The sequence below is a fragment of the Halorussus amylolyticus genome (assembly GCF_004143485.2).
GTDB lineage: Archaea > Halobacteriota > Halobacteria > Halobacteriales > Haladaptataceae > Halorussus > Halorussus amylolyticus.
The window spans coordinates 175,538-231,620 of record NZ_ML974131.1 but is presented as its reverse complement, the minus strand read 5'-3'; the positions used below and the strand labels follow the sequence as shown (position 1 = coordinate 231,620).

58 protein-coding genes and 2 tRNA genes (1 of these 60 only partly in view) are annotated in these 56,083 nt (G+C 63.3%); 36 read left to right on the top strand and 24 right to left on the bottom strand.

Annotation, left to right across the window (positions count from 1 at the left end):
* Together EKH81_RS05040 and EKH81_RS05035 are read right to left on the bottom strand one after the other, a co-directional pair.
* Positions 1–281, bottom strand: the 5' portion of a protein-coding gene (locus EKH81_RS05040) for a radical SAM protein (protein WP_132056820.1). Its footprint begins 862 nt before the window's first position; only the first 281 of its 1,143 coding nucleotides appear in the window; it begins with the start codon at positions 279–281; its stop codon lies off the left edge, out of view.
* A gap of 7 nt (positions 282–288) precedes the next feature.
* Positions 289–801: a halocyanin domain-containing protein gene (locus EKH81_RS05035; protein ID WP_132056818.1), complete on the bottom strand. Its 513-nt coding sequence runs from the start codon at positions 799–801 to the stop codon at positions 289–291.
* A gap of 118 nt (positions 802–919) precedes the next feature.
* Here EKH81_RS05035 and EKH81_RS05030 point away from each other — a divergent pair, with 118 nt between their 5' ends.
* The 8 genes from EKH81_RS05030 to EKH81_RS04995 all read left to right on the top strand — a co-directional run bounded on the left by EKH81_RS05030 (position 920) and on the right by EKH81_RS04995 (position 9,483).
* A complete protein-coding gene (locus EKH81_RS05030) occupies positions 920–1,474 on the top strand; it encodes a DUF7998 family protein (protein WP_132056816.1) in 555 nt (184 codons plus the stop codon).
* Positions 1,475–1,773: 299 nt separating this feature from the next.
* On the top strand, positions 1,774–1,986 hold the full coding sequence (locus tag EKH81_RS05025; protein WP_132056814.1) for a DUF2249 domain-containing protein: 213 nt from the start codon (positions 1,774–1,776) through the stop codon (positions 1,984–1,986).
* Complete coding sequence (locus EKH81_RS05020) at positions 1,983–3,335, top strand: hypothetical protein (protein WP_132056812.1); 1,353 nt, start codon at positions 1,983–1,985, stop codon at positions 3,333–3,335. The genes EKH81_RS05025 and EKH81_RS05020 overlap by 4 nt, the downstream gene beginning before the upstream one ends.
* 365 nt (positions 3,336–3,700) lie before the next feature.
* Positions 3,701–3,928, top strand: coding sequence for a DUF2249 domain-containing protein (locus tag EKH81_RS05015; RefSeq protein WP_132056810.1), 228 nt, complete (start codon positions 3,701–3,703; stop codon positions 3,926–3,928).
* Positions 3,928–4,233, top strand: a complete 306-nt coding sequence (locus EKH81_RS05010) for a cupin domain-containing protein (RefSeq protein WP_132056808.1) — start codon at positions 3,928–3,930, stop codon at positions 4,231–4,233. Before EKH81_RS05015 ends, EKH81_RS05010 begins: the two co-directional genes overlap by 1 nt.
* A gap of 224 nt (positions 4,234–4,457) precedes the next feature.
* Positions 4,458–6,749 (top strand): nitric-oxide reductase large subunit, encoded by a 2,292-nt coding sequence (locus tag EKH81_RS05005; protein WP_132056806.1) that lies wholly within the window; start codon positions 4,458–4,460, stop codon positions 6,747–6,749.
* A gap of 264 nt (positions 6,750–7,013) precedes the next feature.
* Positions 7,014–8,078, top strand: coding sequence for a copper-containing nitrite reductase (nirK, locus tag EKH81_RS05000; RefSeq protein ID WP_132056804.1), 1,065 nt, complete (start codon positions 7,014–7,016; stop codon positions 8,076–8,078).
* Positions 8,079–8,235: 157 nt separating this feature from the next.
* A complete protein-coding gene (locus tag EKH81_RS04995; protein ID WP_132056802.1) occupies positions 8,236–9,483 on the top strand; it encodes a tyrosine-type recombinase/integrase in 1,248 nt (415 codons plus the stop codon).
* Positions 9,484–9,494: 11 nt separating this feature from the next.
* Here the strand turns inward: EKH81_RS04995 and EKH81_RS04990 are convergent, their stop codons facing one another.
* Positions 9,495–9,689 (bottom strand): hypothetical protein, encoded by a 195-nt coding sequence (locus tag EKH81_RS04990; RefSeq protein ID WP_132056800.1) that lies wholly within the window; start codon positions 9,687–9,689, stop codon positions 9,495–9,497.
* A 1,294-nt stretch (positions 9,690–10,983) separates the two neighbouring features.
* Here EKH81_RS04990 and EKH81_RS04985 point away from each other — a divergent pair.
* Positions 10,984–11,211, top strand: coding sequence for a hypothetical protein (locus tag EKH81_RS04985; RefSeq protein WP_132056798.1), 228 nt, complete (start codon positions 10,984–10,986; stop codon positions 11,209–11,211).
* Positions 11,212–11,457: 246 nt separating this feature from the next.
* Here EKH81_RS04985 and EKH81_RS04980 read toward each other — a convergent pair whose 3' ends face one another.
* Positions 11,458–12,051, bottom strand: coding sequence for a hypothetical protein (locus EKH81_RS04980; protein ID WP_132056796.1), 594 nt, complete (start codon positions 12,049–12,051; stop codon positions 11,458–11,460).
* Positions 12,052–12,256: 205 nt separating this feature from the next.
* Here EKH81_RS04980 and EKH81_RS04975 point away from each other — a divergent pair, with 205 nt between their 5' ends.
* From EKH81_RS04975 to EKH81_RS04950, 6 genes are all read left to right on the top strand, one after another.
* Positions 12,257–12,706, top strand: a complete 450-nt coding sequence (locus tag EKH81_RS04975) for a hypothetical protein (RefSeq protein ID WP_132056794.1) — start codon at positions 12,257–12,259, stop codon at positions 12,704–12,706.
* A gap of 251 nt (positions 12,707–12,957) precedes the next feature.
* On the top strand, positions 12,958–13,467 hold the full coding sequence (locus EKH81_RS04970) for a hypothetical protein (protein ID WP_132056792.1): 510 nt from the start codon (positions 12,958–12,960) through the stop codon (positions 13,465–13,467).
* A 401-nt stretch (positions 13,468–13,868) separates the two neighbouring features.
* Entirely contained in the window at positions 13,869–15,440 is a 1,572-nt protein-coding gene (locus tag EKH81_RS04965) for a type I restriction-modification system subunit M (protein ID WP_132056790.1), read from the top strand.
* On the top strand, positions 15,437–16,786 hold the full coding sequence (locus EKH81_RS04960; protein ID WP_132056788.1) for a restriction endonuclease subunit S: 1,350 nt from the start codon (positions 15,437–15,439) through the stop codon (positions 16,784–16,786). Before EKH81_RS04965 ends, EKH81_RS04960 begins: the two co-directional genes overlap by 4 nt.
* 10 nt (positions 16,787–16,796) lie before the next feature.
* Positions 16,797–19,793, top strand: a complete 2,997-nt coding sequence (locus EKH81_RS04955; RefSeq protein ID WP_132056786.1) for a type I restriction endonuclease subunit R — start codon at positions 16,797–16,799, stop codon at positions 19,791–19,793.
* A gap of 15 nt (positions 19,794–19,808) precedes the next feature.
* Positions 19,809–20,543, top strand: a complete 735-nt coding sequence (locus tag EKH81_RS04950) for a M48 family metallopeptidase (RefSeq protein WP_202935064.1) — start codon at positions 19,809–19,811, stop codon at positions 20,541–20,543.
* Between the two features lie 29 nt (positions 20,544–20,572).
* Here the strand turns inward: EKH81_RS04950 and EKH81_RS04945 are convergent, their stop codons facing one another.
* The 4 genes from EKH81_RS04945 to EKH81_RS04930 form a co-directional block, all read right to left on the bottom strand.
* The gene (locus EKH81_RS04945) at positions 20,573–21,115 is read right to left on the bottom strand and encodes a hypothetical protein (protein WP_132056784.1); all 543 of its coding nucleotides are present in this window, start codon (positions 21,113–21,115) and stop codon (positions 20,573–20,575) included.
* A 98-nt stretch (positions 21,116–21,213) separates the two neighbouring features.
* The gene (locus EKH81_RS04940) at positions 21,214–22,713 is read right to left on the bottom strand and encodes a DUF8148 domain-containing protein (RefSeq protein ID WP_132056782.1); all 1,500 of its coding nucleotides are present in this window, start codon (positions 22,711–22,713) and stop codon (positions 21,214–21,216) included.
* Between the two features lie 102 nt (positions 22,714–22,815).
* Positions 22,816–22,887: transfer RNA gene (locus tag EKH81_RS04935), tRNA-Thr, on the bottom strand.
* 62 nt (positions 22,888–22,949) lie between these two features.
* A complete protein-coding gene (locus EKH81_RS04930) occupies positions 22,950–23,621 on the bottom strand; it encodes a DUF7114 family protein (protein WP_132056780.1) in 672 nt (223 codons plus the stop codon).
* Positions 23,622–23,705: 84 nt separating this feature from the next.
* Here EKH81_RS04930 and EKH81_RS04925 point away from each other — a divergent pair, with 84 nt between their 5' ends.
* The 5 genes from EKH81_RS04925 (at position 23,706) to EKH81_RS04905 (ending at position 30,500) form a co-directional block, all read left to right on the top strand.
* Positions 23,706–24,443, top strand: a complete 738-nt coding sequence (locus EKH81_RS04925) for an enoyl-CoA hydratase/isomerase family protein (RefSeq protein WP_132056778.1) — start codon at positions 23,706–23,708, stop codon at positions 24,441–24,443.
* A gap of 83 nt (positions 24,444–24,526) precedes the next feature.
* Positions 24,527–25,444, top strand: a complete 918-nt coding sequence (locus EKH81_RS04920) for an MBL fold metallo-hydrolase (protein WP_132056776.1) — start codon at positions 24,527–24,529, stop codon at positions 25,442–25,444.
* Positions 25,445–26,264: 820 nt separating this feature from the next.
* Positions 26,265–27,479, top strand: coding sequence for a Gfo/Idh/MocA family protein (locus EKH81_RS04915; protein ID WP_132056774.1), 1,215 nt, complete (start codon positions 26,265–26,267; stop codon positions 27,477–27,479).
* Positions 27,480–27,542: 63 nt separating this feature from the next.
* Entirely contained in the window at positions 27,543–29,510 is a 1,968-nt protein-coding gene (locus tag EKH81_RS04910; RefSeq protein WP_132056772.1) for an AMP-dependent synthetase/ligase, read from the top strand.
* 120 nt (positions 29,511–29,630) lie between these two features.
* On the top strand, positions 29,631–30,500 hold the full coding sequence (locus tag EKH81_RS04905; protein WP_202935063.1) for a halocin C8-like domain-containing protein: 870 nt from the start codon (positions 29,631–29,633) through the stop codon (positions 30,498–30,500).
* A 65-nt stretch (positions 30,501–30,565) separates the two neighbouring features.
* Here the strand turns inward: EKH81_RS04905 and EKH81_RS04900 are convergent, their stop codons facing one another.
* The gene (locus EKH81_RS04900; RefSeq protein WP_132056769.1) at positions 30,566–31,297 is read right to left on the bottom strand and encodes a hypothetical protein; all 732 of its coding nucleotides are present in this window, start codon (positions 31,295–31,297) and stop codon (positions 30,566–30,568) included.
* A 132-nt stretch (positions 31,298–31,429) separates the two neighbouring features.
* Between EKH81_RS04900 and EKH81_RS04895 the strand changes: the two genes are divergently transcribed.
* The gene (locus EKH81_RS04895) at positions 31,430–33,118 is read left to right on the top strand and encodes an aldehyde ferredoxin oxidoreductase family protein (RefSeq protein WP_132056767.1); all 1,689 of its coding nucleotides are present in this window, start codon (positions 31,430–31,432) and stop codon (positions 33,116–33,118) included.
* Between the two features lie 303 nt (positions 33,119–33,421).
* Here the strand turns inward: EKH81_RS04895 and EKH81_RS04890 are convergent, their stop codons facing one another.
* Positions 33,422–34,564 carry a thiolase family protein gene (locus EKH81_RS04890; RefSeq protein ID WP_132056765.1) on the bottom strand — a complete coding sequence of 381 codons (1,143 nt, stop codon included), beginning with the start codon at positions 34,562–34,564 and terminating at the stop codon, positions 33,422–33,424.
* A gap of 204 nt (positions 34,565–34,768) precedes the next feature.
* Here EKH81_RS04890 and EKH81_RS04885 point away from each other — a divergent pair, with 204 nt between their 5' ends.
* Positions 34,769–36,541 carry a flippase activity-associated protein Agl23 gene (locus EKH81_RS04885; RefSeq protein ID WP_132056763.1) on the top strand — a complete coding sequence of 591 codons (1,773 nt, stop codon included), beginning with the start codon at positions 34,769–34,771 and terminating at the stop codon, positions 36,539–36,541.
* Between the two features lie 75 nt (positions 36,542–36,616).
* Complete coding sequence (locus tag EKH81_RS04880; protein ID WP_132056761.1) at positions 36,617–37,999, top strand: ATP-binding protein; 1,383 nt, start codon at positions 36,617–36,619, stop codon at positions 37,997–37,999.
* Positions 38,000–38,226: 227 nt separating this feature from the next.
* On the opposite strand, the gene EKH81_RS04875 is transcribed toward EKH81_RS04880, so the two are convergent.
* The gene (locus EKH81_RS04875; protein ID WP_132056759.1) at positions 38,227–38,457 is read right to left on the bottom strand and encodes a hypothetical protein; all 231 of its coding nucleotides are present in this window, start codon (positions 38,455–38,457) and stop codon (positions 38,227–38,229) included.
* Between the two features lie 59 nt (positions 38,458–38,516).
* On the bottom strand, positions 38,517–38,666 hold the full coding sequence (locus EKH81_RS04870) for a hypothetical protein (RefSeq protein WP_162224497.1): 150 nt from the start codon (positions 38,664–38,666) through the stop codon (positions 38,517–38,519).
* Positions 38,667–39,205: 539 nt separating this feature from the next.
* Here EKH81_RS04870 and EKH81_RS04865 point away from each other — a divergent pair.
* Positions 39,206–40,030: an MBL fold metallo-hydrolase gene (locus EKH81_RS04865; RefSeq protein ID WP_132056757.1), complete on the top strand. Its 825-nt coding sequence runs from the start codon at positions 39,206–39,208 to the stop codon at positions 40,028–40,030.
* Here EKH81_RS04865 and EKH81_RS04860 read toward each other — a convergent pair.
* Both EKH81_RS04860 and EKH81_RS04855 read right to left on the bottom strand, forming a co-directional pair.
* Positions 40,018–40,359, bottom strand: coding sequence for a hypothetical protein (locus tag EKH81_RS04860; RefSeq protein ID WP_132056755.1), 342 nt, complete (start codon positions 40,357–40,359; stop codon positions 40,018–40,020). The genes EKH81_RS04865 and EKH81_RS04860 overlap by 13 nt on opposite strands.
* The gene (locus tag EKH81_RS04855; protein WP_162224496.1) at positions 40,356–41,804 is read right to left on the bottom strand and encodes an aryl-sulfate sulfotransferase; all 1,449 of its coding nucleotides are present in this window, start codon (positions 41,802–41,804) and stop codon (positions 40,356–40,358) included. The genes EKH81_RS04860 and EKH81_RS04855 overlap by 4 nt, the downstream gene beginning before the upstream one ends.
* Before the next feature lie 151 nt (positions 41,805–41,955).
* On the opposite strand from EKH81_RS04855, the gene EKH81_RS04850 reads away from it, so the two are divergent.
* Together EKH81_RS04850 and yqeC are read left to right on the top strand one after the other, a co-directional pair.
* Complete coding sequence (locus EKH81_RS04850; protein WP_132056751.1) at positions 41,956–42,423, top strand: DUF6653 family protein; 468 nt, start codon at positions 41,956–41,958, stop codon at positions 42,421–42,423.
* On the top strand, positions 42,420–43,145 hold the full coding sequence (gene yqeC, locus EKH81_RS04845; protein ID WP_132056749.1) for a selenium cofactor biosynthesis protein YqeC: 726 nt from the start codon (positions 42,420–42,422) through the stop codon (positions 43,143–43,145). The genes EKH81_RS04850 and yqeC overlap by 4 nt, the downstream gene beginning before the upstream one ends.
* Positions 43,146–43,164: 19 nt before the next feature.
* Here yqeC and EKH81_RS04840 read toward each other — a convergent pair whose 3' ends face one another.
* The 7 genes from EKH81_RS04840 to EKH81_RS04810 all read right to left on the bottom strand — a co-directional run bounded on the left by EKH81_RS04840 (position 43,165) and on the right by EKH81_RS04810 (position 47,968).
* Positions 43,165–43,776: a molybdenum cofactor guanylyltransferase gene (locus EKH81_RS04840; RefSeq protein ID WP_132056748.1), complete on the bottom strand. Its 612-nt coding sequence runs from the start codon at positions 43,774–43,776 to the stop codon at positions 43,165–43,167.
* The gene (locus EKH81_RS04835; RefSeq protein WP_132056747.1) at positions 43,773–44,414 is read right to left on the bottom strand and encodes a universal stress protein; all 642 of its coding nucleotides are present in this window, start codon (positions 44,412–44,414) and stop codon (positions 43,773–43,775) included. Before EKH81_RS04835 ends, EKH81_RS04840 begins: the two co-directional genes overlap by 4 nt.
* A 77-nt stretch (positions 44,415–44,491) precedes the next feature.
* Positions 44,492–44,932, bottom strand: coding sequence for a hypothetical protein (locus tag EKH81_RS04830; protein WP_132056746.1), 441 nt, complete (start codon positions 44,930–44,932; stop codon positions 44,492–44,494).
* 93 nt (positions 44,933–45,025) lie between these two features.
* The gene (locus EKH81_RS04825; protein ID WP_132056745.1) at positions 45,026–45,988 is read right to left on the bottom strand and encodes a DUF5787 family protein; all 963 of its coding nucleotides are present in this window, start codon (positions 45,986–45,988) and stop codon (positions 45,026–45,028) included.
* Positions 45,989–46,038: 50 nt separating this feature from the next.
* Complete coding sequence (locus EKH81_RS04820) at positions 46,039–46,275, bottom strand: hypothetical protein (RefSeq protein ID WP_132056744.1); 237 nt, start codon at positions 46,273–46,275, stop codon at positions 46,039–46,041.
* A gap of 77 nt (positions 46,276–46,352) precedes the next feature.
* The gene (locus EKH81_RS04815; RefSeq protein WP_132056743.1) at positions 46,353–46,637 is read right to left on the bottom strand and encodes a hypothetical protein; all 285 of its coding nucleotides are present in this window, start codon (positions 46,635–46,637) and stop codon (positions 46,353–46,355) included.
* A 404-nt stretch (positions 46,638–47,041) separates the two neighbouring features.
* Complete coding sequence (locus EKH81_RS04810; protein WP_132056742.1) at positions 47,042–47,968, bottom strand: winged helix-turn-helix domain-containing protein; 927 nt, start codon at positions 47,966–47,968, stop codon at positions 47,042–47,044.
* Positions 47,969–48,173: 205 nt separating this feature from the next.
* Here EKH81_RS04810 and EKH81_RS04805 point away from each other — a divergent pair, with 205 nt between their 5' ends.
* Genes EKH81_RS04805 through EKH81_RS04785 form a run of 5 tightly spaced genes read left to right on the top strand, consistent with a single transcriptional unit; the run spans position 48,174 to position 51,170 of the window.
* Entirely contained in the window at positions 48,174–49,406 is a 1,233-nt protein-coding gene (locus EKH81_RS04805; RefSeq protein WP_132056740.1) for a translation initiation factor IF-2 subunit gamma, read from the top strand.
* Between the two features lie 4 nt (positions 49,407–49,410).
* On the top strand, positions 49,411–49,830 hold the full coding sequence (locus EKH81_RS04800; RefSeq protein WP_132056738.1) for a PIN domain-containing protein: 420 nt from the start codon (positions 49,411–49,413) through the stop codon (positions 49,828–49,830).
* A 1-nt stretch (position 49,831) separates the two neighbouring features.
* Complete coding sequence (locus EKH81_RS04795; protein ID WP_132056736.1) at positions 49,832–50,404, top strand: DNA-directed RNA polymerase; 573 nt, start codon at positions 49,832–49,834, stop codon at positions 50,402–50,404.
* Between the two features lie 2 nt (positions 50,405–50,406).
* Positions 50,407–50,604 carry a transcription elongation factor subunit Spt4 gene (gene spt4 / locus EKH81_RS04790; RefSeq protein WP_132056734.1) on the top strand — a complete coding sequence of 66 codons (198 nt, stop codon included), beginning with the start codon at positions 50,407–50,409 and terminating at the stop codon, positions 50,602–50,604.
* A 14-nt stretch (positions 50,605–50,618) separates the two neighbouring features.
* Complete coding sequence (locus EKH81_RS04785) at positions 50,619–51,170, top strand: GTP-dependent dephospho-CoA kinase family protein (protein ID WP_132056732.1); 552 nt, start codon at positions 50,619–50,621, stop codon at positions 51,168–51,170.
* Between the two features lie 29 nt (positions 51,171–51,199).
* Here the strand turns inward: EKH81_RS04785 and EKH81_RS04780 are convergent, their stop codons facing one another.
* Positions 51,200–51,649: a hypothetical protein gene (locus tag EKH81_RS04780; RefSeq protein ID WP_132056730.1), complete on the bottom strand. Its 450-nt coding sequence runs from the start codon at positions 51,647–51,649 to the stop codon at positions 51,200–51,202.
* A 56-nt stretch (positions 51,650–51,705) separates the two neighbouring features.
* On the bottom strand, positions 51,706–51,843 hold the full coding sequence (locus EKH81_RS04775; protein ID WP_162224495.1) for a hypothetical protein: 138 nt from the start codon (positions 51,841–51,843) through the stop codon (positions 51,706–51,708).
* 236 nt (positions 51,844–52,079) lie between these two features.
* Here EKH81_RS04775 and EKH81_RS04770 point away from each other — a divergent pair, with 236 nt between their 5' ends.
* The 4 genes from EKH81_RS04770 to EKH81_RS04755 all read left to right on the top strand — a co-directional run bounded on the left by EKH81_RS04770 (position 52,080) and on the right by EKH81_RS04755 (position 54,953).
* A complete protein-coding gene (locus EKH81_RS04770; RefSeq protein WP_132056728.1) occupies positions 52,080–52,391 on the top strand; it encodes a 30S ribosomal protein S24e in 312 nt (103 codons plus the stop codon).
* Positions 52,391–52,525, top strand: coding sequence for a 30S ribosomal protein S27ae (locus EKH81_RS04765; protein WP_132056726.1), 135 nt, complete (start codon positions 52,391–52,393; stop codon positions 52,523–52,525). The genes EKH81_RS04770 and EKH81_RS04765 overlap by 1 nt, the downstream gene beginning before the upstream one ends.
* Positions 52,526–52,654: 129 nt before the next feature.
* On the top strand, positions 52,655–54,253 hold the full coding sequence (locus EKH81_RS04760) for a bifunctional N(6)-L-threonylcarbamoyladenine synthase/serine/threonine protein kinase (protein WP_132056724.1): 1,599 nt from the start codon (positions 52,655–52,657) through the stop codon (positions 54,251–54,253).
* Between the two features lie 97 nt (positions 54,254–54,350).
* Positions 54,351–54,953 carry a MoaD/ThiS family protein gene (locus EKH81_RS04755; protein ID WP_132056722.1) on the top strand — a complete coding sequence of 201 codons (603 nt, stop codon included), beginning with the start codon at positions 54,351–54,353 and terminating at the stop codon, positions 54,951–54,953.
* A gap of 13 nt (positions 54,954–54,966) precedes the next feature.
* On the opposite strand, the gene EKH81_RS04750 is transcribed toward EKH81_RS04755, so the two are convergent.
* Positions 54,967–55,764: an NAD+ synthase gene (locus EKH81_RS04750; protein ID WP_132056720.1), complete on the bottom strand. Its 798-nt coding sequence runs from the start codon at positions 55,762–55,764 to the stop codon at positions 54,967–54,969.
* 247 nt (positions 55,765–56,011) lie between these two features.
* Between EKH81_RS04750 and EKH81_RS04745 the strand changes: the two genes are divergently transcribed.
* Positions 56,012–56,082 (top strand) — tRNA-Gly (locus EKH81_RS04745).
* Position 56,083 lies beyond the last annotated feature (1 nt).

Sequence of the window (56,083 nt, the reverse complement as noted above, 5' to 3'; positions counted from 1 at the left end):
GAGAACACGACCAGTTGGTTCTCGCCGAACTCGCGGGTCTCGTCGAGGAGCGCCTTCGCCTCCGCGGTCGTGAGTTCGTCGGGGTGGCGATTCACCTCGGCGTCGGCCCGGCAGTGTTCGCACGCGAGGTCACAGGCCTGAGTCAGTTCCCAGATGAGGACGAACGGGCGCTCGTCCGTCTCGACTCGCGCGGGCGGGCCGCCCGCGCGAGCCGATTGGCTGGACCGAGTCGATTGGCCTGCACGAGCCGATTTCCCCGACCGACCGGCTGGCTCGGACATGGGCGGATTACTCCACGACGATTGCGCCTTTCATCCCCATCGCTTCGTGGGGGACACAGACGTACTCGTACGTTCCCGTCTCCTCGAAAGTGTGTTCGAACGTGTGTCCCGCTTCGGTGACCTGCTCGCTCTCGAACGAGCCGTCCTCGGCGACGACGTTGTGCGCGTCGCCGTCGCCGGTCCATTCCCAGACGACCGTGGTTCCGGTCGAGACGGCGACCGCGGCCGGGCCGAACGCGAAGCCGCCGCCGTTGCCCTCCGCGCCGACCATGACCGTCACTTCGTCGGCACCGGTCTCGTCGGCCACGCCGTCGTAGTTCTCCACGTCGTCGAACCACCCGCCAAAGTCGTAGTCGCCGCTCGACCCACTGGAGTCGTCGCCGCCGCTCCCGTCGCCCCCCGAATCGTCGCCCGACCCGCCCGCGTCGCCGGAACAGCCAGCGAGCGCAGTCGAAGCGACGCCGACAGCCGCCATCTTCAGCACCGTCCGCCGGTCGAATGTGTCGCGTTGGGTCGTCATGCTGTGTTCGGCAGTTGCAACCCCGCGTAAATACCCGTATCTTCGATTCTCGCCCGGTGAAAATCGTCCGAACACGTTCGGGGCCACGGCTACCCGCGCCGCGACGGAACGTTCGCACATGCCAATCCCGCGCCCCTTCGCGACCGCCGACGCCGACGACGAGACGTTCGACGGGTACGACGAGTTCGTCCTGGCCCACCTACCGGACCCCGGCCCGTTCCTCGACGGTGCCGACGTGCTGACCGGCGACGACCACGTCGCGTTCCACCGACTCACGCGCGACATCTTCGAGGAGCGGGGCGTGTACGACGCGACGTTCGGCTACAACCTCGCGCGTCTCAATCTCGACTCGCGCCACCCGAACGCGGGCTTTCGCTACGCGGTCGCGCCCGACGACGCGAGGGTCCTGCTCGCGGAGTTCACCCCGACCACCGAGTTCTGTCCGCAGAGCGACAGCCTCACCAAGGGGTCGTTTCGCGCGTGGAACGGACTGGCCGACCGCCACGAGTACGACCGCGTCTCGGTCGCGGTCGCGCCGCTCCACCACGACAGCACCCGGATAAACGAGACGCTCGGCGATTTCGAACGCCAGTATCGCGGCGAGGGGACCCCCGAAAACGAGTCACGGAGAGCGAACAACGAACCGGACGACGGCCCGGCGACCCCGTTCTGAGGTTTCGGAAGGTCGAACAGTCCACCGAGGGTGGGAATTCCGAAAGACCCGTCTTTCGGCTTCCCGTTCGTTCCTCACGGGAATGAAAGGGGCCGCCCGCTGGCGGGCCGCAGGCCCGTGATCGTCTCTGCAGGCCACTATTCGGCGAGCGTTAGCGAGCCGAATATCCTGCAGAGCGACCGCCAGCGGGCGGGGGCTTTCGTAGCAGTCTCCGAATCCGCGACTCTCGAAAATCAGCGTGCTCTCGGCCGAACACCTTCGGCGCAATCGCTACCGAAGTCGGCCGACCATCTTCGAGCATGACCAGAACCCTCGACACCCGCGACATCGACAGCGAACCGTTCGGCGCGATTACGGCGGCGCTCGGCGACCTCGGAGACGACGAGGCGCTCGTCCTCGTCAACAGCTTCGAACCCGAACCCCTGTACGCCGTCCTCGACGCGAGGGGGTTCGACCACGAGACCGAACGGGTCGCGCGCGACGAGTGGCGGGTCGAAATACGGCGACGATGACCGCGATTCCGGGCGGCATCGACGCCGAGCGCGGACCGCCGATGGTCGTCCCGCTCGGCCACTTCGTGGTGGGGTTCGTGTTTCTGGTCGCTGGGAGCGCGCTCGGAGTCGCCGGAGTCGCGGGAGTCGGTCCGGGATTCGCCGAACTGGCCCACGTCCACCTCCTGCTCGTCGGGTGGGTGTGTGTCACCATCATGGGCGCGATGACCCAGTTCGTCCCGGTCTGGTCGGGCGTCGAACTCCACTCCCGGCGACTCGCGGCGGCCGCGCTTGGTCTCGTTTCGGTCGGGGTCTCGGGGTTCGCGGGTCTGCTGGTGGCGGGCGAACTCGGGTGGCTCCCGGTCGCGGGCGTGGCGATGCTCGCGGGGTTCTGGACGTTCGTCTACAACGTCGGCCGGACCCTCCGGAGAGTCGAGGACCTCGACGCGACCGAGCGCCACTTCGCGCTCGCACTCGGGTACGTCCTCGTCGTGACCGCGCTCGGACTCGTCCTCGCGCTCGATTTCGCCCGGCCGACGCTCGCATCCGCGGGACTGGCTCGCCCCCGAATCGTTGCGGCTCACGCCACGTTCGCGGTGTTCGGCGTGGTTCTGACGACGGTGATGGGCGCGCTCTCCCAACTCGGGACGATGTTCACTCAGACCGAGTTCGACCGAGCGGACGACGCGCTCAGGCGAGTCGAGGAGTGGACCTACCCGGTCGGAGTCATCGCGCTCGCGCTTGGACGCGGGGCCGGCGTCGAGCGGGTCGCGCTCGTTGGCGGCGCGCTCGTCCTCGTCGGTCTCTCGGCGTTCGCCGCGGTCCTCTGCCGGAAACTGGCCGAGAGTCGCGTCGAGCGCACGCCGATGCTGTCGCGGTACGCGGTGGTCGCGCTCGCGCTCCCCGCGTGGGCGCTCGCGACGATTCCGGCGTGGCTCGCCGACCCCCTCGACCCGGCCGCGACGTTCGGCTACCCGGTCGCGGGGCACTTCCTGCTCGCCGGAGTCGTCGGGTTCGTCCTGCTCGGGACGCTCTACCACGTCGTGCCGTTCATCGTCTGGATTCGCCGGTACAGCGACCGCGTGGGACTGGAGCGAGTGCCGATGATAGACGACCTCTACGACGACCGCCTCGCTGGACTCGACTTCTGGCTGACGCTCGGCGGGCTTTCGCTCGTGGTCGGCAGCGAAGTCGCACGAATCGAAGGGGCGGTTCTGGTGGGCGGCATCGCGACGACAATCGGGTTCGGGGTGTTCGCCGCGAATCTGGTCGGCGTCGTGGTCAGGCACGGCCCGGAGTCGCTTCGGGTCGGGTTTCTCGGCGGGCGTGAGTCGGCGTCGGACTCCGACGCCGACGGGCCGTTTTCGTGAGGACGTTTCGAATCCACTCGCTTGCTCGGCGCGCGCGAGGTCTTCGGGAGCGACGACGGAGCGACCGAATGCTCGGCGGACGCGATTTGTCCGCCGGTGGACGAGCATCGGAGGCCGAAGCGAAGCGGAGGCCGAGAAGCGCAGGAGGCTGGGGAGGTTCGAGGCCGGTGCGGTGGCGGTGCGGTTTCTCATAGGCTCAAGTGTTAGCTAGCTCCTCCGGTTCCCGCGTGCTTTCTGACACCTTCTCCGGCCCGACCACCGTCTCCGACGACTCTTCGGAACCAAACCACTACACCCGCCGTCGACCGACGCCGAACACGTTCGGGACAACCCCGAATAGCCGGCCGCGACTACCTTCACCCGTCATGCCGACCTTAGACGTACGCGAGATGCCGCCGCCGAAACGACACCCCAAGATACACGAGACGTTCGCGGCGATGGACACCGGAGAGACCCTCGAAATCGTCAACGACCACGACCCGAAGCCGCTGTTCTACGAGATGCAGGCCGAGGTCGAAGCCTTCGACGCCGACGGCTACGAGGTTGAGCGCGAAGGGACGGAGAAGTTCGTCGCGAAGTTCCCCAAGAAGTGATGGTCGAGACAGTCAGTTTAGACGACCTCGAAGTCGCGCCGCGAGAAGTCGCGTTCCCCGGTTCGGAGCCGAAAACGGTGCGCCTCTCGCTCGACGCTGGCGAGGAGGTGCCCGCCCACCGCCACCCCGAGCGCGAAATCGTGGTTCACCTCGTGTCGGGCCGACTCGACGTGCGTGTGGACGGCGAGGGCCACGTCCTCGAACCCGGCGACCTCCTTCGATTCGACGGCCGCGAGGAGGTGTCGCCCAAGGCTGAAGTGGACAGCGTGGCGGTACTGGTGTTGGCTCCGCGTTCGGACGAGTGAGTCGAGCAGGCGTCGATTCTGTTTTTTCGGACGCGTCGGTTCTCGGCTGTTTGTGTCACCGGCCGTTTCTCGGCTGTTTGTGTCACCGGGCGCGCCCTCCCCCGCCCGCCAGTTCGGGCGTCCGATATCGGTGTCGTGCATCGTCCGAACACGTTCGCCTGCGTTTCCAAATTTCTGGAACTGCGGCCCGATTAAAAGCCCCTCGACGGGGAACGCCGAACTGTATGAGAGTACGACGAGAGACACTTGCGAAGATAATCGCGGGCGTGTTCGTCCTGAATCTGGCGGTGATGGGCGTCGGCGCGTGGTACTCCTACGAGGAGTCGCCGCCGATTCCGAAAGAGGTCGTCAGTCCCGACGACGAGACGCTCGTGACCGCCGAGCAGGTCCGGGACGGCAAGGTGGCGTTCCAGTCGAACGGACTGATGAACCACGGGTCGATTCTCGGGAACGGCGCGTACTACGGCGAGGACTTCACCGCCGATGCGCTCGACCTGAAGGTCGAGTACATGCGCGAGTACTACGCCGACGAGGAGTACGGCGCGTCCTACGCCGACCTCGACGAGAGCCAGCAGGCGACGGTGGACGTGTCGGTCGAGAGCGACCTCGGCGACGGCGCGCCCGGCGACACCATCGAGTACTCCGCCGCGGAGGCGCACGCCCACGAGCAGGTGCGCGAGGTGTACGTCGAGCGCTACCACGAGGGAAGTCCCGAGCGCGGTGTTCCGGGAGGGATGATTTCCAGCGAGGAGGACGCTCGCCAGTTCGCCGACTTCGCGCTCTGGACCGCGTGGTTCTCCCACACTGAGCGACCCGGTGCCGAACACACCTACACCAACGACTGGCCGTACAACCCCGCCGCCGGAAACGAGGCCACCGGTGCGGCGATGACGTGGAGCGTCATCGCCATGGTGCTGCTCGTCGCGGGGGCCGGATTCGGGGTGTGGCTGTACAAGTCCATCGAACTCCCCGAACCCGATACCGAGGGCGTCTCGGTCCCCCGACCGAGCGAGGTGAGCCTGTTCCCCGGGCAGGCCGCCGCGCTCCGGTTCGCCGTGGTCGGTGCGGGCCTGTTCGTCGGGCAGGTCCTGCTCGGCGGCCTGCTCGCGCACTACTACGTCGAGCGCGACGCCTTCTTCGGCATCGGCGAGGCGCTCGGCATCGACTTCCTCTCGCTGATTCCGTTCGCCATCGCCAAGACGTGGCACATCGACCTCGGCATCCTCTGGATTGCGACGCTGTGGCTCGGTGCGGGGCTGTTCCTCCCGCCCCTGCTGACCGGCCGCGAACCGAAGAATCAGGGCCGGTACGTCAACGGACTGCTGGCCGCGCTCGTGGTCGTGGTCGTGGGCGGGCTCGCGGGCATCTGGTTCGGCGCGAACGGCTACTTCGACGGCGCGCTCTGGTGGATTCTCGGCAACGAGGGGCTGGAGTACCTCGAAATTGGCCGTCTCTGGCAGGTCGGCATCCTCGTCGGCTTCCTCGCGTGGGCGGTGCTGACCGCGCGCGGTCTCAAGCCCCTGCTCGACCGCGAGCCGCGCTACGGACTCGCGCACATGATTCTGTACGCTGGTGGCTCCATCGCCCTGCTGTTCTGCGCGGGCTTCCTCTACACGCCACAGACCAACATCGTCGTCACGGAGTTCTGGCGGTGGTGGGTCGTCCACATGTGGGTCGAGGGGGCCTTCGAGTTCTTCATCGTCGCGCTGGTCGGCGTCACGCTGGTCAGCATGAACCTCCTGAGCAAGCGGTCGGCCGAGAAAGCGGTGATGGTCCAGGCCCTGCTCGTGATGGGCACGGGCGTCATCGGCGTCTCGCACCACTACTGGTGGGTCGGCCAGCCCGACATGTGGGTGCCCATCGGGAGCGCGTTCTCGACGCTCGAACTGATTCCGCTCGTGTTCATCCTCTACGAGGCCATCGGCCAGTACCGCGCGATGGCGACGAGCGGCGAGTCGTTCCCCTACACGCTCCCGTTCATGTTCATCGTCGCGAGCGGCGTGTGGAACTTCGTCGGGGCGGGCGTGCTCGGGTTCTTCATCAATCTCCCCATCATCAACTACTTCGAACACGGCACCTACCTCACGGTGGCTCACGCCCACGCCGCGATGTTCGGCGCGTTCGGCTTCCTCGCGCTCGGGATGGTGACGTACATGCTCCGCATCGCGGTGCCCGAATCGAAGTGGCGCGAGACCAACCTCCGGCGGGCGTTCTGGCTCTGGAACGTCGGGCTGGCGCTGATGGTCGGCCTCTCGCTCCTCCCGGTCGGCTTCCTCCAGTTGGAGGTGGCGTTCACCCAGAGCTACGACGCCGCCCGGAGCCTCGCGTTCTACGAGGGCGAACTGGTCCAGCTCCTGTTCTGGGCGCGGATGCCGGGCGACACGCTCCTCATCCTCGGGACGCTGGTGTTCGGCTACGACGTGGTCCAGAAGGTGCGCGTCCGGCGCGACTCCACCCCGAGCGACGCGCCGGGTGACGCCCCGGTGGTGGCCGAGTCGGCGCTGGACGACGACTGACGCTCCGGTTTCGAGATTCGTTTTCGCTCCGAATCGCAGTGTCACCCTTTTCTCGCTCGTCGCAATTTCGCCCCTCTCCTCGTCGCAGTTCCAGCCCCTTTTTCCGCTCGCGGGCGGCGTCGAGTCCCTCGACGCCGCCCGCTGTCAGATTTCGAGGTGTATAAACCGCCAGCCGAACCGATTCGTCGGCGTTCAGAACGCTGAGAATCACGACCTCGCTTGAAGGTGGTACAGCCACCAGTACCACACGTGAGGTGACTCCCAATGCCAGCGACTTCCCGGCGAACCGTCTTGCAGGGCATCGGCCTCGGTGGTGCGGCATCCCTCGCGGGATGTTCGAGCGACGCGACACCGCAAGCGACCGAGACGACCACGAACCAACAGACGACGGCCGAAACCACGTCCCAGCGGGTCGCGGCCGACCCGACTGACATCCCGGACCCGATAGACCGGAGCGAACCCGAGACCGTCTCGGTGACGCTTCGCTCGGAGGAGGTGACGGCCGAAATCGAGGACGGCGTCACGTTCGACTACATGACGTTCGACGGTCGAGTCCCCGGACCGATGGTCCGAGTCCGGCGGGGCGACACCGTGGACCTGACCTTCGAGAACGGCGAGGAGAACGAACTGCCCCACAACGTGGACTTCCACGCGTGCTACGGACCGGGCGGCGGCGCGGACGCCACCACGATTGCGCCGGGCGAGAGCGCCCGCCTGCGGTTCAAGGCGACCTACCCCGGCGCGTTCATCTACCACTGCGCGGTCCCGAACATGGACACCCACATCTCGGCGGGCATGTTCGGCATCATCCTCGTCGAACCCGAGGAGGGGTTGCCCGAGGTGGACCACGAATTCTACCTCGGCCAGCACGAACTCTACACCGACAAGCGCGCGGGCGAGGAGGGCCACCACGCCTTCGACGTTGCGGCAATGGCCCGCGAGGAACCGTCCTACGTCGTGATGAACGGCGAGCAGTACGCCATCACGCCCGACGGCCACGGCGCGATGAGCGTCGAGACGGGCGACACCGCGCGGGTGTACTTCGTCACGGGCGGCCCGAACCTCACCAGCAGTTTCCACCCCATCGGGAACGTCTGGAAAGAGCTGTATCCGAGAGGTTCGTTCGAATCCCCGACGCAGAAGCACGTCGAGACGACGCCCGTTCCGCCGGGCACCGCGACCGTCGCGACGATGGAGTTCCCGGTTCCCGGCCCGGTTAAACTGGTGGACCACTCACTGACGAGAGTGGCTCGAAAGGGGTGCATGGCGGTCGTGGCGGCCGAAGGCGAGGAACGACCCGAGATATTCGACCCCGAGCCTGATGGGTGAGGTGGAGCGTGTGGCGAGTCTCTTTTTTATGGTTGTCGTTGCGTGGTGGCTGTGAAGATGGGGCTCAAGGCGTGAGAACGATGTAAAATACGGAAAGCCTAGGCCGGGATTTGAACCCTAGGTTCAATATCCTCGAAGTAATTGATATAGTCGAGAGATGAGCGACCCACAGGCCAGAATCGAGACCCTTGTCGACCGCATCGAGACTTCGGAAATCATCACCGATGCCGACCGCGAGAAACTCTTGCTGTTCAACCGGCGGATGAAGCTCCTCGACTCCGAATACAGCGACCACCGCCGCGAGAAGCTCCTGCGCCACTGCACGCGGATGGCCGAAGAAGTCGGTGGACTCGCCGCGGCCCTCAACGACCGTGAGACTGCCGAAGACCTCGTCGTGTGGATAAACGAGACCTACGACAACGAGAACACGAAGCACGACTACCGTACCGCGCTCCGCGTGTTCGGAGGTCGTGTGACTGAAGGCGATATCGAAGAGAAACCCGACAGCATCGCGTGGATACCGTCGGGCACGAGCAACAGCTACGACCCGGTCCCGGACCCCGCAGACATGCTGGAGTGGGAAACCGACGTACTGTCGATGTTGGACGAAACGCGGAACGCTCGTGACGCGGCGCTCATCGCCGTTGCGTTCGACTCCGGTGCACGAAGCGGCGAACTTCAGAACCTCACGGTCAGTGACGTAAACGACCATCGTCACGGGTTTCAGCTTCTGGCCGATGGAAAGCAGGGACAACGAACTGTTACGCTCATCCCGAGCGTGCCGTATCTCCGTCGCTGGTTGCGAGACCATCCCACAGACGACCCTGACGCACCGTTGTGGTCGAAGTTGCATGAGCCAGAGGACATCAGCTATCGGCAGTTTCGGAACATCTTCCAGGACGCCGCCGACCGTGCTGGCGTCACCAAGCCCGTCACGCCCACAAATTTCCGAAAGTCGAACGCGACGTTTCTCGCCAAGCGAGACAAAACCGAGGCGTTCATCAACGACCGCCAGGGCCGCAAACGTGGAAGCCCCAAGACGGCCCACTACGTCGCTCGTTTCGGCGGTGAAGCGGACGATGAGTACGCGCGCTTGCACGGCATGGAGGTTGCGAGCGATGAGCCTGAGCCGATTGGTCCCGTCGAGTGTCCCCGGTGCGAGAAAGAGACGCCGCGGCACGAGGAAGAATGCGTCTGGTGTCACCAAGCGCTGGAGTACAGCGCCCCCGAGACGAGACGGGAAGAGCAACAGAAAGTCCGTCGGGCCGTTTTCCGACTCGCACATGAGAACCCAGACCTGCTCGACGATTTCGAGCGTACCCGAGACCTCATGACGCTGTTCGAGGAACAACCTGAACTCTACGAAGACGCCGGGGAGTTCGTGGAAGCGCTCTCGAACGACTGACTGCACGTTCATCATGGCTTTTTCTCGCGTTTCAGTTCGTTGAGCAAGCGCTCGATTTCCTCAATGTCGCGTGACTCACCGCCATTTGCGAGAAGCGCAAGAGCGTAGCTCCGGCCTTCTGCATCCCCGTAGGCGAGAACCCGCACGAGCAAGGCCCTGTTCTCACGGACGAACTCGCCGACATCAGATTGCTCTGCTTCACTCATTAGGTCTCACCCCCCTCGGTCTGGGTCGCCGTCTGGTGTAGGGAATCGTTGGCGAAGATGAGACAGCTTATCGAGCAGTAGAGATTCTGCTCTCCGACGAGAGCAAGAATCCCGACGGCATTGTCGCAGTGCCCACAGGACGGCGCAACGAGTTGGTTTGAAGTCGAGTCGGATGCTGCGTTTGTGTTCGACATTTCTCGGTGTGGTTGAAGCCTGAGCGCAATTCACCGCCATCCCAATACGCACGTGAGCGACAGGCTCGGACCGCCCTGCACGTAGACCATACTCTTAATGCCGTTCAAAGACGTAGGAGAAGACGGCCGACTCACATCACTGGGTCGTGTCCCTCGGTGTCTCGTGAACGACATATGGGATAGCGAGGTTCAAGCGATTGCATGACGGCGACTGTCACGCCCTCACATGACCAGTCGCCGTTTTTGTGAATTCAGGTACCGATGAGCGGTTGCGAGGTTCACCTCCGTCTGTGTGAGTGAGTCATATCGCAGCGACCATAAACCCTGCGAGTGGCCTTCTCAGACGCTATACCCCGCATATTGCACCAGGTACTCTATACGGGGTATGTTATAAGATGGCGAGAGGCTGTCAATGGCGCAAAGATGAAAAACCATACCTTCGACCACTCTATCACAGTATCTCAATACCTCTTCCACTTCTTAGACAGCATTATTATCGTGACCAATCTATAACAGTTGTTAGAACTGTATTCTTATCGGAGAACAGAATCCGGTACTCAAGCGGTTGTGTATGAGTATCGTGTTTTATCTGGAATCTTACTGATTCCCTTTCGAATATACCCCTTCGATTCAGGTGTTCCCGCATGTACGAGGATAATTTCCCCATCTATTTGTGGACGATAGTTTCTTCCATATCACTCACAGCTCGACTCCTGTGTTACCCGCACACTCGCATGGTTGCTCACGGAGAGCTGCACGAGTTCACCTGAGTACACAAACTCACGTTTTTCCGTCCCACCAGAAAAGCGAATAGTACCCTCGGTCTGACGAACTCGCCGTCCGGATGGGAGTTCCAGTTCACCAGAGACCCCAATCGTATACTGAACAGGACCTACACTTTGAGGTCCGTTTCGAATAATCGCGACACGATTATCGAGAGGACAGAAGTCCTCGTTTCTGCTTTCACCCCCATCTTGGTCTCCACCGGTTGTCGTATTCATATCCGTGGGACCGCACGCCACGTCGCTCGGATGTCTTTCGGTCAAGAGGTCACGCGCGTGAGTTTCCGCTCCGTTGTGATAGATGGTGTACTTCGAGATGTGACGCTCGGGGACGACGAACGCCACGAGATCTCCGGTATACTGATAACAGTCGTATCCCCCACGGGTTACGCCGTGAACACGGCATTGGTCAATGTCGTCTTCGGCGTCGGCAGTGACGTGAGCGTTATTGATGGGTGCCTGTGTGGCATGGTCAGTCTGTTCAAGCTGGCCTGTAACTGCGAACTGGTATTGATATTGCTGGTCAGACGGCGCGTTGATAGCTAGCTCTTGCGTTGCTTGGTCGGTACTTGCAAGTCCTGTACTGCCGAGCGCGGCAATGCCCCCGGCCAATTTGAGTAGCGTTCGTCGTGCTGTGTGTGTCATTGGTCTTCTCAGCGTAGCGTTCCTTCCACCGATGCTCTCGCGGGAGCACAATTTCGCCCTACACCCGCCCACCTGTCCCAGTACCCCCGAACGAATCGAATACAACCTACTGGTTAATAAAATGCCAATTTTGTTGTCTTGATTCCGTTAGATTCTCTCCTCATCAATGCTGCGAATGTAGTAACACCGCCAGCACGCAATCCCCGAATCATCGGCATCACACCCATCAGCGTGCGTGAAGCCATGCGCATCCGCACGCTCCCGTGGCGTCATGCGGATGCTTGCTGGGTAGCCCTTCGATTCGGGTTCACGGGCACGCTCCGGTTCGATATCACGGTCTCCGTGTCGGACACAGGGACGGCCACCATCAGTTAGAGCAATACGCTCGTCAATCTGTTCGGTTCCAGTATAGGCCATCGCCGCGCCGAGCAGGACGGGACCACCGCAGACCGCCACCGCGACCATGTGCTTACACGCGGCGTCGTCATCCCCGAAATGGAACGCCGGGCAGTCACACGCGAGTGGGATGTAGAGTCCGTCGTAGTCCTCGTGGTTCGCGACCGTCACACGATACTCATGGTTGAATTTCTCTACGCCATAGCTCGCGTTCGTCACGCGAATTTTGTGCGGTGCGTCGATGGTGAACTCCCATTCAGTCCACCGGACGCGTTTGGCCGTGCGACCGTCGAAGGTTAGTTCCTGAACGATGCGCTTTTGCCGGTCGGTTGTGTTTTTCCTCATGGCTTCTCCTACCTGAGAAGCCACAGTCCGCGTGCCTCACCACGCGGGCGTTCTTCCGAGCAGAGCGCCCCGAGGGACTGGTACTTCTCATCTATGCCTACAACGGCATAGGCCAAAAAGGTGCGCTTGGCGTTCAGAGCGGGTAGTTAGAAATTTATGCCTTCGTGGGCAAAGGTTATGAGAGAGACACTCGAACCCACACGTAATGAACAATGATCGCGAACGAGACGACCACGGCCAATATGCAGATCGCAAAGACCCCTTCACTATCATCGAAATCATTGCTGGCCGTTCCGACCCCTACGCGCCGCTGACTGCTACGGAAGTTGCGGAGTCGCTTGGGTGGGCACGGCGCACAGCGCTCAATAAACTCACCGAACTACACGACCGTCACATTCTCTCTACGAAGAAAGTTGGCGGACGCGCTCGCGTCTGGTGGCTCCATCCGGGGGTTCGAGTACCGTATACGCAACTCCAGTATTCAGATGCCGTCACACAACAGGACCTCCTCGATGGAGCGTGGGCTATCACAGATATTAGCGAAGGATACGACACGAAGCGGTCGTTTTGGCAGACGGCGCTTGAACCTACAGTAACTAGACTCGGTGCATTTTCCGTTGATGGCGGTCGACGCTGGACGCTCACTAGAGAATGAACTATAGGAACGCTGGCAACCCTCTCGCTATAGAATGATGTCCATCGGAGGCGCGGTTGGCCATTTAGCGTTAAGTGAGCGTGTGAACTTGCGTAAAATCGGTTCTAATCAACAGCAAAAGCAAGGGTGCTTCAGCAGGTATTAACATCTCGCTTTGAGGAGGCAGAACCGTAACTCAGCGAATGTAGTCGGTTCTAGGTAGTCACGCAAACGGCGGTACTCCTATTTATTGTCCAGCGAAAGTCAAACTCATGTCCACACACATATGTTCCAGTAATTCATGGTCATTCAATAATGGTAAGAAAATCATCGAAGAGAAGCAACTTCTGACAGATTTGGTTGAAATCGCTACTGCGTATCAGAAACACGGTGGTGGAAATCAGTATATGTCGGAGCGAGCAAAGCGGTTAGACCCACTTGGCTGGCAACAGGAAGTTTCGACAAAGTTTGAGGCCAAGACTGTAGATGGTACGTTTTCTCGTCGGGGGAGTTTTGATGCATACAAAGACGGAGTTCTGGTCGAACACGAGAAGGGTGAACAGATGCGAGCAAACTGGCATCTGATGAAGATGGAAGCCGCTTATCGTGAATCAAATGGTCTCGACGATAGCCTAAACGTCGAAGTAGGAGTTCTGCTAATTCCAGACTACGTGAACTTCCCGACATTGGGTCGCACGCAGAACGACGTTCACGCGGTTTTAGCGAATTATTTCGATTTCTCGATTCCTCTTTTTGTTTGGGAGTACCCTACTGTGGAATAACATCCAAGAGCAGGTAGCTAATGCTATCATAGGCTCACTTACAAGGAGATGATTTTGTGAATATAGGTTCCTACAAATTTACATTCGAGACTGAGCAATGAGCAGTATTGAACAGAATAGTAATAAATAATTTATATATTTTATGATACTGGTTTTGCGGTCTCTCTGATTGATGAGCTTACCCCCCGCATTAAATGAAGTGAGCACATCGCTCAAAACACCCCTGCCCCATTCTGAATTTGCGAGAACCATTAAACACAGTCGAAGTACTACCCCCACCGTGTTTCTCAATGCTTCGAAGCCCCGTGTGTATCGAAGATCCCCACTCGTAGATGACGCCCAAATCAACCTAACATCTGATACAGAAACTCATAAGCCACGGCGTTGTGTTGCTTTCGTACATGGATTCTGAGCAGGATACGCTGCCGGGTGCCGACGGCGCAGGGGACGCCACCGACACCCTCAACCTCGATACGCTTCGGAGCCACCTTTGGGAAGCGGCCGACATCATGCGCGGCAGTATCGACTCGGCAGACTACAAAAACTATATTTTCGGGCTGATGTTCCTCAAGCGCCTCAGCGACCGCTTCGAAGAGGAAGCCGAGGAGTACATCGACCAAGGCATCGACGAGGACATCGCGTACACCGACGAGGACCTCCACGAGTTCTACATCCCCGACCGCGCTCGGTGGGACCACATCCGCGAGCAGAGCACCGACATCGGCGCGACCATCCAGAAAGCGTTGGAGGCCGTCGAGAACGAGAACGACACCATCGAAGAGCGTGTGCTCACGTCGGTCGACTTCAACGACAAAGAGCGCTTGCCCGACGACATGCTCGACGAGCTGGTCACGCACTTCGACAAGCTCAACCTCCGCAACGAGAACCTCGACGACCCCGACATCTTCGGCCGCGCCTACGAGTACCTCATCCGGCAGTTCGCCGACGACGCCGGAAAGAAGGGTGGCGAATTCTACACGCCCCGTGAAGTCGTTCAACTTATCGTCGAGTGTGTGGATCCCCAACCCGGCCACCGCGTGTATGACCCGTGCTGTGGCTCTGGTGGGATGCTCATCTACTCGGCGTACCACATCCGCGAACACGGCGGACGAATGGACCAAATCTCGCTTTACGGCCAAGAGCGCAACCTCAACACGTGGGCCATCGGCGAGATGAATATGCTCCTCCACGGCCTGCCGGGCGAGGAAATTGCGAAGGGTAACACGATGACCGAACCGAAGTTCAAGGACCCCGCTTCGGGCGGCCTAATGCAGTTCGACCGCGTCATCGCGAATCCGATGTGGAACCAGAAGAAATGGGACAAGGAATGGATTGAGGACAACGAACCGTACAATCGCTTTCCCCACGGGCTTCCGCCGAAGAATCGCGGCGACTGGGCGTGGGTCCAACACATGCTCGCCAGCCTGAACAAGACGGGAAAGGCGGGCGTCGTGATGGACAACGGCGTCCTGTTCCGCAGTCGCTCGGAGGGTTCGATTCGCCAGAGTGTGCTGGAGGACGACCTTGTGGAGACCGTCATAGCACTTCCCGAAAATCTGTTTTATAACACCTCGTCGCCAGGTTGTATACTGATTCTGAACAAAGACAAGTCCGAAGACCGCAAGGAGAAGGTCCAGTTCATCTACGCAGAGGACCAAGAGCTTCGAGAATCCGGCGTGCGGGTGTTCGAAGAGCTTTCGAACCAAAACGAACTCACCGACGAAGGTGTAGCCTACATCGCCGAGACGTACCAGCAGGGCCGTGAGGAGAACCATCACAGCCGACTTGTCGACCTCGATGAAATTGAGGAGAACGATTGGAACCTGAACGTCCCGCGCTACGTGGATACGACCGAACCGGAGGAACCCATCGACGTATCCGAGAAGCTGCGTGAACTGGACGAATTGGAACAAGAGCGGCGTGAGACGGACGAGAAGCTTCAGCAGTACATGGAGGAATTGGCGTACCGATGAACGAGGAAGCCATCACTGAGAGGTCGAACGAGAAGTCTTGTGAAGGCTACAAGGAGGTTCAGCTGGGTCCGAAGACGCTCACGATTCCAGAGGAGTGGGATTTCCTTTACTTCAACGAAGCCATCGAGCGCAACCCTCGCTATGATAAACCAAACCGCGAGACATTCGACTTCGTACCGATGGACGCCGTGAACGAGGAACAGCGTGCCATCGAATACTGGACGGAGCGTGAGAAAGATGATTGCACGACAACGTGGTTCAAGAACGGCGATACCATATACGGGAAAATCACACCGTGCGCCGAGAATGGCAAAATCGCGTTCGTCAAGGATGTAGATACTGAGGTCGCTTCCGGCTCGACCGAGTTCTTAGTGTTCCACCCGAAGGAGGATGTTACGGACCCGATGTTTGCGTTCTATCTCACCAATATGCCTCAGTTCCGAAGTGTCACGATTTCACTCATGGAAGGTTCGACGGGTCGTCAGCGGATTCCCAACGATATTTTCGAGAATAATATTCGAGTTCCGATTCCGTCAATTTCGGAGCAGTATCGTATCGCCGACCTTCTCTCGACTGTTGATGAGGAAATCAAGCAAACAGACGACATCATCAATAAGGTTAAAGAACTGAAACAAGGCCTAATGCAGGATGTCCTGATTCACGGAATCAGTCACGACGAATATCAAGCGCGATTCTTAGGTCCCCGGAAGTTAGACATCCCTGCCTCATGGAAAAAAGCACGACTGGAAGATGTCACCGAAATCATAACACGCGGAAAGCAGCCAACCTACGTCGAAGAAGGTGGTGTCCCTGTTCTTAACCAGTCTTGCATCTACTGGGACGGGTTCCATCCCGAGGAACTGAAACGTCTTGATGCGGAAGTCGCCGGAAATTGGAAGGATAAGTATTTCGTGAAAGAGGGCGACGTACTTGTCAATTCTACTGGAAAAGGAACGCTTGGCCGTGCTCTCGAATGGTCACGGGAGTCTGGCAACTACGCACTTGACTCCCACATCACTCGTGTCCACCCAGACGAATCCGTCTTAGACCCGACGTACTTCCGATTCTACCTCGAATCGAACCACGGCCAGAAGATGCTGTACGCCTTCTGCGTTGCCGGTTCGACTGGACAAATCGAACTTTCGAAGACTGACCTTCAGACAATGCCCATTTTGGTTCCCCCAATTGAGGAACAGCGAGAGATATCTGAAGCATTCCACCGAACGAATAGAAAGCTTCAACGTGAACAGGACAAAAAGGAGATACTGAAAGAACTCAAACAGGGTCTAATGCAAGACCTCCTCACCGGAAAGGTCCGCGTTGACCCCGAGAAAGCCAACACCTAACCAAAGTCCTATGGCCGACTACGAATACGACGAAGTCGAACGCCCCGCGCTGGACGCCTTCAAGCGCCTCGGCTGGGACACCATCGACCAAACACGCGAAGAGTGGGCTGACCCCCGTGACTCGCTCACGAACGTCATCCTCGAAGACCGTCTTCAGTCGGCCATCGAACGTCTGAATCCGTGGATAAACGAGAACAACCTCCACAAGGCCGTCCGCGAACTCCGAACCCTCGACGCGGTGGACGCGATGGACGCAAACGAGCAGATTCACGAAAAGCTCGTGCGGTACATCTCGCTTGAGCAGGACCTCGGCCACGGCAAGAAACATCAGACGGTCAAATTCATCGACTTCGAGAATCCCGCAAACAACGACTTTCTGGTCGTGAACCAGTTCCGCGTCGAAGGCCCGACCGAGACCATCGTGCCGGACCTCGTGGCGTTCGTGAACGGGATTCCGCTCGGCGTCATCGAATGCAAGCAGTCCGGCCCAGAGTCCCGTGAGAAGGCGGTCACGCAGCTCCTACGCTATCAGAACCAGCGAAGCGACATCCCCACCGCACGCGAAGGGGCCGAACGGCTGTTTTGGTACAATCAGTTCAGTATCGCCACCGCGTACGAGGAGGCGGTTGCGGGCACGTACGGCACGCCACGCGAGGAGTACAAAGCGTGGAAGGACCCGTACCCCGCCGACGAGGCCGACCTCCGCGAGCTATTCGACACCGAGTACGTCTCACCACAGCACACCCTGCTGTACTCGTTGTTCAAGCCCGACCGCTTGCTCGACATCCTCCGGCACTTCACGGTGTTCGAGGAGAAGACCGGCGGCCAGAGCATCAAGATGGTCGCGCGCTACCAACAGTACCGCGCCGTCGAGAAGGCGCTCGACCGCATTGAGAAGCGCGAGGCCGACGAGGCTAACGGCGGGGTCGTCTGGCACACTCAAGGGTCGGGCAAGTCGCTCTCGATGCTGTTCTTGGGCCTGAAGCTCCGGCGATTGAAGCCGAATCCGACGCTCGTGTTAGTCACGGACCGGAAGGCGCTCGACCGCCAAATCAAAGGCACGTTCGAGAGCTGTGGGTTCCCGAATCCGAAGCGGGCCGAGGGGATTGCTGACCTCCGCGAGAAGCTGAGCCACGACGCGGGCGAGACCATCACCACGCTCATCCAAAAATTCCAAGAGCACGGCGAGGAGGAACTGGACGAATTCCCCACGCTCTCGGAGTCCGAGGATATCTACGTGATGGTCGACGAAGCTCACCGCACTCAATACAAGTACCTCGCCAACAATATGCGGTCGGCGCTGCCGAACGCCTTCTATGTCGGCTTCACGGGCACGCCCATCGAGAAGGACAAACGCGACACCCGCCAGACGTTCGGTAACTACATCGACACGTACACCATCGACCAATCCATCGAGGACGGGACGACCGAGCGCATCCTCTACCAAGGGCGTCTCGCCGACATCCACCTCGACGGCACGGATTTGGATGCGGTGTTCGACCGCGTGTTTTCGGACCGCTCCGAGGAAGAGAAGGCCGAAATCAAGCAGCGGTATGCCCAAGAGCAGGACCTCGCCGAAGCGCCGAGGCGCATCAAGACGATTTGTCTCGACCTCCTCGACCACTTCGAGGAGAAAATCGCCGACCCGTTCACGGGAATGATAGTCACGACGAGCCGCCGCGCCGCCATCACGTACAAAGAGACGTTGGACGACCTACACGGCCCTGGGTCGGCGGTCGTTATCTCCGGCGACCACAACGACCCTCCGGAGCTGAAACGCCACACGCCCTCCGACGAGGACCTGCGCGACATCAAAGAGCGCTTCGAGGACCCCGACGACGACCTCCGGTTCCTCATCGTTTGCGACATGCTGCTCACGGGCTATGACGCGCCCATCGCACAGGTGATGTACCTCGACAAGCCGCTCAAAGAACACTCACTCCTCCAAGCTATCGCCCGCGTGAACCGCCCGTACGAGGACAAGAACTACGGGCTGATTGTGGACTACTACGGCGTCTCGGACAACCTCCAAGAGGCGCTCCATCAGTTCAGCCAGAAGGACGTGGAGAAGGCGCTCACGCCGCTCGAAGACCAGCGGCCGAAGTTAGAGGCGGCCCATCAGCATGCCGTCTCGTTCTTCGGGCACTGTGACCTCGATGACCGTGAAGAGTGCGTCCAAGCCCTCGAAAACGAGGACACGCGCATCGAGTTCAACCGGGCGTTCAAGCAGTTCTCGAAGATGATGGACATCGTCCTTCCGGACCCGATAGCCAACCCGTACAAAGAGGACCACAAGCGCCTCGCGAAGATTCACGCGAAGGCGAAAGAGCGCTACCGCGACGAGGAGATGAACCTCGACGGGTGTGGCGAGAAGGTTCGTGAAATCATCCACGACCACATCACGGCGTCCGACATCGAACCGCTCAACGAGGAACCCGTCTCTATCCTCGACGAAGAGGAGTTCGCGGCGAAGCTCACCGACTTCGACACTGAGGAAGCCAAAGCCAGCGAGATGGAGAACGCGCTCAAACACGAGATTCGCGTGCGGTTCGACGAGGACCCCGTCTTTTACGAGTCGCTGAAAGAGAGGGTCGAGAAGCTCATCGAGCAGTACCGTGACAAACGACTGAGCGAGTACGAGCGCGTCGAAGAGTACCGACGGCTCATCGACGAGATGCGGTCACGCCACGAGTTAGCTCGCGAGAAGGGACTGAACGACGCGACGGAACTGTCATTCTATCACGCGTTAGAGACAGTCCTGACGACGGAAAAAGACGATCAACAGTGGATAACGACATCAGAAGCGGAGTTAGTCGAACTCACCGAGGAGATCGTCAGCATTCTCCAAACACGCCGTGTGGTCGATTGGAAGCGCAAACCGAATGTCCAAAAGGAGATGCGACGGGAAGTGAAGCTCTATCTGTTGAAGAATCACGAAGTGAGCGCCGACGAGATTGAAGCGATTACCACGAGAGTTATCGAACTTGCGCGTTACCACTTCGAGTAAGACCTCGCCTGTTCCATGTCCACGACGATGCACGAACTCCACATTGGGCAAGTCACGGTCCCCTATGAAGTTACATGGAGTGCGGACCGCTCGACCATCGGGATTGCACTCGACCAATCGATGGAGTTGACTGTGACCGCCCCGCCCGCAGCCTCACACGAAGACATCAAGGACGCCCTTGACGACCGGAAGGAATGGATTCTCCGCACGCTTGCGGGACTGTCTGAGCAAGCGCATCCACCCACACAGAAAGAGTTTCTGAGCGGTGAGAAACTTCGATACAACGGACGGCGCTATCGGCTGTGTGTTACGCATGAAGAGCGTAGCGACCCGTCTCTATCGTTTGATGGGAGTACCTTCGACCTCCGAGTGCCAACACGCCTCGACGGGCAAACACGATACAATCGGATTCACAGCGAGGTCGTAGACTGGTACGTGACCACGGCGCGTGAGCAGTTTCCGTCGCGGGTTGAAAAATACCGGACGAAGCTCGCGGTCACACCAGACGAGGTTTCCGTCGCGGACCTTCACGCGAAATGGGGTGAATTTCAGGAGGGCGTGGTACGGCTCAACTGGCGACTGTTGCTCGCACCCACCGATATTCAGGATTACGTGGTCGTTCACGAACTCGTCCACACCGACCACGACACACACTCCGAGCAGTTCTGGAACGCGGTCGGCACACTCATCCCGGATTACGAGCGCCGCCGAGAGTGGTTGCGCTTACATGGGAATACACTCCAAATTTGATTCTGTCGTCACAGCCAACGCGGAAGACGCTACTCGGTCGGGGCGAAATCCGCTACTGTCGTCTGCTCCTCAAATGCCTGAAGTCGGGCGTAGTCCTCGTTTCTCACGATACTCGTCGTATCGACCGAGTCTGCGCCCACGGCGTCGGCAAACGTCAAATCCATCGGTCGACCAATATGTGCGTGAAGGCCAGCTGCGTGAGCGGCTCGAACCAGTGCGGCGGAATTTGATACTTTCCATGGGTCAGACCCACCGACGAACAGCACGTCGGCGTCCACATCTACCGCCAATTCACACGCTTGGTCGGGTGTCATCCCATCTTGCACAGCCACCGCCCAAGGATAATCGAACCCTCGTGCAGCAAGGCGGTTCGCCCACATTCGCGTCTGGCGTTCGCTTGCTGCCGCATCGCCCCGCACGTCGGGGAGTACGACGAACTCCGGGTCGCGATGCATACGGTCATTAAGTTCGTTGAGTCGCCGGAGAAACGGGTCGGGGTCCCATTCCTCGTCGTTCACGTCGGCAGCGTACGCCCCATTGTCGAGGATGTACGGCCAGTCGTGTGCTGTCATTCGGTCGGGATTCCACGCTGCTCCGTGGTCACACGACGGTGCGACCTCACGGATGCGTCTCATCTTTCGCGGTGATGGCACCCCGTGATAGATGCATCTCACGCCTGCCCATCACCTCCGGAATCAGCACTCTGCTGTCCCGCGTTTGGTGGTCCCTTGTCACGCTGCCCGCCGCCAGAACGATTTAGCCGGTCGTCCGGCGGTGTTCCGGTCAGAAGGCGACCAGCCATCCGGACGTGTGCTGGGAGATTGCCGTACTTGGCTACCCCCAAAAATCGATAGCATGTGACGTGCGGAAGCTTCGGCTCTGCGTCGTCTGAGTCGTCTGTGGTGAGATTCTGCGACCCGCTCCAAAATTGTTTGCCCAACGCCCAGTAGAGCGCGAGTTTCCAGTAGTCACGCGACTCACGGCGGCCCGCAGGAACCTGCTTGGCACAATCGTCTGCATCAGTGAGTCCGTTTGAGGTGTCTGTCTCAGCTACCTCGACGAGCGTTGTGATTTGCTTCCCGAAGTACGTACGTGTGTCCCTCCCCGCTGCCGGGTCGTAGTCCGCCGTTTTGGTCCCGGAGGCCGTCTTTCCGCCATCGGCAATTCTCCGTCTTTCAGGAACCCACCGACCGTTACGCTGATGGAGGCGTTGGAGATAAACGATGTTGCCCTGCTCGCAGTCCACGCTCCAGTACTGCTTGAGCGTCGCATGCGGGCAGAGCCACGGCACGCCAAAGAACACGACATGGAGATGGGGAAGTCCACTGTCGGTAAATTCCAGCGTCGAGATGTAGTCGAGTCGTCGTCCCGGCCGTGACGGTCCTCCCTCTGGGTCGTACGTCAGGAAGTCGCCGTGCAGTCGCCGGAAATTCTCCAGCAGAGCGTCCGTCGCACCCGCAATCGAATCGTGTCTGGCTGGGTCCGTCGTAAGCGTCACTGCCACGGCTGTCTCGTACCTGGCTGTTGCCCGGTCCCATGCCATGTCGTACTTTCGTTTCAGGGCACGGGCACGGTCCGCCGCATTGAACCGTGTCTTGTACGGCAGAAAGAGATACTCCGGGCCGGACCCCCGAACCCGCTCCAGCACTTTCACGACATCGCTGATAGACTCCAATTCAGTCCACAGCTCGCGGTGGAGGTCTCTCTGAAGCGACTCCGCGTTGATTTTCGTCACCTTCGACAGGAGCGTTTGAGCACGTTCTTTCGCATACCGGTCGTGGGACCGGTTTTCGACTGTGTTACCGTCCTCCCCGTCGCTGTCTTGCGTTCCTCTCTTTTGCTTACTAACGGTACAAGTGAAGTGTTCGAGGGTCGGCTCCACCCAGAGATTCGCCCCACGTCGGTCGATTTTGAACCAGTTGTGGCGCTTGAAGAATCGACGCGCGAGCTGGTAGTCCGCCGAGCTGTACTCGCCGGGTGCGTAGTCGAATACGTCGCAGACGATTTTCGAGAGTGGCGTGCCTTCGGGCGTACGACGCACGTAGCGCGCCAATTTCGTTTTCGCGTGTTCCCGTGAAGTTCCGCGCCAGGGAATGTTCTCCGTGGTGTCACGACCCCCGGTTGTTTGACACCCAGTCGGCATCTCGGGTGAGGGGCGATGGTCGGTCACGCATCCCCCCTCCGATGCGGCGGTCTCGATTGACGCGGCCAAGACGGGGAGAAGGCTGTTGCTGTGGGGGTAGTGTACGTGAGATATGAAGAATTTCTTACAAGCCTAGGCCGGGATTTGAACCCGGGCTCTCGTCCTTACCAAGGACGCGCTTTACCGCTAAGCTACCCAGGCGCACTGCGTCGCCTCGCATTCAACGATAGGCCCGGAATCCACTTTAGGCGTTTCGATTCGCATTAGGGGTCGGTCGCCGACGTCCGGGGTTCGTCGGCGGGACCGAGTCGGCGCGGCGAGGGCACGTCGGCCATCGCCTGTGCGACCTCCTCGGGGAGCGAATCGGGCGGTTCCGGGCAATCGTCGCCGAGCGAGTCCGCGAGGTCGGCGGCGTACGCGACCAGCGAGTCGGAGGGTTCGACGCCGAACGCGGTCGTGCCCGCGAGGACCGCGAGTTCGAACACGTCGGCCTCCAGCGCGTGCGGCGACGTCGTCCGGCCCTGCTGGCCGTCGGTCTGGTCGCGGCCGAAGGATTTGACGGTCTCGACCGCCTTGTCGGCGGCCTCGGTGCTCGCCAGGAGCGAGAAACCGCGGGCGACCATTACGTCGGCCGCGAGGATGCCGATGTTGCTGTCGGTGTGCGGGAGGTCGCGCTCCCACGGCCGGTCGTGGGCGAGCGCGCGGGTGAGGCGAAGCCCTTCGTAGATGAGTTGGACACCAGCCGCGCGGTCGTCGATGCTCCCGCCGTCGGTCCCATGCGGACCCCCGACCGCGCGTGCGGACGAGAGCGCGAGCACGCCCGGCACCATCGCCGAGTCGTCCAGCAGTGCGTGAATGCGCTCACGGAGAGGGTCCGGCGCGACATCTCGCACCGCTCGTCGCCCCGCGTTTCGTGCCCGGACAGCCGCTTCCATTGACCGAGGGTAACGACGGCACCGGCAAAGACCTTTGGAAACCGACTCCGGGAGAGCTTTGAAAACCGGCTCCGAGGTGCGAACGTGATTCGAACCGACGACGCCGACGGCGTCCGGGTCGTGTCGCTCGCGCGACCCGACCGCCGGAACGCGCTGACCCCCGAGGGACTCGACGCGCTCGAAGACGCAATCGCGGCGGCCGACGCAGATGCGACTGCCGACGGCAGTGCTGATGCCGACACCGCCCCGTCGGTCCTCTACATCCGGGGCGACGGTCCGGCGTTCTGCGCGGGCGCGGACCTCGACGTGGTGGCTAATTTGAGCCGCGAGGAAGCCGAGACGTTCGCCGAGCAGGGCCAGCGAGTCGCCAACGCCATCGAGTCGGCCGAGTGCGTGGTCGTTGCCGGAATCGACGGCCCGGCCCGCGGCGGCGGCGTGGAGTTGGCGCTGGCGTGCGACCTCCGAGTCGCCACACCCGGCGCGACATTCGCCGAACCGGGTGTCGAACTCGGACTGTTCGGCGCGTGGGGCGGCACCGCCCGCCTGCCCCGAATCGTGGGCGAGGGCGAGGCGCTCGACCTCGCGCTCTCGGGCCGAACTATCGACGCCGAAACGGCGCTCCGGATGGGTCTCGTCTCGCGTGTGACCGACGACCCGCGGGCGGTCGCCGACGAAATCGCGGGAAACGACTCCGAAACCCTGCGCGCGATTAAATCGCGGGTCCGGGACCGAAGCTCCGTCGCCGACCAACAGGCTCGGGAAGTCGAGACCTTCGGCCGCCTCGTGGCCCGCAACGCCGAGCGCATCGCCGACAGGCGATGACGCTCGGCGAGAGAGACCGACCCCCTCGAACGTCGAGTTCCGCGGTCGAACCGCTTTTGTCGCGTCCGGACCACCCACGAGACATGAACGCCGGAGACCTCCGCGAGGTGACGGTCGGGAACTGCTCGGACCTCTACTACCTCGACACCGGGATGTACGACACCGACGAGTACGGCGCGGCGTACATCTACGACGCCGCCCGTCCCGCCATCGTGGAGACGGGCATCGGCACCAATCACGACCGAATCCTCGACGCGCTCGACGAACTCTCCATCGCGCGCGAGGACGTGGCGGTCATCGCACCCACGCACGTCCACCTCGACCACGCGGGCGGCGCGGGCTTTCTCGCCGACGCCTGCCCGAACGCCGAGGTGATGGTCCACGAAATCGGCGCGCGCCACCTCGTGGACCCCTCGCGACTCGTCGCCGGGACGAAGGCCGCGGTCGGCGACCAGTGGGAGTTCTACGTCGAACCCGAACCCATCCCCGAAAATCGCGTGGTCGAACTCAGCGGCGGCGACGAAATCAACCTCGGCGACCACCACCTCGACGTGTACCACGCGCCGGGCCACGCGCCCCATCAGGTCGTCTACCACGACCGCGACGACGACGCCGTCTTCACCGCGGACGCCGCGGGCATCTGGGTCCCCGAAATCGAGCGGATTCGCGAGACCTCCCCGCCGGTGAACTTCGACCTCGAACAGTGTCTCGCCGACCTCGAAACGATTCGGGACCTCCACCCCGAGGTCCTGCTCTACACTCACTTCGGCCCGAGGGAGTACGAGGCGGGCGTCATGGACGAGTACGCCGACGTGCTGACCGAGTGGGTCGAAGCGGTCGAGGCGAAGCGCGCGGAACTCGGCGACGACGACGCGGTCGAGGCGTTCTTCGCCGAGAACAACGAGATGGGCGACGTGTGGGGCGAGCGCAAGGCCCGGCAGGAGACTGCCATGAACGTCCGGGGTGTGCTGGCGTATCTCGACGACCGGGGCGGAGAGTAGTCAGACCACTAGCCGTCAGCAATTCGGATTCGCAATTGAGTCTCATAACAAAAAACTATAGTATAAGATTATTTAAAGTAGTGTATTTATATGTATTCTCCCAACCTAATCACTTTACTCAGGCATACATACGTTTATTACGGGCCATGCCGTATAATGTGCCGAGCGATAGAATCGGCGAGCGGGTTGGGCTGTTTAGTATACCATCGTTCGCCTATTCCTCTATTTTCAAACAGAGCCATCTAAGACAAACTCATTTGTTCTTAATGAAAGTAAAAAAGCAAAGCATTATTTGGGAGGATACACTCGGAAACAAGTAGCACGGGACGCTGGGTACCGTCACGTGCATTAAAAAGACTGCCCCTCACAAATGAGCGATAGCAACAAGGAAATCCCGGCCGCTTTCATCATTGGCGGCTGCGCCCTGATTAGCACTGACATGCAGGCAGGGTGGCCAATGTTTATGGCCGGGATCGCGATTGCGTTAGCGGAGTAGTTCGCCAACCACTTCTTTTATTTGTGGTTACTTGAACCACGACTACAGCGTTGATCCACTTATCACGCTTGTCGATCCGGCTGGCTTTCTACCATCGTATACCGACAGTTGTCTATAGATTCCTATAGCCATTAAACTCTTCGGTAATCGGAATATCTGCATATATTAGAAGACTCGGATTTGATTTAAACGCTAACATACAATATATTTGTACTGTTTCAAAACCTGCGTGAAAATCGGAATAACCCACCCGATATCTCATTCATAATTTATAACATCCATCAATGTTTTAGGTATCTATGCCGATTTCTCTTTGATTCTCGAATGGGAGATGACAATTCAGTTCGAATCGGCATCGTCGGCGCGGGAAACAGGGGCGAGAATCACGCGCTCCGATACGACCGGATTCCCGGCGCGGAAATCGTCGCGGTCGCGGACGTGGACACCACGAAGGCCCGGGCGCTCGCGGAGGTCTACGACGCGGAGAGCTACCCCGACCACGGGAGCATGCTCGAAGCGACCGACCTCGACGCGGTGAATCTCTGCGTTCACGCCCCGCTCCATGCGCCAATCGGCATCGACGCGCTGGAGGCGGGCACGGACGTGTTCTGCGAGAAACCGATGGCCGACAGCTACGCCGCGGCCCGGCGACTGTACGAGACCGCCGAGCGGACGGGCCAGCGCCTCGCGGTCCAGAACCAACTCCTCTACACCGTCGAGACGCGCGCCGCGAAAGCTGTCGCGGAGGCTGGCGGACTCGGCGACGTGTACCACGGAATCGCGGCCAAATCTCGGGGGTGGGCGTTCGGTCCCGAGAACGAGGACGTGGCGATGGGCGCGCGCAGGCGCGGGGTTCCGCACGTGGACGGCTACGGGTCGCCCGCGTTCGTCCGCGAGGAGACCGCGGGCGGCGGCGCGGTGTACGACCTCGGGAGCTACACCGTCGGCCAGATGCTCTACCTGATGGACTCGCCGACCGTCGAGCGCGTGCGCGGCCAGACGTTCCGGACGACGCCCGACCGGGCGCGGGCCGCCGCAGACGACGGCTACCGCCGCCGGGTCGAGGAGTCGGGCTACGACGTGGAGGACGTGGGCGTAGGCTTCGTCACGTTTGAAGACGGCACCGTCCTCTCGATTCGAGCGAGCTGGTCACGCTACCTCGACGAGGAGGGAAGCGCCGTCGTCGGCACCGAGGGCGGGGTGCGACTCGACCCCTTCGAGTACTTCTCGACCGTGGGCGACGTGGAGATGCGCGCGAGCGCCGATCTGAGCGAGTACCTCTTTCGCCAGCAGTACCTCGACGGCGAACGCGGCGAACTCGCGTACAAGTCCGGTCTCGCCGCCGACCCACTCTACCACTGGGTCGAGTCGCTCGCCGGGCGGGCCGACCCCCTGCCGACCGCCGAATTGGGACTGGAGACCATGCTGGTCATGGACGGCATCTACCGCTCGGCGGCATTGGGCCGGGAGGTCGGCCGCGAGGAAATCGTGGCGGAATCGTCGGGGGTCGAGTCCGATGGGGGGTCGAATTCCGAATAAACCCGGATGAACATCCCGAAAGTTCGGGTGCAACTTAATGTCACTGGGTTCTGATGGGAGAGTATGGAGTGGCGTGACGCGGAACGGGAGTACGACGACGAAGTGGTGGGTCGAACCACGCTCTCTCGGATGTTCGAGGAGAGCGCGGCCCGGAACGCGAACCGTCCGGCCCAACAGTACAAGGGCGGCGTATACGACCGGTCGCTCGCCGGGACGGCGATTTCGGCCGCCCCGGACGGCGAGTTTCGCGCGATTTCCTACGCGGAGATGCGCGAGGTCGTTCGGTCGCTCGCGGCGGGGTTCCGAGATATCGGCGTCGAACTCGACGACCGCGTGGGCATCTTCGCCGCGACCCGGATGGAGTGGGCGCAGTGCGACTTCGGCCTGCTGGCCGCGGGCGCGGTCGTGACCACGGTGTACCGCGGGTCGTCGCCGAATCAGGTCGCCCACCTGCTCGGCGACCCGGACGCCTCTGGCGTCGTGGTAGAGAACACCGACCTGCTCGAAACGGTCGTCGCGGTACAGGACGACCTCGACCTCGAATTCGCGGTCGTCCTCGACGACTTCGGCGACGACGGCGCGGTCGCAGACGCGGAGTTCGACGTGCTCTCGCTCGGCGACGTGTACGAGCGCGGAGTCGAGGCGTTCGACGAGGCCGAGTACGAGTCGTGGCTCGACGCCCGCGACCCCGAGGACCTGGCGACGCTCATCTACACCTCCGGGACCACCGGCACGCCGAAGGGAGTCCGACTCTCTCACTGGAACTTCCGGTCGAACGTGAACCAATGCTACAAGCGGTTCGGCCCGCGCCCCGACAAGACCGACGTGCCGGTCATCAGCAGGGAGTCGAGCACCGTCTCGTTCCTGCCGCTCGCGCACGTCTTCGAGCGCCTCGCGGGCCACTACCTCATGTTCGCGAGCGGCGCGACCGTGGCCTACGCCGAGAGTCCCGACACCCTCCGCGAGGACTTTCAGGCGGTCGGACCCACGACGGGCACCAGCGTGCCGCGGGTGTACGAGAAGATTTACGACGCCATCCGCGAGCAGGCCGAGTCGTCACCGGTCAGCGAGCGCCTGTTCGAGTGGGCGACCGACGTGGGCAGGCGGTACTTCGAGGCCGAGTCGCCGAGCGCGGCGCTCCGCGCCCAGCGCGCGGTCGCCGACAAACTCGTGTTCCGGAAGGTCCGGGACGGTCTCGGCGGCAACGTCGAGTTCCTCATCAGCGGCGGCGGGAGCCTCTCGGCCGACCTGTGCGCGCTGTATCACGGGATGGGCCTGCCGATTCTGGAGGGATACGGCCTGACCGAGACCTCACCCGTCATCGCGGTGAATCCGCCCGAAGCGCCGAAGGTCGGCACCATCGGCCCGCCGGTCGTGGATGCCGAGGTGCGAGTGGACGAGTCGATGGTCGGCGCGGCGTTCGACGACGCCGACGGCGACGTCGGCGAACTCCTCGTGAAAGGGCCGAACGTGACCGACGGCTACTGGGAACTCCCGGAGGCCACCGAGCAGGCGTTCGACGAGGAGGGATGGTTCCGCACGGGCGACATCGTGGAGATTCGCCCGGACGGCTACATCGAGTTCCGCGAGCGCGCGAAGGAACTCCTCGTCCTCTCGACCGGCAAGAACGTCGCGCCGGGTCCCATCGAGGACGCGTTCGCCGCGAGCGACGTGGTCGAGCAGTGCATGGTGGTCGGCGACGGCCACAAGTTCGTCTCGGCCATCCTCGTGCCGAACTTCGAGACCGTCCGCAAGCGCGCCGAGAGCGAGGGCATCGACCTCCCCGACGACCCCAAGGAACTCTGTCGCGACGACCGCGTGAAGTCGTGGCTGGACGAGGAAGTCGAGCGAATCAACGAGCGGTTCGAACCGTACGAGCAAATCAAGCAGTACCGACTCGTGCCCGAGGAGTTCACCGAGGACAACGACCTGCTGACCCCGACGATGAAGAAGAAGCGCCGGAACATCCTCGATAGGTTCGCCGACGAGATAGACGCGATTTACGACGCGGAGTACGGGAACGAGTCGTAATCTGTGCGCCTTCGGAGGGAATCTTCGCTCTCACGAAGCCCATCGGGTTAGTTCCAATTTTCAAGAAGATAAATTTATTTACAAAAAACGTTATTTACCCGCGATATTATATTTTATCTGATGTCTCAAGAGAAACCGAATCGTCGAGACGTACTGAAGGGAATCGGTGGCGCGAGTATCGCCGGAGCCGCCGGAATGCTATCGGTCTCGGTTGCCGCGGCCGAGGGACCCGAGGAGGAGCCGATTACGATGCTGGAGAAGGGGCGAAAGATGGCGCTCGCCCGTCAGCTATCGAAGACCGAGCAGTTCGACGCGCTCCTCGAAACCGCGAACGAGAAGGGCTACGAGTTCACGTGGGACCTCGACAACCTCGATGCCGCGCGCGTCGAAGCCGGAGAGTTCAGGCGCGAACTCGTCGCGTACAACCTCGATGCGGGGAGCGACATGCGGGCCGCTATCGTCGTCGGGCGGGACCTCGACAGGAGCGAAATCGAACTCGCCCAACTCGACTTCGAACACTACCGCGACGACGGCGTCCTACAGCGGACCGAGCGATACGAGGCCGCGACCGCGGTCGAATCGACTCAACTCGACCGAACGACCCCCGACTCGGGCGTCACCCACACTACCATCGAACCCGACCCTGACGCCATCACGGCGTTCGTCGAGCAGGATGCCGGGACGCAGGACTGGACGGACTTCCCCGACTACCTGAACATTAGCTACTGCAGCGGCTGTTACTGGGCGACCAGCCGGACGTGCAGACTGCTCTGTAGCACGGTGGGCGCGTTCGCGTGCGGTGCGCTCGGCGTCACCGTCGTCGGTGCCGTCTCGTGTGTCACCTTCGTCAAGGCGGTCTGCTACGTCGCGGAGGCCGCCAGCGGGTGTGGGGACGACCTCGGCGCGACCATCTGCAAGCACCCGGTCGTGGACGTGTGTGACGACGACGAATCCGGGGAGATTATCGACGTGGACATCCCGTACTTCTGAGCGACCGTCGCGTCTTGCCCGACTATTTTCGGCGGGTGAGACCGGACTCGGCCGCTCGGCGCGGGCTACGAAATCGCGAGTAGCACCGCGCCGACCCCGCAGAACAGCAACGCGACGACGAGCGGGAACGCGGCGGTTCGGAGCCGGCTCACTGCGACGCCCCACGGCGAGCGGTCGGTTATCACGAGCGGGTCGGTGAGGACGGTCCGCCCCTCGTCGTACTCGGGGCGGCCAGCGACGAGGTAGGTCCCACCGGCATCGACCCTGCGTTCGGTGTAGCGACGCGACCCGATGCCGAGCGACGAGAGCAAACCGCCCGAGACGGGCGAGAGTTCGCCGCGCGCTTCGACGAACGACCGGATGCGCTCGGGCGGGTCGTCGCCCGCCGACACCCCAATCGTCTCGCTCGCGGTGTCGAGCGCGAACCGCCGCGAATCCGGGGCGACCCGGACCGCGCCGCGGTCCGGGTCGCCTCGCAGGTCGAACGGAGCGGTCGCCACCCCGTCGTCCATCCGAGACCACGTGAACGGAATTTCGGACGGTGTGAGTTCGCGCTCGTCGATTTCGTACTCGACCGAGAGGCACTCGGTTCCCGTGAACGGTGCCGCGAAGGACTCGCCCGCGGACTCGGCCCGTCCGCGACACATCGCGAATTCGGCGTCGGACTCGACCGCCGACGGGTCGGCAACGCTCGCTCGAAGCAGTCGCGGGACGACCGCGAGCGGTCGGAGCGCGTACCACGCGAACGCGACTCCGAGGGCGACGAAGACTCCGCCGACGACCGTTGTCGTCTCCATACGTCCGTATTGTCCGCGTCTCTCTCAAATACTTTCGGACCGCAAAAAAGTCGGCGTGGTCGAACGAGTCGGAGCAGTCGTCCGCCTGCCGGGTCGCCCACCTTTATTACTTATAAAACAGAACGTCGAACCATGATTCACAGTCAAGGTCCGCTCCTCGTCGCGGACGTGGGCGAGCGCGAGACGCGAACCGAAGACGTGGACGACGTGCTGGCGTCGTTCATCGGGGGGCGGGGCGTCGGGACCAAACTGGCACACGACCGGGTGGCGTTCGACGCCGACCCGCTCGGGCCGGACAACAGCCTGTTTTTCACCACCGGGCCGATGCAGATGTCGAACATGTCGTTCACGGGCCGGATGAACGCCACCGGAATCTCGCCGCTGACCGGCGGCCTTCTGTCGTCGAACGCGGGCGGATTCATGTCCCGGAACTTCGCCGACACCGGACTGGGCGCGCTCGAAATTGCGGGCGCGAGCGACGACCTGCTCGTCGTCCACGTCACCGACGACGGGGTGGAGTTCGAGGAGGTCCCCGACCTCGAAGGGGCCACGGTCCCCGAGACCTGCGAGTACATCGAGGAGACCCACGGCCTTGGGCCCGAACACGTCGCGTGCATCGGTCCCGCGGGCGAAAACGAGGTCCGGTTCGCGTCCATCATGACGACCGAGGAGCGAGCGTTCGGTCGGGGCGGTCTCGGCGCGGTCCTCGGCGCGAAGGGCGTGAAGGCCATCACGTTCGAGGGCGACTCCCGCCCGGAAATCGAGATTCCCGCGAGTCAGATGGAGATTCACCGCGAGGCCGCGACCGCAGACCACATCATGAAAGAGCAGGGCACCGTCGCGGTGATGGACCTCGCTAACGAAATCGACGGCCTCCCCTCCTACTACTTCTCCGAGCAGTCGTTCGAGGGCGCGGACGGCATCAACGGCGACTCGGTCGCCGAGAAGAAGTACAAGACGGGGACGTGTTCGGCGTGCGCGTTCGCGTGCAAACTCCCCACCCGCGACGAGGAGGCGGGCGTCGAGACCGAGGGGCCGGAGTTCGAGACCGCGATGGCGTTCGGGTCGAACGCGGGCATCGACGACATCGTGGACGTGATGAAGTCGAACGAACTCTGCGACCGGTACGGTCTCGACACCATCTCGGCCGGAAACACCGTCTCGGCGTATCTCGCGAGCGAAGACGAGTTCGGCGACGAGGAACTCATCCTCGACCTCGTGGAGAAAATCGCCCACCGCGAGGGCGTCGGCGACCTGCTCGCGGAGGGCATCGACCGCGCTCACGAGGAGTTGGGCGTCGGAAACTGGACCGTGAAGGGGATGGACTTCGCGGCCCACGAGGGCCGAGTCCTCCACGGACAGGGCCTCTCCTACGCGGTCGCCAACCGCGGCGGCGACCACATGTACGCCACGTTCTACTCGGTCGAGTACCCGCTCGTTCCCCAAGAGGAGTCGATGGACCCGACCGGACTGGAGGGCAAGCCCGAGCGACTCGTCGAGCGCGAGAATCTGATGGCGCTCAACGACGCGGGCGTGGTCTGTAAGTTCTCGCGGGACTTCATGAGTCCCGAACGCTACGAGTCGCTGTTCGGCGCGGACTTCGATGACCTGCTCGAAATCGGCGACCGAATCGTGGAACTCGAACGTCACTTCAACAATCAGCGCGGCATCGCCCGCGAGGCCGACACCCTCCCCTACGAACTGCCGGGATTCGAGGATGCACTGGACGAGTACTACGCCCAACGAGGCTGGAACGAGGACGGAACCGTGCCCGACGCGCACGTCTCGGGCGGCGCGGACGCGGCGAGCGCGGACGACTAAGCTGTCGGAACACTTTTTCAGCCCTCCAATGTAGTGATAGCAAGATAGAAATGAACGATTCTACGAATTTTCTACTGACTGCAAAAGCAATCCGCCGACTTGACGAAGGCGTCGAAGACGTAGAACGAGGGCGAACGGTGAGTCTGGAGGAAGCCAAAGAGCGCCTCGATTTCGAAAAGTAGCGTATGACGGAGAGCTACTCTTCGGTCGTCTGTCCCTCGCCTTCGACCGTCGCGTCTGCGGTCGCGCTCCTGTCGCCCGGCGAAACGGTTTGGAGAACCACGCTGGACTCGTCCTACGGCGCTACTTCCGCTCGAACGTAATCGCCGCACCCTGTCCGAAGCCGACGCAGAGCGTCGCCAGCCCCTTCTCGGCGTCGCGCTTTTCCATCTCGTGGATGAGTGTCACGGGCAAGCGCGCACCCGAGGCCCCGAGCGGGTGGCCGATGGCGATTGCGCCGCCGTTGACGTTGAACTGCTCGGGGTCCACGCCGAGTTCGTCCCGGGAGTAGACGCACTGGCTGGCGAACGCCTCGTTGAGTTCCACGAGGTCGAACTCGTCGATGGACTCGCCCGTGCGTTCGAGCAGGCCGCGAGTCGCGGGGACCGGGCCGATTCCCATCACGGTCGGGTCCACGCCGGTGACGTTGTTGTCGCCCACGTAGGCGAGGATTTCGAGGTCGTGGTCCTCGGCGAACGCCTCGCTCGTGACGAGCGTGGCGGCCGCGCCGTCCGAAATTTGGGAGGCGTTTCCGGGTGTGACGGTGCCGTCGCCTTTGAACACGGTCGGGAGTCCCGAGAGGGCTTCCATGCTGGTGTCGCGGCGGATGCCCTCGTCTTCTTCGACGAGTCCGTCGTCGGTTTCGATGGGGACGAGTTCGTCGTCGAATCGCCCCGAGTCAGTGGCTTCGGCCGCCCGGCGCTGGCTCTCGAGCGCGTACTCGTCTTGGGTCTCGCGGGTGATGCCGTACTCCTCGGCGACCTTCTCGGCGGTCATCCCCATCTGGAGTTCGCCGACGTTGTAGAGTTCGGCGAGTCGGGGGTGAACGCTGCTGTAGCCCTGACTCATCGGAATTCGGCTCATGTTCTCGACGCCGCCCGCGATGATGGCCTGGCGCTGGCCCGCCCGGATGGCGTCGCTCGCGCTGATGATGGCTTGCATCGACGAGGCGCACCACCGATTGATGGTCGCGGCCGGGACGCCCTCGCCGAGGTCCGAGAGGAGCGCGATGACCCGCGCGACGTTGTTGTCCTGCTCGTCGCGCTGCTGTGCCACGCCCCACATCAGGTCGTCTATCTCGTCGCCCGTCAGTCCCGTCTCGTCGAGGATGGTGTTCACGAGCGGGACCGAGAGGTCTTCGCTCCGCACGTCGGCGTACACGCCGTCTTCTTTGCCCTGCGGCGTTCGGACCGCCTTGGCGATGACTGGAGTGGTGTCGTCTCCCATGCACGTAGTTCAGGTCTCGATACTCATAAAGGACCGTAGAACTCCGCCCCTGTCGTTTCGAGTTTCCGCGCCGAACGGTCGTCGTTCCTACCGAGACGCGTCGGTCCAGAAACTATTTGTTCGGACCGACGGCAATAGCGTGTATAATGAGTCCCTCCGCCCGCGCTGTGCGCCGACTGACTCCCTCACGTCGCTCGCTGACACATGGCATCCGAAACTGAATCCCGACCCTCGACCGCGACCGCCCGCGAGACGCTGACCGGCTACGCCTCGCGAACCCAACTGGCAGTCGTCGGCGTCACCGTCCTCGCGCTGGTGGCCCGCCTCGTGGACCTCGGAACCAGAATCGCCCATCAGGACGAGGCCCGGGTCGCCTACTGGGCGCTCCGGTACATGGAGAACGGCGCGTACCAGTACCGCGCTCGCGTCCACGGCCCCTTCCTGACCATCGTGGACGGCCACCTGTTCGGAATTATCGGGCCGTCGGACTTCTCGATGCGCCTCGTGGTCGCGCTCATCGGCGGCTTGCTTCCGCTCGTCGCGCTCCTGTTCCGCAAGCACCTCCGAGACTCGGAGACGATTGCGCTCGCGCTCCTGCTCGCGGCGAACCCCATCCTGCTCTACTACTCGCGGTTCTACCGCAACGACGTGCTGCTCGCGGGGTTCATGCTCGCGGCGTTCGGGTTCTACGTCCGGACCTACGACACCCGGAAGCCCCGGTATCTCTACGCCGGGACCGCCATCTTCGCGCTGGCGTTCACGACCAAGGAGAACGCGCTGGTGTATCCGGTCTGTTGGGCGGGCGCGTTCGTCTTGCTCTGGGACCACCGACTGTTCGCCGAGCGCGCTGGCGAGCGCGGCCTGCTCGCGACCGTCTGGGACCAAGTCCGTGACGCCCTCCGTGGGCTTCGGAACTGGTGGCTCCACCTCGTTCTCGCGGTCGTGGAGTTCTTCGCCATCGTGGTGTTCTTCTACGCACCGCGAAACACCCACCTGCTCTCGGACAACGACGCCCCCGGTCTCTACGAGGCGCTCGGAAACCCGGTCCTCCTCCCCGCGATGGTCGAGGAGGCGACCGTCGGGTCGTGGAACGAGTTCATGGGCGTCTGGGGAGAGGGGAGCACCGAGTCGTATCTCACCGTATTCGAGGAACTCCTCCCCGCCTACACCGAGGGCGCACTCGTCGTGCTGGCGTTCGCAATCCTCGGCTTCGTCGTGGACCGCTACTCCGGCGAGCGCCCGCGCGACGTGGTGGCGTTCACCGCCTACTGGGGCTTTTCCAGCATCCTCGGCTACCCAGTCATCGTCGAAAACACCTTCCCGTGGGAGGTCATCCACGCCGTGGTCCCGCTCGTGGTCCCGGCCGCAGTCGGACTCGCGCTCATCGTCCGCCTCGGACTCGACAGCGTGGCCGACGGCGACGCCATCTCCGCGAGCGCCGCGGCGCTGGTCCTGCTCCTCGTCACCGCGCAGGTCGGCGCGACCGCGGTCACCGCGTCGTACGTCGAGTACCAGAGTTCGGACAACGACCTCGTCCAGTACGCCCAGTCGTCGAGCGACATGAAGCCGGTGCTCCACGAGATGCGCGACGTGAGCCAAGCGAACGACGGCATCGACGTGATGTACTACGGCGAGGAGTTCTATTCGGCCGACGAATCGTCTCACGACGTGCCGCCCGCGCCCAGTGGGTCCGGATGGTTCGAACGGCTTCCGTTCGCGTGGTACTTCGAGGCCTACGACGCCGAACACGATAGCACCGACCGCGCCGACCTCATCGAAGGAATGGACGACAAGCCGCCAATCGTTATCGCGCTCACCAACGCGAGCACGTGTTCGGAAAGCTACGACAACGCCGACGACATCGACGCCGCGATGGACGGCTACGAGCGCCACGAGGCGAACAGGTACCTCCACGACAGCGGGTGTACCGTCAGCACGGTCGCCATCTACATCGACGAGGACGCCTCGCGGGAGTGAGGTTCGGTCATCTCTTCGGTCTGTCACCACGGGCTTCGACGCGCTTAAGCACCTTTGGCGACAAAACTCCCGGGAATGAGCGATGCGGCTCTGGAAGTCGTCGAGTTCCTGCTCACCGCGAGACTGTACAACGACAACCGAGCGTTGGACGAAAACGACCTTCCCCCACGCTACAGACAGGTGTTCTGGCCCGATGGTTCGACCGACGGCGACCGACCCGGCGACGACTCGCCGGTCGGCATCGAGCGCCCGATTCGACCGACCATCGAAACGACCCGCCGAGCGACCGGCGTCGAGAATCCGTGGAGCGCCATCTCGGAGTTGATGTTCACCGACCGCGACGAGTTCTCGGGGTCGCTCGAACTGACCCAGCCCGACATGGCCGAGGAGTGGTTCCTCGGCCGGGCCGAGGAACGCGTGCTTCACAACCCCGTGCTGGCCTACGCCTTCGAGGGCGAGGTGGACGGCGCGGACCACGAGGCGGCCCGCGACGCCAACCGTCCGGTCCAGGCCGACCGGGCGTGGATAGACGGACTCCTCTCGGAGTACTTCGCCGACGAGGAAGAAGAGGAGATGCTCGACCTCGTGGACATCCGCGCACCCGAGGAGATAGAGACTACCCTCGACGACCTCGTGCTGACCGCCGACCAGGAGGCCGAGATTCAGAAAATCGTGAAGGCCATCGAGCACCGCGAGTACCTCGCGCACATCGGTCTCCGGGAAATCGGGAAGCTCCTGTTCGTCGGGCCGCCGGGGACCGGGAAGACCTCGACCGCGCGGGCGCTCGCGTACGACCTCGACCTCCCGTTCGTGGAGGTCAAGCTCTCGATGATTACGAGCCAGTATCTCGGCGAGACCGCGAAGAACGTCGAGAAGGTGTTCGAGGTGGCGAAGCGACTCTCGCCCTGCATCCTGTTCATGGACGAGTTCGACTTCGTGGCCAAGACCCGCGCGAGCGACGAACACGCCGCCATCAAGCGCGCGGTCAACACCCTGCTCAAGTCCATCGACAACATCAGCCTGATTCAGGACGACGTGCTCCTCATCGGTGCTACGAACCACCCCGACCAACTCGACGCCGCGGCGTGGCGGCGCTTCGACGAAATCGTCAACTTCCCGAAGCCCGACGAGGGGATGCGCTCTGACATCCTCAAACTCATCACCCGTCCGATGAAGATTTCGGAGTTCGACCCGATGGCGCTCGCCAAGGAGACGGAAGGCCTGACCGGGAGCGACCTCCGGATGGTCCTCCGGGAGGCGGTCCTCGACGCGTTGACCGAGGAGCGAACCGAACTTACTCAGGAGGACTTCGTGGACGCCATCAAGGACTTCGAGGAGCGCGACCACCTGAAGGACATGGACATGATAGAGGGCGACCACGACGCGCTCGTCGCGGGCGGCGACATCTCTGGCAGTGGGGATGCGAGTGCGGACGGCGGGCACTCTCACGACCACTGAGTTTGTCGTCGGTCACTTTTCGAGTAGGTCGTCACGGAGATGTTGTAGGTCGGTAACATCGAAGGTGTTTGGTCGGTTTTCGAGATACTGTTCTACTTCGGCTTTTGTTTGAAGGTCAGATAGCCGCTCGACCGCCTCGACTGCTCGCCGGTCGTGTTTCCCTAACTGCCGATAATCGTGTTCAGTGATTGCGAACACCGGTAGAACGTTGTAACCGGGCAGACGAGTCACGATACAACAGATAGTGCGTATTTCACCGTCAATGTATATTTTCCGAGCTTCCGACACCCATCGAAGTAGTCGAGATACCGTTCAGGCTTCGGACTTTTTGCGACCTCGACGAGTTTGTCGAGAATCTTCTCTCGTTTTTCGCGCGGAATGTCGGACGAAACATCTTCGAGCGCATTGCTGGTGAACTCGACAACGACAGTATCGCCGTCCAACGGAAACTCGCGCACAGTAGTTAGAAACTGTCAGATTGTGTGCTTAAAGATGTCCCTACAGCCTGACCGAGAAATTACTGCGAAAGGAACGCCGAACGAACGTCATCCTCAGTTGGTGTATCTCCCTCTTCGAACTCTACGACTGCCTCGTAGAGTTCGTCTCGGCGGGAGATCTCATCGTCGTCGGAAGCGGAGTCTGCTGTAGCTTCCTTATCCGCAGACATGTAGAATCGTACGATACTTGTAGATATAAAACTGTGGGACTCTCCGCGCGTGGCCGACACAGAAGTGGCCAGTCATGAATCCGGGGTACTGGCGGGCACAGCCACGACCACTGAAGGAGGTACTTTTCGTTGCGAATTCCGTTCGAGGCGGACTTTGGAACCCGGCGCGCGCTGGCGCAGGCCGCTGTTTGGCCTGCGCCAAGTCGCGCGAGGTCATCGGGAGCGGAGTCTGCGCGAGCGAAGCGAGTGCAGGCTCGTCGGACCGTGGTCCGACGGTGCGACCGATGGCTCGGAAGACGCGGTTTGTCTTCCGGTGGATGAGCGGAACGACCGGAGGGAGTGGAGCGAATCGGTTGGGGAGGGTGTGGCCGGTGCGGGGCGGTCTTCTAGGTATCGGCGGTAGCTAGCGTCTCCGTTGTGTCCGGAAAACGAATCATCTCAGAGACTGCATCACTACCGTCGAAAGAGCGTGGACGACTCCACGCAAGCCCCTCGAACTCCCCGAAAGCTTTGTACCCCACACGCATACCCCGAACCAGATGGAGGTCACGCTACTCGGAACCGGCGACACGACCGGGACCCCGACGCCGGGGTGCGACTGCGACACCTGCGAAGCCGCCAAAGAGCGCGGCGTCGAACGCTCCCGATTCTCGGTCCACGTCCGCAACGAGCGCACCGACGAGTCGCTCCTCATCGACGCCAGCCCCGACTTCCGTCACCAGTTCCTCCACCGCGACGTGTGCCTGCCCGACGAAGCCATCATCACCCACATTCACTTCGACCACCTCGACGGTCTCGGCAACGCCTACCGACTGTTCGAGGACCTGCCGGTCCACGCCGCGGGAGAGACCGACCCGCTGACCGGCGAGAGCGTGGCCGACACGATTCGCTCGAAGTACGACTACCTCGACCGGGTCACGGTTCACGACCACGCGCCCCACGAGACGTTCGAGGCCTGTGGCTTCGACGTCACGCTCGTTCCCGTCGAACACCCGCCGCTGGTCTGCTACGGCGTCGTCGTCGAGGATTCCGAGACGGGCGCGAAACTCTCGCTGACCGGCGACACGAGCTACGACATCGCCGACGCCTCGCGCGAGGCGCTCGCCGACGCCGACCTCCTCTTGGCCGACGCCATCGTCCCGGCGAGCCTCTGTGAACACCACCCCGTGGGCGGCGACCACCCCGGTCCGGACGGGGTTCCGCGGACGTTCGGCACGAAGCACATGACCCGCGAGGGGGCGCTCGCGCTCGCCGACGAACTCGACGCCGCACAGACGCGACTCGTCCACCTCGCGCACTACTACCCGGTCGAGGAAGCGTTCGAGGAACCGCTCGCAATCGACGGCGAGCGCTATCGGCTCTGAGCCGTCGCGGCGTCGAGCGCCTCGATTCCGACCCAGAGCACGACGAGCGCGCCGAACACCGCGAGCGCGTAGGCCGTCCCGCTCGCGAGGTCGGCGGTCCACTCGGACTCGAACGCCACCACCGGGACGGCCGCACCCGCAACGGCGACGGTCGCCGTGCCGATTCCGGCGGCCCGGACCCGGTTCATCGGAGCGAACTTGAGCACGCTCGCCGCGACGACCGCGAGCGCCACCACCGCCCCGAGCGTGGGCGTGCCGAGCGCGACTGTCGAACCGAACGTGAGACCGGTGCCGAGACCGATGCCGAGACGCAGGCCGCCGAAGTTCACCGTCGGTCACTCCGTCTGGCGACGGCCCCGAGCGCGAGCAGGAGACCCGCGAGCGCCGCGGCCGGACCGAATCCGGGAGTCTCGCTCGACGCGCCCCCCTCGGCGTCGCCGGAACCGTCCCCGGCGTGATTTCCATCGCTTTCCGCGGAGTCGTCGGCCAGCGCGCCCTCGGACGTCGAATCGTCGCCGTCCGTCTCGGTCGGTCCCTGTCCGGCGGCCCACCCGGTCACGTTTTCGAGTCGTCGGTCGCAGGGTTCGAGGTCGGTATTGTTCTCGTGGAGGCCCGAACCACCTTCGATTTCGTGGGTGCCGGTCGCGTTCAGGTCGGCGGCGGTCGGGCCGCCGCTCTCGTTCGTCTGGCTCAGGCGCGCGGCGTCGTAGACGAGCCACGGCGCGTGGAACTCCCAGACGACTTCGCCCTCGGGGTTCACCTCGACCACGCGACTGTGACCGGAGTCGGTGACGAGGGTGTCGCCGTCCGCGAGGCGGTCGGCGTCGCGCGGCCAGTGGAAGTCACCTTCGAGCGTCCACGTTCGGTTCCAGTCTCGCTCGCCTTCGCGGGTGTACTCCACGAGGCGGTCGTTCTCGCTGTCGGCCACAATGACGGTGGGCGTCCCGTTCTCGCTTTCGAGGTAGTCGGGGTTGTGCTGTTTGTCGAGCGTGTCGTGGTCGCCGTCCTCGCCGAGTTTCATGTCGATTTCGTCGGTCGAGCGATTCACGACGATGACCTGGTCGAAGTTCCGGGGCGAGACGATGTACTCGCCGTCGGCGACCTTGTCCACGTCGTTGACGTGGCTCCAGTCGTCGGTGTAGTTCGCGCTCATCTCCGCGCGGTCGTAGTGGTCGTCGAAGTGCCACTCCCACTCGATTTCCTCGGTGGTGCGGTTGTAGACGAAGATTCGGTCCTCGTTCTCGCCGGATTCGGCGTCGTAGTTCCGCATGTTGGCGAGCAGAATCTCCTCGCCGCCGTTGATGAGGTCAGCGTCGTGGGTGTCGGCGAGGTCGAATCGCTCGGTCCAGACGGTCTCTTGGGTCTCGGGGTCGAACTCGTAGACGATGGTCTCGTGGCCCCGCACCGTCGCGGTCACGAAGACGTTGCCGTTCGCCATCGGGTCCACGTCGTAGCCCCAGACCACGTCGTGGGCCTCGGCGCTCTGGTGGACCCACTCGATTTCGCCGGTCGGCCCGACACCGACCAACTTCGCCGCGCGCTTGCCGCCGCCCTCGCCGAAGCGCATCCCCTGCACGCTGATGACCGTGGTTCCCTCGGCGGCCTCTTCGACGGTCCCGACGCAGGGATTGTCGGGCGCGCTCTGGCCCGCCGGAGCGACTCCAGTCGCTCCGGCGGCCGCTCCACCGCCGACGGCCGCGGAGGGACCGACCATCGAGAGACAACACAACAGCGCCGTGACGGCGGCGGCCCACCGTCTGGACGACGTTCGCATTGAGTTCCCTATCGGCGGTATCGCTTTTGAATGTTTAGTTGTTCGGCGGGCGCTCGCGTCGAGCGCCCGCCGAACCGAGCGTTTCGGGTGAATCAAATCTCTCGACTCAGCACTCGTGAACGCTTTGTGCCCCTCCCGCGTATCTGGACGCATGATTTCGAGGCTCAAGCGACGATTCGCCGATTCGGAGTTCTTCTGGAACCGCCACGCGAACCCCGCGAGCGGATGGTCGCGCGTGCTGACGGGTCCGCTCCTGCTGTACGCCATCTACGTCCGGAAGTGGCGGCTGTTCGCGGCGGTGGTCGGCTTCGTCCTCGTGAATCCGATTCTGTTCCCCGAGCGCGACCCCGCCCCACCCGGAGACGAGGGCTGGATGACCAAGGGCGTCCGGGGCGAACGGCTCTGGCTCGGCGGGGCCGACGCGGGCCGGGCGAACCTCCTGAACGTCGTGAACGTCCCCGTGTTCTTCCTCGCACTTCGGGCGGCCGTCCGCCGGAAGCCTCGCGCGACCGCGCTCGCCACCGCGGTCACGATGGGGCTGAAACTGGCGTTCGTGAACGAGATGGCGAAGCTCTACGACCGGGAGACAACCGAGTGCGACGACCGGGAGGCGGCGTGACTCTCCCCGAGGCGCTCGACGCCGACTCGGGCGTCCTCGCGGTCGTCGGCGCGGGCGGCAAGAAATCGACGCTCTACGCGCTCGCCGCCCGACTCGACCGGGCGGTCGTGACCGCAACGGTCCGCATCCCGATTTTCGACCCGGAGGTCGCCGAGGTCCGGGTCGGCGACGACCTGCGCTCAATGCTCACCGACGCCGAAAATTGGCCCCTCGGTCTCGTGCCCGAACGCGAGCGCGAGGACCGCTACCGGGGGTACGACCCCGAAATCGTCGCGGACATCGCGGCGGCCCACGACGGGCCGGTCCTCGTGAAAGCCGACGGCGCGCGAACCCGGTGGCTGAAAGCGCCCGACGACCGCGAACCCCAGATTCCGGCCGTCGCCGACACCGTGATTCCAATCGCGAGCGCGAAGGTGGTCGGCAAGCCGCTCTCGGCCGAGCACGTCCATCGGCCCGAGCGCGTGGCCGCGGTCACGGGTCGCGAGGCGGGCGACCGAATCCGGGCCGAAGACGCGGCGCACGTCCTCGCCAGCGACGAGGCCGGACTGAAGGGCGTTCCCGAGGGTGCGACTGCGATTCCGGTCGTCAACATGGTGGACGATTCGGCGCTCGAAACGGTGGCTCGCGAAATCGCCGGGGAAGTCCTCGCGCGCGCCGACGTTCCCCGAGTCGTCCTGACGCGGATGGTCGGCGACGACCCCGTGGTCGGGGTCGTGGAGTGACAGCGGTCTACTCTGTGAGCTATTCGAGCCGGTCGGCCGCCGCGGCCAGTTCCTCGCGGGTGTTGACGTTCTCGAAGCTTCGGGCGTCGAAATCGGCTAGTTCGTCCGGACCGACCGCGACGTAGTCCAGTTCGAACAGCGGCGCGATTATCTTCCGGTCGCCCCGGTCGAGCGCGGCCTCGCAGGCGTCGGCCATCGCGTCCGCCCGATAGACGGCGTGCGTCGTCTCGAACCACTCGTCGGGGCGGGGCACCGCGGCGTCCCGACCGTCCGCGCGCTCGAACAGGTGCGCGACGAGCGCGGGGTCCACGAACGGCATGTCGCAGGCGACCACCGCGGCATACGCCGCGGTGGTCGCCCGGAGTCCGGTTCGGATTCCCGCCATCGGTCCCTCGTCGGGGTCGGGGTCGATGGCGAACGAGACGGGGCGGTCGTACCCCGCCATCGCGTCGGCGACGGCCTCGCGCTGGTCGGTCCGGCAGTTGACCACGAGCGAGTCCACGACGGGCGCGAGTCGGTCGGCGACCCGGCGAATCATCGGGACGCCAGCGAGGTCGGCGACCGCCTTGTCGCGCCCGCCGAATCGGGTCGAGCGACCGCCCGCGAGGACGACCCCGGCGCGCGTCGTCACGTTCCGATTCGGGCGATTCGGGCCTCCCCGGAGGAGGCGTCGATGTGGACGTTGAACGTCTCGTCGTCGGCCGTGACCGCCCGAACTATCCACGTGTTGCTCTCGCGGTAGGGCTCCTCGGGGACCGCGGCGACTTCGTGGCCCTCGTCGGCGAGGACCTGCCGGGCGCGCTCGACTGCGGTCTCGTCGTCGCGGACCGCCCGGCGCTGGCGCGAGAGGTTCACCGTGAGGACGGGGGCCTCGCTCGCGCGGACCACCTCCTCGGTCACGCTCCCGAGGACGTACCGGTCCACGCCGGAGCGGCCGTGGGTCCCCATCACTATCATCTCGATGTCGTTGTCCTCGGCGTAGGAGACGACGACATCCGAGGGCGTTCCCGTCTCGATGGCGGTGGTGACTTGCACGCCGCGGTCGGCCGCCTTCTCGGCGATTTTCTCGGTCGCGGACTCGCCCTCCTCGCGGCGAGCGCGCAGGGTCTCCTCGCGGCCCGACTCGGAGGGCTGGTAGTTCAGCGCCTTCTCGTCCACGACGTAGAGCGCGTGAACCGTGGCGTCGCAGAGTTCGGCCACGTTGAGCGCGTGGGTCGTGACCGGTGGCTGGTCGCTCCCGTCGGTCGGCACGAGGATGCGGTCGTACATGTGTGAGGGTTCGACGGCGACCCTCAAAAGTCCCGTCACTGTGCGTGGCCGCCGTTCGGGTTCGCCGACGGACGCCCCTACGATTCGTTTTCGAAGTCGTCGGGAACGTCGAACTCGATGTCGTTCAGGGTATCCGGGTCGAACACTCGCGTCGTTTCTTCGAATGAGGAACTGTTGGTCAGTTCGAGCGTCGTCTCTTCGGTCTTCCCGTCGCGTTCGTTCTCGTATTCGAGAGCCGCGAGGGTGATCTCGCCGGTCTCCACGTTCTGCCCGATGGCGAGATGTCCCTCGTCGGCGTCGGTGTCGGCGAGCGGAACGTCGGCGATGACGCCGTGCTGCTCGCCGTCGACGCGAACGACTATCACGTCCTCGGGGCGCAACGCTTCGCCGCGTCGGAGTACTTCGTCCTTCAGTTGGTCGTATTTCGGTTCCGTCGAGAGGTCTTCGAGCATCCGTCGCGCCTCGTCGCCTTCGAGTCTCGTGACGAGCGGTTCGTCGTCTGCTGGTGAATCTGACATTATCGCTTTTGTATGCTTATTGACTCAAGTTCATCAATTTTAGCGGTATTTATAGGTATCCAACTGCAAGTCCCACTGTAACAAGCCCGTCCTCTACCCGAACCGGTCCAGCCCCGACTGCCGCCGAGCCTTCCCTTCGGGTTCCGCGACCCACGGCGTCCGACCGTCGCGCGCGTCCGCCACGTCCACGTCCGGCGGGTCGGCGGGGTCGTGGCCGGGACAGTTCGGCCCGCACTCGGTGGGGTTCACGACCCGCCCTTTCCACGCGCAGTACGGGAGTCCGTCGCTCCCTTCGCGTTCCGCGCTCTCAATCTCGCCACACGCCGGGAAGTCGTAGGTCCGCCACCCCTTTCCGTAGGCGCGCTCGGCCATCCGCCTGCGCTGGCGGGCCTTCTCGTCGGCCGAGACCGGTGCGACATCGGTCCGAAGCGGATGCTTTTCGAGGAGTTCGACGCCCGGCCCGGAGGTGGCGAGGGGTTCGGCCTCGCGAACGACCTCGCGGTCGCCGGTCTCGGGGTCGAACCGCCAGACGCCGACCGCCTCGGGGATTCGATTGAGGTGCGCCCCGGTGACGTAGCTCTCGGTCGCGAGAATCACCTCATCGGCGAGCGCGATGCTCACGTCCTTCCGGAGTTGGGTCAGCAGGTCGCCAGGCGAATCGAGGTCGGGCTTGTTCTCGATGCCGACGATACGCCCGAACCAGTCGTCTGGGTAGCGCGCGACCTGTCGGACGCCGCCGCCGACTTCGCGCTCGAAGAAGCCGATTTCGACCGCGCGCTCGGCGACCGCGCGGGCGTGTTCGGGCGAGCAGTCGAACGCCGTCCGGGGGTCGCGGGCGCGCCCGACGCCCACGTCGCTCTCGACGGCGGCGTCGGGGACGGTCTCGGGCGTCAGTTCGGCCCGCGTGTCCATCTCCGGGCCGGGTTCGACGCAGACCACGTCGAGGATTCGGTTGGCTGGCGCGCGGACGCCGCCGCCGATTTGCCGGCCGACGACCCAATCTTCGGTGGCTTCGAGGTGCGCGCACAGCGCCAACTCGAAGGGAAATTCGCGCACACGCCTACTCGGTGGCGAGGCGAGAAAAAGGTCGTCGTTCGGCGAAGTCCTTAGCGCGAAATCGGCGTCTCTCGACGCTCGTCCTTCTCGCCCCTCTCGTCGTCACGCTCGGCGAGCTTCGACGCGACGAACGGCGCGAGACGACCCCCGACGAGCGCGACCGGTCCGGTCGGTCCGCGGCGCTCGCGTTCGGTCTCGGTTTCGCGGTCGGTCGGAGTTTCGTCCTCGCGGTCGGATTCGGCGGCTCTGCCGGACGTTCGTAGTCGAACGACCCTTTCGTGGCACATGCTGTCCCACCACAGGCGACTTGGGCGCGAACGACAGTAACTATTTTCGGCGCGTACCGACAGGTCGGCGAAAAATCTCACTCGGTTCGTTCGACCACCGCGACCACGCCCCGGACGACCGCCAGCGGGAGCGCGAACGCGAAGCCAATCGACGCGGCCCATCCGACGAGCAGGGTCGGAACCGTGGTCGGTACGACGGCCAGCGCGGTGGCGAACGCCGTGCCGGTCAGCAGGGACGAGACCACGAGCGCCAGCGCGGTAATCGGGAGCGCGAGCGTCGAGGTGACGCGACCGCCGACGCCGCCGCGTCGGCGGGGCGTTCGGACGAGCGGTGCGACCCTTCGAGAGTAGTTCGGTTTCATCGGTCTCTCCTCATCTAGGTGGAGGGCCGCCACAACCAAAAGTATAATCTGGAATACATTTTTGTAGTCGGCGTTACCGGACTCGATTTCTGTAATCTGTATTTCAAATGGGCACAAAACAAAGGAATTTAGCAGACGGCGCGCGCTGGCGCACCCCTCGTGGGTGCGCCCATGCGTGCGAGGGACGACCGAGCGAGCGCCGAAGGCGCGAGTGAGGGAGTCGGTTGGGGAGGGTGTGGCCCGCGGTCGCGGTGCTGTGCGGTCCTCATAGGTGCCGGAAGTAGCTAGCTTTGCCGCGACTCCACCGACTCACTCCAACTCTCCACACCCCACCGACTCACTCCTCCGTTCGACACCACCGCGACGATTCACGAAACACGACCATCAACTCCCAACACCCGATTTCAAATCGCCTTCGCACCTTCCGAGGCCGCCGACCGACTCTCGCGTTCCAACTCCAACACGTCCAGATTCCCGTCGAGCGTCACCCGAAGCACCTCGTCGTCGAGCGCGATTTCGATTCGAATCTCCCACGGGTCGGTCGAGACGACCGTGGTATGCTCGTCGCTGACACACCACGCGAGGCACCAGTACGGCTTGGTGCAGAGGTCGATACCGTGGTCGCGGTAGAACGTCACCACGTCCGACTGGTCGAGCAGCGACAGGCCCACCGCCGAGTAGAGTTGGTGGTGACACTGCTCGCACTCGTGGTCCACCCGGACTTCGAGACCGAGGTACGCCTCGTCGTCGTGAGTGACGGTGGTGGTCATCCGGCCGTTGCACTCGGGGCAGACGCCGTCCGCGGCGAGGCAGTGGAGGTGGCGCACGCGCTGATTGAACGCCTCGGCGATTTCGCACTCGGTGCGGTCGTTCAGGCCGCCCGGCGGGAAGGGGTACTTCCCGTGGGGCTTGCCGCACTCCGCGCAGTCGATGGCGAGCATCTCGTCCTCGTAGCGCGCCCACAGCGCCCCCTCGCAGGCCGCACAGCTGCCCACGACTTCGAAGGGGTCCATCTCGGGATGTTCGTTGAACGACCCCGCCAGTATCGCCCGGACGACCTTCTGGCCCGCTTGCCTGAAATCGTAGCCCGCGTCGGTCTGGACCACGAAGTGGTCGGTGAGCTGTTTGAGGTGGTAGTTGAACTGCGCGCTGTCGCGCATGCCGACCTCCCGGCGAAGTTCCGAGAAGGTCACCGGGCGCTCGGGCGCGGCCCAGAGCGCCTCCAGAATCGACAGGCGCGTCTCGTTGGCGATGACCGAGAACGCCTCGGCCGGGGCCACGCAGTCGTCGCACTCCTGTATGCTCGCGTTCGGCCCGCTCGTCTCGCTCATACAGGGGCGTGCGGTAGCGTTCGGCTAAAGTGTTGCCTTAATCGCAGTTTTGTAAGTTGTGTTATGATTCCGAGCGACGAGCCGTAATTCGGGGTTCGGTAACACGACACGTCCTTCGATTGTGCGCGACGACCCGAACCAGAACAGTAGGTTTATCAGTCGTTCGGGGCGAATCTTCCAGTAGAATTACTTCAGGAGGTCAACGTTGACAGGAAATCATACCCAACCGGAGGTGAACATCGGACTGGTCGGCCACGTAGACCACGGCAAGACGACGCTCGTACAGGCGCTCAGTGGCGAGTGGACCGACCAACATTCGGAGGAGATGAAGCGTGGCATCTCCATCCGGCTCGGGTACGCAGACGCCACGTTCCGGCGCTGTCCCGAGATGGACGAACCGGAGTGCTACACGGTCGATGAGACGTGCCCGGACGGAACCGAAAGCGAACCGCTTCGCACGGTGTCGTTCGTGGACGCGCCGGGCCACGAGACGCTGATGGCGACGATGCTCTCGGGCGCGGCGCTGATGGACGGCGCGGTGCTGGTCGTTTCGGCCAGCGAACCCGTCCCACAGGCTCAGACCGAAGAACATCTGATGGCGCTCGACATCATCGGCATCGACAACATCGTCATCGCCCAGAACAAGGTCGATTTGGTCGACCGCGAGCAGGCCGAAGCGAACTACCGCGAGATTCAGGAGTTCGTGGAGGGCACCGTCGCCGAGGATGCGCCGGTCGTCCCCATCTCGGCCCAGCAGGAGGTCAACATCGACCTCCTCATCGACGCCATCGAGCGCGAGATTCCGACGCCCGACCGCGACCCGAACGCCGACGCGCGGATGTACGTCGCGCGGAGCTTCGACATCAACCGCCCCGGCACCGAGTGGGACGGCCTGATGGGCGGGGTCCTCGGCGGCAGTCTGGTCGAGGGCAAGCTCACGACGGGCGACGACCTCGAACTCCGCCCCGGCCACGAGGTCGAGGAGGGCGGCGAGACTCGCTGGGAACCCATCGAAACCGACGTGCGCTCGCTTCAGGCGGGCGGCGACACGGTCGATGAAGTCACGCCCGGCGGTCTGCTCGGCGTCGGGACCGGACTCGACCCGAGCCTGACGAAAGGCGACGCGCTGGCGGGCCAAATCGCCGGACCGCCCGGCAGTCTCCCGCCGACGTGGCGACAGTTCACGATGGAAGTGGACCTGCTCAAACGTCTCGTGGGCGTGGACGACCAGGATATCGACGAGATTTCGACGGGCGAGCCGCTGATGCTGACCGTCGGCACCGCGACCACGGTCGGCTCCGTGACGAGCGCCCGGTCGGGCGAGTGCGAAGTCGCGCTCAAGCGCCCGGTCTGCGCGCCCGAGGGAGCCAAGATAGCCATCAACCGCCGCATCGGTGCGCGGTGGCGGCTCATCGGCATCGGCACCCTGCGCGAGTAGTCGAATGGTCACGACGGTCGCCCTCGACACGAGCGCGCTCATGATGCCGGTCGAATCCGACGTTCGACTGTTCGAGGAGGTCGAACGCCTGCTCGGTTCGTCCGAGTCGCCTCGCGACTCGGACGAACCGACGCGCGGCATCGAGTACGTCGTCCCCCGCGCGGTCCGCGACGAGCTAGCGAAACTCGCGGACGGCGCTGGACAGGAAGCCGTCGCGGCGAGCGTCGGCGCGGACCTCGCGGCCGACCGCTGTCGCACCGTCGAACACGAAGTATCGTACGCAGACGACGCGCTGGTCGAACTCGCGCCCGAGTTCGACTACGTCGTCACGAACGACGGCCCCCTCAAACGGCGGGTGCTCGACGCGGGCACACCGGTAATTCATATAAGGGGCCGGAACAAACTCGCAGTTAGCAAACCTTAGCATGTACAAACGGGTCAGACTCAAAGATACGGTCGAGGTGCCGCCCAAGCACCTCGCGGAGGTCACGCCGCGGTTGGTCAAGAAGCTCCTGCAGGACAAACTCGAAGGTCGGATGGACGAGGACGCCGGAAGCGTCGTCAGCGTCGTGAAGGTACACGATATCGGTGACGGAGCGGTCCTCCCGAACCGGCCGGGCGTGTACTACGAGGCGGAGTTCGACGCCGTCACCTTCGACCCCCAGATGCAGGAGGTCGTGGACGGCGAAGTCGTGGAGGTCGTCAACTTCGGCGCGTTCGTCGGCATCGGGCCGGTGGACGGCCTGCTCCACGTCTCTCAGATTTCCGACGAGTATCTCGCCTACGACGAGGAGAACCAACAGCTCGCCTCGCGCGAGTCGAACCGCACCCTCGGAGTCGGCGACTCCGTGCGCGCGCGCATCGTTACCAAGAGCATCGACGAGCGCAACCCCCGCGAGAGCAAAATCGGTCTCACCGCGAAACAGGTGGGACTCGGCAAGCACGGCTGGCTCAAAGACGACCGCGAGCAGCGCCAAGCGGCCACAGAGAGTGAGTAATCATGGCCGGTGACCGCCTCGCCTGTCGGGAGTGCCACGCCGTCGTGGACCCCGACGAGGACACCTGTTCCATCTGTGGCTCGACCAGTCTCACCGAGGACTGGGCCGGGTACGTCATCGTCGCCCACCCCGACGAGAGCGAAATCGCGCGCGAGATGGAGGTCACGAAGCCGGGCCGGTACGCGCTGAAAGTCCGGTAGCGAGACCGACTAGAATGGCCGAAATCCTCGTCTCGCTCCCCGCCGAGATGCGCGGGGAACTCAAGGAGCCGCTCGGGCCGATTTTCACCGACGCCGAGCGGCTGCTTTTGGACGCCGACCCGCCGCTCGTCGCGGTGGGCGACGTGGTGACCGCCCACCTCGTGCGGGCGGGCGTCACCCCCGACGTGGCGCTCGTGGACGGCCTGACCAAGCGCGAGACGGTCCGCGACGAGGTGGCCGAGAGCGTTGCGCGCGTCACCGAAAACGCGCGCGAGGTCCGCGTCGAGAATCCGGCCGGGACGCTGACGCGCGACCTGCTGGTCGCGCTCCGGGACGCCATCGCCGACCCCGACCCGACCGTCATCGTGGTCGATGGCGAGGAGGACCTCGCGGCGCTCCCCGCAATCGCGGCCGCGCCGCTCGGTGCGACTGTAGTGTACGGTCAGCCAGATGAGGGGATGGTCCGCGCGCGAGTGACCGAGGAGGCGAAAGCCGAGATGCGCGATTTGTTGGGTCGGATGGAGGGAGACTTGGAAGCGGTGTTCGAGATTCTAGACGAGAGTTGAGGGTTCGCGCGGAAGGAACGTTCCCGGACTTATTCGTCGAGTCGCTTCGCGAAGAACTCCGCTTTCTTCGCGTCGTGTTCTTCGAGATACGCGTCCACGTTTTGGACGGTCGCAAAATCCGTTATCTCGTCGAGCCACCGTTCTGCCGCGTCGTCGAAGTGTGACAGCCTCGAAGGGTCGTAACCGTGGTCATCGACGTAGAACGCGAAAAGAACGTTGTACCGCGCGTCGTTCTGTGGGAGGCCCATGACGAGACGACAGTAGAGGCGCAGTGAGTCCCCTTCTCGAATTATCTCCAGTTCGTCACACCCCTCGACGGTCTCGTAGATATAGTACTGCGGGGTGCTACTGGCCAAGACGGTGTGAAGTCGCTTGACGACTCGTTGCTGGTCCGACGCGCCCAACGAAGAGAGGCCATCCCCAAACTGCTCGGCAAGAATCGCGTAGTTTTCGTCGTCGGAGAGCGGTACGGTCTGCACGCGTTCTCAGCAGTGACTATATAGACTACCACCTAAACTGCTTCGGAAGCGTTAAATTAGAATTCGAGAACGTCGTCGAAATCCTCGTCGCTCATCGTCCGACCCTCGACAACGTCCTCGATTCCTTTCAGAACTCCCTCGGGAAGACGCGTCGCTTCCTCGGGTTCGTCGGAGTCGTACTCGGAATCAGTCATGGAAGTAAGTACAGCATCCCGTCAAATAAGTCTATGGAATCGCCGGAAAACCATGCGAGACGTGATTTCATCGACTTTCGGGAGGTAGCGCTGAAATTCTGTTGAAAATCGGCCACGTGCGCCCGAGACCCACCGTGTCGGCGGCGGGGTCGTGAAGTCGTCCGTCCGCAAAGCGGTTGTCCACTTCGAAATCCTTTTACACGCTACGAGGAGTACAACTGAGTAACTGAGTACACATGGAAGTCGAAATCCTCTCCGAGGAGCAGAATCCGATGCTCCACCGGTCCGAAGTGCGGTTCCAGATAGTTCACGACGAAGAGACCCCCTCGCGCCTGTCGGTCCGCGACAGCCTCGCGGCCAAACTCAACAAGGATTCGAGCGAGGTCGTCGTCCACGAGATGAACACCAAGTTCGGCATGCGCAAGACCGTCGGCTACGCGAAGGTGTACGAGAGTCCCGAGCACGCCCGCGACGTCGAGCAGGACTACATGCTCGAACGCAACAAAATCACCGCCGACGGCGAGGCGGAAGCCGAGGAGGCCGAATAATGGCGCGCAACGAACTCTACAACGACGACGGCACGACCGACCGCGAGACGTGCACCCGGTGTGGCGACGCGTTCCTCGCCGACCACGACGACCGCCTCCACTGCGGCCGGTGTGGCTACACCGAGTGGAAGTAGGGCGATGCAACGAGCGGAAGCGAGACGCATCGTAAAAAAGCGAACGGCGACAGCGAGGGAGCTTCGCTCCCTCGCGCCGTGCGAGCGGCGCGCGGCCTGCGGCCGCGCGCAGGAGCCGTGAGCGAGCGAATGCGCGTCCTCGCCGTCGAAGGCACCGCGTGGGCCGCGAGCGCCGCGGTGTACGACGACGAGAGCGACCCGGACGCAGCTTTTATCGAGACCGACGCCTACCAGCCCGAGAGCGGCGGCATTCACCCGCGCGAGGCCGCAGAGCACATGAGCGACGCCGTTCCGCGAGTGATAGTGACCGCCCTGAGCGAGGCCGACGGGCCAATCGACGCGGTAGCGTTCTCGCGCGGGCCGGGACTCGGCCCGTGCCTGCGCACCGTGGGGACGGCCGCGCGCGCGCTGGCGGGGTCCCTCGACGTACCGCTCGTCGGCGTCAATCACATGGTGGCCCACCTCGAAATCGGTCGCCAGCAGTCGGGGTTCGACTCGCCGGTGTGCCTGAACGCCTCGGGCGCGAACGCCCACGTCCTCGGCTACCGGAACGGTCGCTACCGCGTCCTCGGCGAGACGATGGACACCGGGGTCGGCAACGCTATCGACAAATTCACCCGCCACATCGGGTGGTCCCACCCCGGCGGTCCGAAGGTCGAGGAGGCCGCGCGCGACGGCGAGTACGTCGAACTCCCGTACGTCGTGAAGGGGATGGACTTCTCGTTTTCGGGCATCATGAGCGCCGCGAAGGACGCCTACGACCGAGGAGTGCCGGTCGGGGACGTGTGCTACTCCCTGCAGGAGAACGTCTTCGCCATGCTCACGGAAGTCGCCGAGCGCGCGCTCTCGCTGACCGGGAGCGACGAGCTCGTCCTCGGCGGCGGGGTCGGCCAGAACGACCGCCTCCGGGAGATGCTCGCGGAGATGTGCGACCAGCGCGGGGCCGACTTCTACGCGCCCGAACCGCGTTTCCTCCGGGACAACGCCGGGATGATAGCCGTTCTCGGCGCGGAAATGGCGCGGGCGGGCGACACCCTCCCAATCGAGGCGTCGGCGGTGAACCCGAACTTCCGACCCGACGAGGTGGCGGTCACGTGGAGGGGCGACGACGAATCGGTCGCACGCTGGCGCGACGAGAGCGACGAAATCCGGGGCGCGGAGGCCACAGTCACGTTCGAGGCCGACCGGGTGGTCAAGCGCCGCGTCCCCAAGAGCTACCGCCACCCCGAACTCGACGACCGCCTGCGCCGCGACCGGACGGTCCTCGAAGCCAGACTCACGAGCGAGGCCCGACGGCACGGTGTCCCCACGCCGGTCGTCCACGACGTGGACCCGGCGGAGGGGACGCTCGTCTTCGAGCGCGTGGGCGAGGCCGACCTCCGAACCGAACTGACCCCGGACCGGGTGGCCGATGTCGGGCGTCACCTCGCCGCGATTCACGCCGCGGGGTTCGTCCACGGCGACCCCACGACCCGGAACTTCCGGGTCGGAGAGAGTCGCACCTACGCCATCGACTTCGGTCTGGGTTACTACACCGACGACGCCGAGGACTACGCGATGGACCTCCACGTCTTCGGCCAGAGTCTCGCGGGAACTGCCGACGACGCCGACGCGCTCAGACGTGCCTTCGAGGACGCCTACGCGGAGGCGAGCGAGGAACACGAGTCGAGCGGCCCGGACGTGCTGGCCCAACTGCGCGAAATCGAGGGCCGGGGCCGATACCAGTAGCACGAACGCGGCGTTCCTCCGAACGCCGCGTTCGTTTTCCCCTCGTTTGCGGCCGCAGAGCAAAGACTGAAACTGTCGAAGCCCTACCACTCCCTATATGAGTTCGGAGGAGTGTGACTACTGCGGCGAGGGATTCGACGACGAGGAGGCGTATCTGCGCCACCTTCGAGATGAACACGGCGACGACCTCGGCCCGATAGAGGTTCGCCGCGTCGCCGCGCTCGACGACGGCGACGACGGAAACCTCGTATTGTACGCCGGAGCGGTCGGCGTCCTCATCGCGGTCGGATTGGCGGCCTACCTGCTGTTCTTCTCGGGCGGCGGGTCGTCGGGGCAAGCGGGCGCGTCCCCTCACTCCCCGGGGTCGGTCCACTACCACGGCCCGATGACCACCGAAATCGGCGGCGAGGAACTCGACTTCAGCCGTCAGGAGTTCCAGTATCAGAACGACCACTTCCACTTCGAGAGCGGCGACGGGTCTCAGTGGCACGTCCACTCCCAAGGGGTGACGCTGGCGTACGCGATGGACACGCTCGGCATCAACGTGACCGAGAACACGGTGTCGTACGACGGGACGACCTACCGGGAGAGCGACGGTGACCGGGTCGTGGTGGAGGTCAACGGCGAGCCCGTGACGACCGACGAGTACGTGCTTCAGGAAGGAGACGCCATCCGAGTCGTCGCCGAGGAATCGAACTAAGCCGACCGAGGAATTACCGTAGCGACTCGGGCGACGGCGGAACTTGGCGCTTGTGTTCGCTTCGCTCGTACATCTCTCGGACTCTTTCGACCTGTTTTTCTGTGAGTTCCTCGACTTCGCGCGCGGTCGCGGCGACCGACAGCGGACCGTCGATGTGGAGCGCGAGGATGGCGTCGAGCGCGTCGTAGTCGATGCCCAGCTCCTCCTCGTCGGTCTGTCCGGCCCAGAGTCCGGCGGTCGGCGGCTTCTCGACCAGTTCGTCGGGGACGCCGACGTGACTCGCCAGCTGGCGGACCTGCTGTTTGTAGAGGTTTCCGATGGGGTGGCAATCGACCGCGCCATCGCCGTACTTGGTGAAGTAGCCCACCAGCGCCTCGCTCCGATTTCCGGTGCCGAGGACCATCGACCCCTCGTGGTTGGCGACGAGGTAGTTCAGCACGGCGCGAGTCCGGGCGCGGGCGTTGCCGACCGCCGTCTGGTCGCCTTCGGCCTCCGAGTAGGCGTCGAGGAAGGTGTCCACGATGGGGTTTATCTCGAACACGTCGTAGGCGATTTCGAGGTCCTGTGCGACCCACTCGGCGTCGCTCATGTTGTCCTCGCGGCTGACCGCGCCCGGCATCACGAGTCCGTGGAGGTTCTCCGCGCCGAGCGCTTCGACCGCGAGGTGGGCGGTCAGCGTGCTGTCGATGCCGCCCGAGAGACCGAGGACCGCCTGCTCGGTTCCGGCGGATTCGGCGGTCTCGCGGATGAACCGGACGATGTGCTCCCGGCGGGCGTCGAGTTCGTCGTCGGCGAATTGCAGGTCTATCATGGACGACAATTGGGCGGGCGGTGACTAAAAGACGTGTGACGGGTCGAAATTTGTGGACGAACGGTCGGTCTACCGGGAGCGAACAGGCGGATGAAGCGCTACGTTGAAGTGCGACGCCGAAGAACGAACAGAGCGAGCGCCGGTGTCTGACCGAGCGAAGCGAGGTCAGGCTCGGCGCGGGTGAAACGAGCGCCGGTGTCCTCGTGAACGGAGTGAACGAGGGCTCGGCGCACAAGCGAAGCGCAGTGCGCCGGTGGTCTAGTGGTAGGACATGAGCTTCCCAAGCTCATAGCCCGGGTTCAATTCCCGGCCGGCGCAC

Coding starts and splice junctions, on each gene's coding strand:
- EKH81_RS04990 (WP_132056800.1), bottom strand. CDS start 9,689: ATGAGTGAAGCAGAGCAATCTGATGTCGGCGAGTTCGTCCGTGAGAAC.
- EKH81_RS04910 (WP_132056772.1), top strand. CDS start 27,543: ATGGAGTGGCGTGACGCGGAACGGGAGTACGACGACGAAGTGGTGGGT.
- EKH81_RS04795 (WP_132056736.1), top strand. CDS start 49,832: ATGTACAAACGGGTCAGACTCAAAGATACGGTCGAGGTGCCGCCCAAG.
- EKH81_RS04905 (WP_202935063.1), top strand. CDS start 29,631: ATGTCTCAAGAGAAACCGAATCGTCGAGACGTACTGAAGGGAATCGGT.
- EKH81_RS04980 (WP_132056796.1), bottom strand. CDS start 12,051: ATGAGGAAAAACACAACCGACCGGCAAAAGCGCATCGTTCAGGAACTA.
- EKH81_RS05015 (WP_132056810.1), top strand. CDS start 3,701: ATGCCGACCTTAGACGTACGCGAGATGCCGCCGCCGAAACGACACCCC.
- EKH81_RS05020 (WP_132056812.1), top strand. CDS start 1,983: ATGACCGCGATTCCGGGCGGCATCGACGCCGAGCGCGGACCGCCGATG.
- EKH81_RS04835 (WP_132056747.1), bottom strand. CDS start 44,414: ATGTACGACCGCATCCTCGTGCCGACCGACGGGAGCGACCAGCCACCG.
- EKH81_RS04950 (WP_202935064.1), top strand. CDS start 19,809: ATGTCCACGACGATGCACGAACTCCACATTGGGCAAGTCACGGTCCCC.
- EKH81_RS04750 (WP_132056720.1), bottom strand. CDS start 55,764: ATGATAGACCTGCAATTCGCCGACGACGAACTCGACGCCCGCCGGGAG.
- EKH81_RS04895 (WP_132056767.1), top strand. CDS start 31,430: ATGATTCACAGTCAAGGTCCGCTCCTCGTCGCGGACGTGGGCGAGCGC.
- nirK (WP_132056804.1), top strand. CDS start 7,014: ATGCCAGCGACTTCCCGGCGAACCGTCTTGCAGGGCATCGGCCTCGGT.
- EKH81_RS04920 (WP_132056776.1), top strand. CDS start 24,527: ATGAACGCCGGAGACCTCCGCGAGGTGACGGTCGGGAACTGCTCGGAC.
- EKH81_RS04760 (WP_132056724.1), top strand. CDS start 52,655: ATGCGCGTCCTCGCCGTCGAAGGCACCGCGTGGGCCGCGAGCGCCGCG.
- EKH81_RS04810 (WP_132056742.1), bottom strand. CDS start 47,968: ATGAGCGAGACGAGCGGGCCGAACGCGAGCATACAGGAGTGCGACGAC.
- EKH81_RS04955 (WP_132056786.1), top strand. CDS start 16,797: ATGGCCGACTACGAATACGACGAAGTCGAACGCCCCGCGCTGGACGCC.
- EKH81_RS04755 (WP_132056722.1), top strand. CDS start 54,351: ATGAGTTCGGAGGAGTGTGACTACTGCGGCGAGGGATTCGACGACGAG.
- EKH81_RS05025 (WP_132056814.1), top strand. CDS start 1,774: ATGACCAGAACCCTCGACACCCGCGACATCGACAGCGAACCGTTCGGC.
- EKH81_RS04970 (WP_132056792.1), top strand. CDS start 12,958: ATGTCCACACACATATGTTCCAGTAATTCATGGTCATTCAATAATGGT.
- EKH81_RS04775 (WP_162224495.1), bottom strand. CDS start 51,843: ATGACTGATTCCGAGTACGACTCCGACGAACCCGAGGAAGCGACGCGT.
- EKH81_RS04785 (WP_132056732.1), top strand. CDS start 50,619: ATGGCCGAAATCCTCGTCTCGCTCCCCGCCGAGATGCGCGGGGAACTC.
- EKH81_RS04800 (WP_132056738.1), top strand. CDS start 49,411: ATGGTCACGACGGTCGCCCTCGACACGAGCGCGCTCATGATGCCGGTC.
- EKH81_RS05030 (WP_132056816.1), top strand. CDS start 920: ATGCCAATCCCGCGCCCCTTCGCGACCGCCGACGCCGACGACGAGACG.
- EKH81_RS04855 (WP_162224496.1), bottom strand. CDS start 41,804: ATGCGAACGTCGTCCAGACGGTGGGCCGCCGCCGTCACGGCGCTGTTG.
- EKH81_RS05010 (WP_132056808.1), top strand. CDS start 3,928: ATGGTCGAGACAGTCAGTTTAGACGACCTCGAAGTCGCGCCGCGAGAA.
- EKH81_RS04995 (WP_132056802.1), top strand. CDS start 8,236: ATGAGCGACCCACAGGCCAGAATCGAGACCCTTGTCGACCGCATCGAG.
- EKH81_RS04830 (WP_132056746.1), bottom strand. CDS start 44,932: ATGTCAGATTCACCAGCAGACGACGAACCGCTCGTCACGAGACTCGAA.
- EKH81_RS04975 (WP_132056794.1), top strand. CDS start 12,257: ATGAACAATGATCGCGAACGAGACGACCACGGCCAATATGCAGATCGC.
- EKH81_RS04820 (WP_132056744.1), bottom strand. CDS start 46,275: ATGTGCCACGAAAGGGTCGTTCGACTACGAACGTCCGGCAGAGCCGCC.
- EKH81_RS04965 (WP_132056790.1), top strand. CDS start 13,869: ATGGATTCTGAGCAGGATACGCTGCCGGGTGCCGACGGCGCAGGGGAC.
- EKH81_RS04870 (WP_162224497.1), bottom strand. CDS start 38,666: ATGTCTGCGGATAAGGAAGCTACAGCAGACTCCGCTTCCGACGACGAT.
- EKH81_RS04850 (WP_132056751.1), top strand. CDS start 41,956: ATGATTTCGAGGCTCAAGCGACGATTCGCCGATTCGGAGTTCTTCTGG.
- EKH81_RS04885 (WP_132056763.1), top strand. CDS start 34,769: ATGGCATCCGAAACTGAATCCCGACCCTCGACCGCGACCGCCCGCGAG.
- EKH81_RS04930 (WP_132056780.1), bottom strand. CDS start 23,621: ATGGAAGCGGCTGTCCGGGCACGAAACGCGGGGCGACGAGCGGTGCGA.
- EKH81_RS04765 (WP_132056726.1), top strand. CDS start 52,391: ATGGCGCGCAACGAACTCTACAACGACGACGGCACGACCGACCGCGAG.
- EKH81_RS04815 (WP_132056743.1), bottom strand. CDS start 46,637: ATGAAACCGAACTACTCTCGAAGGGTCGCACCGCTCGTCCGAACGCCC.
- EKH81_RS05005 (WP_132056806.1), top strand. CDS start 4,458: ATGAGAGTACGACGAGAGACACTTGCGAAGATAATCGCGGGCGTGTTC.
- EKH81_RS04880 (WP_132056761.1), top strand. CDS start 36,617: ATGAGCGATGCGGCTCTGGAAGTCGTCGAGTTCCTGCTCACCGCGAGA.
- EKH81_RS04945 (WP_132056784.1), bottom strand. CDS start 21,115: ATGACAGCACACGACTGGCCGTACATCCTCGACAATGGGGCGTACGCT.
- spt4 (WP_132056734.1), top strand. CDS start 50,407: ATGGCCGGTGACCGCCTCGCCTGTCGGGAGTGCCACGCCGTCGTGGAC.
- EKH81_RS04865 (WP_132056757.1), top strand. CDS start 39,206: ATGGAGGTCACGCTACTCGGAACCGGCGACACGACCGGGACCCCGACG.
- EKH81_RS04770 (WP_132056728.1), top strand. CDS start 52,080: ATGGAAGTCGAAATCCTCTCCGAGGAGCAGAATCCGATGCTCCACCGG.
- EKH81_RS04890 (WP_132056765.1), bottom strand. CDS start 34,564: ATGGGAGACGACACCACTCCAGTCATCGCCAAGGCGGTCCGAACGCCG.
- EKH81_RS04960 (WP_132056788.1), top strand. CDS start 15,437: ATGAACGAGGAAGCCATCACTGAGAGGTCGAACGAGAAGTCTTGTGAA.
- EKH81_RS04900 (WP_132056769.1), bottom strand. CDS start 31,297: ATGGAGACGACAACGGTCGTCGGCGGAGTCTTCGTCGCCCTCGGAGTC.
- EKH81_RS05035 (WP_132056818.1), bottom strand. CDS start 801: ATGACGACCCAACGCGACACATTCGACCGGCGGACGGTGCTGAAGATG.
- EKH81_RS04915 (WP_132056774.1), top strand. CDS start 26,265: ATGGGAGATGACAATTCAGTTCGAATCGGCATCGTCGGCGCGGGAAAC.